The organism is Pseudorhizobium endolithicum (genome assembly GCF_902153245.2).
GTDB classification, from domain to species: domain Bacteria; phylum Pseudomonadota; class Alphaproteobacteria; order Rhizobiales; family Rhizobiaceae; genus Neorhizobium; species Neorhizobium endolithicum.
Genome location: NZ_CABFWF030000010.1, coordinates 136,231 through 192,218, shown reverse-complemented (window position 1 = coordinate 192,218; position 55,988 = coordinate 136,231). Strand labels below are relative to the sequence as shown.

General features: G+C 63.0%; 54 protein-coding genes (2 of these 54 only partly in view). 35 read left to right on the top strand and 19 right to left on the bottom strand.

The features are described 5' to 3' along the window. The 23 genes from RTCK_RS06725 to dnaE all read left to right on the top strand — a co-directional run. On the top strand, positions 1-47 hold the 3' portion of the coding sequence (locus RTCK_RS06725; RefSeq protein WP_052637905.1) for an NADH-quinone oxidoreductase subunit A. 319 nt of this gene lie to the left of the window's left edge; only the last 47 of its 366 coding nucleotides appear in the window; its start codon lies beyond the left edge, outside the window; its stop codon occupies positions 45-47. After that, positions 38-619, top strand: a complete 582-nt coding sequence (locus tag RTCK_RS06720; RefSeq protein WP_142592239.1) for a NuoB/complex I 20 kDa subunit family protein — start codon at positions 38-40, stop codon at positions 617-619. Before RTCK_RS06725 ends, RTCK_RS06720 begins: the two co-directional genes overlap by 10 nt. A gap of 16 nt (positions 620-635) precedes the next feature. After that, positions 636-1,238 carry an NADH-quinone oxidoreductase subunit C gene (locus tag RTCK_RS06715; protein ID WP_142592238.1) on the top strand — a complete coding sequence of 201 codons (603 nt, stop codon included), beginning with the start codon at positions 636-638 and terminating at the stop codon, positions 1,236-1,238. 75 nt (positions 1,239-1,313) lie between these two features. Further along, positions 1,314-2,504 (top strand): NADH-quinone oxidoreductase subunit D, encoded by a 1,191-nt coding sequence (locus RTCK_RS06710; protein ID WP_142521043.1) that lies wholly within the window; start codon positions 1,314-1,316, stop codon positions 2,502-2,504. Between the two features lie 73 nt (positions 2,505-2,577). Further along, positions 2,578-3,516, top strand: a complete 939-nt coding sequence (nuoE, locus tag RTCK_RS06705) for an NADH-quinone oxidoreductase subunit NuoE (protein WP_142592237.1) — start codon at positions 2,578-2,580, stop codon at positions 3,514-3,516. Between the two features lie 91 nt (positions 3,517-3,607). Continuing rightward, positions 3,608-4,912: an NADH-quinone oxidoreductase subunit NuoF gene (nuoF, locus tag RTCK_RS06700; RefSeq protein ID WP_142592236.1), complete on the top strand. Its 1,305-nt coding sequence runs from the start codon at positions 3,608-3,610 to the stop codon at positions 4,910-4,912. Positions 4,913-4,917: 5 nt separating this feature from the next. Further along, complete coding sequence (locus RTCK_RS06695; RefSeq protein ID WP_142592235.1) at positions 4,918-5,583, top strand: 5' DNA nuclease; 666 nt, start codon at positions 4,918-4,920, stop codon at positions 5,581-5,583. A 51-nt stretch (positions 5,584-5,634) separates the two neighbouring features. Beyond that, a complete protein-coding gene (nuoG, locus tag RTCK_RS06690) occupies positions 5,635-7,716 on the top strand; it encodes an NADH-quinone oxidoreductase subunit NuoG (RefSeq protein ID WP_142592234.1) in 2,082 nt (693 codons plus the stop codon). Between the two features lie 7 nt (positions 7,717-7,723). Beyond that, positions 7,724-8,770, top strand: a complete 1,047-nt coding sequence (gene nuoH / locus RTCK_RS06685) for an NADH-quinone oxidoreductase subunit NuoH (RefSeq protein WP_142521038.1) — start codon at positions 7,724-7,726, stop codon at positions 8,768-8,770. A gap of 39 nt (positions 8,771-8,809) precedes the next feature. Continuing rightward, a complete protein-coding gene (nuoI, locus tag RTCK_RS06680) occupies positions 8,810-9,301 on the top strand; it encodes an NADH-quinone oxidoreductase subunit NuoI (RefSeq protein ID WP_052637913.1) in 492 nt (163 codons plus the stop codon). 123 nt (positions 9,302-9,424) lie between these two features. Continuing rightward, positions 9,425-10,039, top strand: a complete 615-nt coding sequence (locus tag RTCK_RS06675) for an NADH-quinone oxidoreductase subunit J (RefSeq protein ID WP_142521037.1) — start codon at positions 9,425-9,427, stop codon at positions 10,037-10,039. A gap of 24 nt (positions 10,040-10,063) precedes the next feature. Further along, positions 10,064-10,372 (top strand): NADH-quinone oxidoreductase subunit NuoK, encoded by a 309-nt coding sequence (nuoK, locus tag RTCK_RS06670; protein ID WP_142521036.1) that lies wholly within the window; start codon positions 10,064-10,066, stop codon positions 10,370-10,372. Between the two features lie 7 nt (positions 10,373-10,379). After that, entirely contained in the window at positions 10,380-12,380 is a 2,001-nt protein-coding gene (nuoL, locus tag RTCK_RS06665) for an NADH-quinone oxidoreductase subunit L (RefSeq protein WP_142592233.1), read from the top strand. Beyond that, positions 12,380-13,891, top strand: coding sequence for an NADH-quinone oxidoreductase subunit M (locus RTCK_RS06660; RefSeq protein WP_142592232.1), 1,512 nt, complete (start codon positions 12,380-12,382; stop codon positions 13,889-13,891). The genes nuoL and RTCK_RS06660 overlap by 1 nt, the downstream gene beginning before the upstream one ends. Before the next feature lie 18 nt (positions 13,892-13,909). Further along, on the top strand, positions 13,910-15,352 hold the full coding sequence (gene nuoN, locus RTCK_RS06655; protein WP_142592231.1) for an NADH-quinone oxidoreductase subunit NuoN: 1,443 nt from the start codon (positions 13,910-13,912) through the stop codon (positions 15,350-15,352). A 2-nt stretch (positions 15,353-15,354) separates the two neighbouring features. Continuing rightward, positions 15,355-16,125: a biotin--[acetyl-CoA-carboxylase] ligase gene (locus RTCK_RS06650; protein ID WP_142592230.1), complete on the top strand. Its 771-nt coding sequence runs from the start codon at positions 15,355-15,357 to the stop codon at positions 16,123-16,125. Between the two features lie 7 nt (positions 16,126-16,132). Next, the gene (locus tag RTCK_RS06645; RefSeq protein WP_142592229.1) at positions 16,133-17,800 is read left to right on the top strand and encodes a ribonuclease J; all 1,668 of its coding nucleotides are present in this window, start codon (positions 16,133-16,135) and stop codon (positions 17,798-17,800) included. 11 nt (positions 17,801-17,811) lie between these two features. Then, positions 17,812-18,216, top strand: coding sequence for a methylmalonyl-CoA epimerase (gene mce / locus RTCK_RS06640; protein WP_142592228.1), 405 nt, complete (start codon positions 17,812-17,814; stop codon positions 18,214-18,216). A 77-nt stretch (positions 18,217-18,293) separates the two neighbouring features. After that, entirely contained in the window at positions 18,294-18,563 is a 270-nt protein-coding gene (locus tag RTCK_RS06635; protein ID WP_142592227.1) for a DUF1467 family protein, read from the top strand. 432 nt (positions 18,564-18,995) lie between these two features. Continuing rightward, positions 18,996-20,318, top strand: a complete 1,323-nt coding sequence (gene proS, locus RTCK_RS06630; protein WP_142592226.1) for a proline--tRNA ligase — start codon at positions 18,996-18,998, stop codon at positions 20,316-20,318. Between the two features lie 39 nt (positions 20,319-20,357). Beyond that, positions 20,358-21,662, top strand: a complete 1,305-nt coding sequence (locus RTCK_RS06625; protein WP_142592225.1) for a lipoprotein-releasing ABC transporter permease subunit — start codon at positions 20,358-20,360, stop codon at positions 21,660-21,662. Positions 21,663-21,676: 14 nt separating this feature from the next. Further along, positions 21,677-22,360, top strand: coding sequence for an ABC transporter ATP-binding protein (locus RTCK_RS06620; RefSeq protein WP_142521026.1), 684 nt, complete (start codon positions 21,677-21,679; stop codon positions 22,358-22,360). A gap of 323 nt (positions 22,361-22,683) precedes the next feature. Further along, positions 22,684-26,175: a DNA polymerase III subunit alpha gene (dnaE, locus tag RTCK_RS06615; protein WP_142592224.1), complete on the top strand. Its 3,492-nt coding sequence runs from the start codon at positions 22,684-22,686 to the stop codon at positions 26,173-26,175. A gap of 50 nt (positions 26,176-26,225) precedes the next feature. Here the strand turns inward: dnaE and RTCK_RS06610 are convergent, their stop codons facing one another. The 3 genes from RTCK_RS06610 to RTCK_RS06600 form a co-directional block, all read right to left on the bottom strand. Then, on the bottom strand, positions 26,226-27,551 hold the full coding sequence (locus RTCK_RS06610; protein ID WP_142592223.1) for a L,D-transpeptidase family protein: 1,326 nt from the start codon (positions 27,549-27,551) through the stop codon (positions 26,226-26,228). 107 nt (positions 27,552-27,658) lie between these two features. After that, the gene (locus RTCK_RS06605) at positions 27,659-28,951 is read right to left on the bottom strand and encodes a DNA polymerase IV (protein WP_142592222.1); all 1,293 of its coding nucleotides are present in this window, start codon (positions 28,949-28,951) and stop codon (positions 27,659-27,661) included. Positions 28,952-29,046: 95 nt separating this feature from the next. Then, on the bottom strand, positions 29,047-29,364 hold the full coding sequence (locus RTCK_RS06600) for a DUF3572 domain-containing protein (RefSeq protein ID WP_235988603.1): 318 nt from the start codon (positions 29,362-29,364) through the stop codon (positions 29,047-29,049). Positions 29,365-29,485: 121 nt separating this feature from the next. Between RTCK_RS06600 and RTCK_RS06595 the strand changes: the two genes are divergently transcribed. Both RTCK_RS06595 and RTCK_RS06590 read left to right on the top strand, forming a co-directional pair. Further along, a complete protein-coding gene (locus RTCK_RS06595; RefSeq protein WP_142521022.1) occupies positions 29,486-29,857 on the top strand; it encodes a response regulator in 372 nt (123 codons plus the stop codon). Between the two features lie 16 nt (positions 29,858-29,873). Next, a complete protein-coding gene (locus RTCK_RS06590) occupies positions 29,874-31,244 on the top strand; it encodes a PleD family two-component system response regulator (protein ID WP_142592221.1) in 1,371 nt (456 codons plus the stop codon). Positions 31,245-31,749: 505 nt separating this feature from the next. On the opposite strand, the gene rpmG is transcribed toward RTCK_RS06590, so the two are convergent. The 6 genes from rpmG to topA form a co-directional block, all read right to left on the bottom strand. Then, positions 31,750-31,917 (bottom strand): 50S ribosomal protein L33, encoded by a 168-nt coding sequence (gene rpmG, locus RTCK_RS06585; RefSeq protein ID WP_142521020.1) that lies wholly within the window; start codon positions 31,915-31,917, stop codon positions 31,750-31,752. Positions 31,918-32,010: 93 nt separating this feature from the next. Beyond that, a complete protein-coding gene (locus tag RTCK_RS06580) occupies positions 32,011-33,195 on the bottom strand; it encodes an MFS transporter (RefSeq protein WP_142592220.1) in 1,185 nt (394 codons plus the stop codon). Between the two features lie 8 nt (positions 33,196-33,203). Continuing rightward, a complete protein-coding gene (locus tag RTCK_RS06575; RefSeq protein ID WP_328803921.1) occupies positions 33,204-33,890 on the bottom strand; it encodes an NUDIX hydrolase in 687 nt (228 codons plus the stop codon). Further along, on the bottom strand, positions 33,887-34,339 hold the full coding sequence (locus RTCK_RS06570) for a DUF983 domain-containing protein (RefSeq protein ID WP_142592219.1): 453 nt from the start codon (positions 34,337-34,339) through the stop codon (positions 33,887-33,889). The genes RTCK_RS06575 and RTCK_RS06570 overlap by 4 nt, the downstream gene beginning before the upstream one ends. Before the next feature lie 9 nt (positions 34,340-34,348). After that, the gene (gene rnr / locus RTCK_RS06565; RefSeq protein ID WP_142521016.1) at positions 34,349-36,688 is read right to left on the bottom strand and encodes a ribonuclease R; all 2,340 of its coding nucleotides are present in this window, start codon (positions 36,686-36,688) and stop codon (positions 34,349-34,351) included. Further along, positions 36,685-39,342, bottom strand: a complete 2,658-nt coding sequence (gene topA, locus RTCK_RS06560; RefSeq protein ID WP_142592218.1) for a type I DNA topoisomerase — start codon at positions 39,340-39,342, stop codon at positions 36,685-36,687. Before topA ends, rnr begins: the two co-directional genes overlap by 4 nt. Positions 39,343-39,575: 233 nt before the next feature. Here topA and RTCK_RS06555 point away from each other — a divergent pair, with 233 nt between their 5' ends. Continuing rightward, on the top strand, positions 39,576-39,794 hold the full coding sequence (locus RTCK_RS06555) for a hypothetical protein (RefSeq protein WP_142592217.1): 219 nt from the start codon (positions 39,576-39,578) through the stop codon (positions 39,792-39,794). On the opposite strand, the gene dprA is transcribed toward RTCK_RS06555, so the two are convergent. The 4 genes from dprA to RTCK_RS06535 form a co-directional block, all read right to left on the bottom strand. Further along, positions 39,747-40,895 (bottom strand): DNA-processing protein DprA, encoded by a 1,149-nt coding sequence (gene dprA / locus RTCK_RS06550; RefSeq protein WP_142592216.1) that lies wholly within the window; start codon positions 40,893-40,895, stop codon positions 39,747-39,749. The genes RTCK_RS06555 and dprA overlap by 48 nt on opposite strands. Positions 40,896-40,897: 2 nt before the next feature. Continuing rightward, positions 40,898-41,464, bottom strand: coding sequence for a glycerol-3-phosphate 1-O-acyltransferase PlsY (plsY, locus tag RTCK_RS06545; protein ID WP_142592420.1), 567 nt, complete (start codon positions 41,462-41,464; stop codon positions 40,898-40,900). 63 nt (positions 41,465-41,527) lie between these two features. Then, on the bottom strand, positions 41,528-42,817 hold the full coding sequence (locus RTCK_RS06540) for a dihydroorotase (protein WP_142592215.1): 1,290 nt from the start codon (positions 42,815-42,817) through the stop codon (positions 41,528-41,530). Then, positions 42,814-43,770 carry an aspartate carbamoyltransferase catalytic subunit gene (locus RTCK_RS06535; protein WP_142521011.1) on the bottom strand — a complete coding sequence of 319 codons (957 nt, stop codon included), beginning with the start codon at positions 43,768-43,770 and terminating at the stop codon, positions 42,814-42,816. The genes RTCK_RS06540 and RTCK_RS06535 overlap by 4 nt, the downstream gene beginning before the upstream one ends. 121 nt (positions 43,771-43,891) lie before the next feature. Here RTCK_RS06535 and RTCK_RS06530 point away from each other — a divergent pair, with 121 nt between their 5' ends. After that, the gene (locus tag RTCK_RS06530) at positions 43,892-45,544 is read left to right on the top strand and encodes an acyl-CoA dehydrogenase family protein (protein WP_142592214.1); all 1,653 of its coding nucleotides are present in this window, start codon (positions 43,892-43,894) and stop codon (positions 45,542-45,544) included. Here the strand turns inward: RTCK_RS06530 and RTCK_RS06525 are convergent. After that, positions 45,526-46,461: an AEC family transporter gene (locus tag RTCK_RS06525; RefSeq protein ID WP_142592213.1), complete on the bottom strand. Its 936-nt coding sequence runs from the start codon at positions 46,459-46,461 to the stop codon at positions 45,526-45,528. The genes RTCK_RS06530 and RTCK_RS06525 overlap by 19 nt on opposite strands. A 153-nt stretch (positions 46,462-46,614) precedes the next feature. Between RTCK_RS06525 and RTCK_RS06520 the strand changes: the two genes are divergently transcribed. Beyond that, positions 46,615-47,259 carry a TetR/AcrR family transcriptional regulator gene (locus tag RTCK_RS06520; RefSeq protein WP_142592212.1) on the top strand — a complete coding sequence of 215 codons (645 nt, stop codon included), beginning with the start codon at positions 46,615-46,617 and terminating at the stop codon, positions 47,257-47,259. An 86-nt stretch (positions 47,260-47,345) separates the two neighbouring features. Here RTCK_RS06520 and RTCK_RS06515 read toward each other — a convergent pair whose 3' ends face one another. The 3 genes from RTCK_RS06515 to RTCK_RS06505 are packed head-to-tail and all read right to left on the bottom strand — an operon-like array spanning position 47,346 to position 49,932. Beyond that, positions 47,346-48,353, bottom strand: a complete 1,008-nt coding sequence (locus RTCK_RS06515) for a Bug family tripartite tricarboxylate transporter substrate binding protein (protein WP_142592211.1) — start codon at positions 48,351-48,353, stop codon at positions 47,346-47,348. 25 nt (positions 48,354-48,378) lie between these two features. Beyond that, positions 48,379-49,242, bottom strand: a complete 864-nt coding sequence (locus RTCK_RS06510) for an amidohydrolase family protein (RefSeq protein ID WP_142592210.1) — start codon at positions 49,240-49,242, stop codon at positions 48,379-48,381. Then, positions 49,243-49,932 carry a TetR/AcrR family transcriptional regulator gene (locus tag RTCK_RS06505; RefSeq protein ID WP_142521006.1) on the bottom strand — a complete coding sequence of 230 codons (690 nt, stop codon included), beginning with the start codon at positions 49,930-49,932 and terminating at the stop codon, positions 49,243-49,245. Between the two features lie 171 nt (positions 49,933-50,103). On the opposite strand from RTCK_RS06505, the gene RTCK_RS21160 reads away from it, so the two are divergent. Beyond that, positions 50,104-50,289: a hypothetical protein gene (locus tag RTCK_RS21160; protein ID WP_408004513.1), complete on the top strand. Its 186-nt coding sequence runs from the start codon at positions 50,104-50,106 to the stop codon at positions 50,287-50,289. Beyond that, positions 50,286-50,615 carry a DUF6105 family protein gene (locus tag RTCK_RS06500; RefSeq protein WP_142521005.1) on the top strand — a complete coding sequence of 110 codons (330 nt, stop codon included), beginning with the start codon at positions 50,286-50,288 and terminating at the stop codon, positions 50,613-50,615. The genes RTCK_RS21160 and RTCK_RS06500 overlap by 4 nt, the downstream gene beginning before the upstream one ends. On the opposite strand, the gene ruvX is transcribed toward RTCK_RS06500, so the two are convergent. Next, positions 50,555-51,046, bottom strand: a complete 492-nt coding sequence (ruvX, locus tag RTCK_RS06495; RefSeq protein ID WP_142592209.1) for a Holliday junction resolvase RuvX — start codon at positions 51,044-51,046, stop codon at positions 50,555-50,557. The two genes, RTCK_RS06500 and ruvX, sit on opposite strands and share 61 nt — an antisense overlap. Positions 51,047-51,161: 115 nt before the next feature. Here ruvX and RTCK_RS06490 point away from each other — a divergent pair, with 115 nt between their 5' ends. The 3 genes from RTCK_RS06490 (at position 51,162) to gatA (ending at position 53,763) form a co-directional block, all read left to right on the top strand. Beyond that, positions 51,162-51,866 (top strand): metal-dependent hydrolase, encoded by a 705-nt coding sequence (locus RTCK_RS06490; RefSeq protein ID WP_142592208.1) that lies wholly within the window; start codon positions 51,162-51,164, stop codon positions 51,864-51,866. 73 nt (positions 51,867-51,939) lie between these two features. Further along, positions 51,940-52,227: an Asp-tRNA(Asn)/Glu-tRNA(Gln) amidotransferase subunit GatC gene (gene gatC, locus RTCK_RS06485; RefSeq protein WP_142592207.1), complete on the top strand. Its 288-nt coding sequence runs from the start codon at positions 51,940-51,942 to the stop codon at positions 52,225-52,227. Between the two features lie 54 nt (positions 52,228-52,281). Continuing rightward, a complete protein-coding gene (gene gatA / locus RTCK_RS06480) occupies positions 52,282-53,763 on the top strand; it encodes an Asp-tRNA(Asn)/Glu-tRNA(Gln) amidotransferase subunit GatA (RefSeq protein ID WP_142592206.1) in 1,482 nt (493 codons plus the stop codon). A 50-nt stretch (positions 53,764-53,813) separates the two neighbouring features. Here gatA and RTCK_RS06475 read toward each other — a convergent pair whose 3' ends face one another. Beyond that, entirely contained in the window at positions 53,814-54,071 is a 258-nt protein-coding gene (locus RTCK_RS06475; protein WP_142592205.1) for a YjhX family toxin, read from the bottom strand. A 275-nt stretch (positions 54,072-54,346) separates the two neighbouring features. Between RTCK_RS06475 and RTCK_RS06470 the strand changes: the two genes are divergently transcribed. Both RTCK_RS06470 and gatB read left to right on the top strand, forming a co-directional pair. Next, positions 54,347-54,856: a GNAT family N-acetyltransferase gene (locus tag RTCK_RS06470; protein WP_142592204.1), complete on the top strand. Its 510-nt coding sequence runs from the start codon at positions 54,347-54,349 to the stop codon at positions 54,854-54,856. 88 nt (positions 54,857-54,944) lie between these two features. Beyond that, a protein-coding gene (gene gatB, locus RTCK_RS06465) for an Asp-tRNA(Asn)/Glu-tRNA(Gln) amidotransferase subunit GatB (protein ID WP_142592203.1) crosses the window boundary here: on the top strand, positions 54,945-55,988 show its 5' portion. 459 nt of this gene lie beyond the right edge of the window; the window shows 1,044 of its 1,503 coding nt (coding positions 1-1,044); its start codon is at positions 54,945-54,947; its stop codon lies beyond the right edge, outside the window.

Genomic DNA, 55,988 nt, shown 5'->3' with positions numbered 1-55,988 from the left:
TCGGCTTTATCTATGAATGGAAGAAAGGAGCGCTGGAATGGGAGTAGTCGACAACGGCAACACCCTCGTCGCGCCGCAGCCCAAGGGCATCATCGATCCGAACACCGGCAAGCCGATCGGCAGCGATGACCGTTTCTTCGGAGAGATCAACAATGAGCTCGCCGACAAGGGCTTTCTCGTCACCTCGACCGACGAGCTGATTACCTGGGCCCGCACGGGCTCGCTCATGTGGATGACCTTCGGTCTCGCCTGCTGTGCGGTCGAGATGATGCAGATGTCCATGCCGCGTTACGACGCCGAGCGCTTCGGCTTTGCGCCGCGCGCCTCGCCGCGCCAGTCGGATGTGATGATCGTCGCCGGCACGCTGACCAACAAGATGGCGCCTGCGCTCCGCAAGGTCTACGACCAGATGCCGGAGCCGCGTTACGTCATCTCCATGGGCTCCTGCGCCAATGGCGGCGGCTATTACCATTACTCGTATTCGGTGGTGCGCGGCTGCGACCGCGTCGTGCCGGTCGACATCTACGTGCCGGGCTGTCCCCCCACGGCAGAGGCGCTGCTTTACGGCGTGCTTCTGCTGCAGAAGAAGATCCGCCGCACCGGAACGATCGAGCGCTGAGGGCAAGGACGGTATCATGAGCGAAGCCCTGAGAGAGCTTTCATCCTACATTGCAGAGGTGCATCCCCAGTTCGTCGTCGATTCCAGGATCGAGTTCGGTGAACTGACGCTGGTGACGGAACCGGAAAACATCGTCGGCCTGTTGACCTTCCTGCGTGACGACGTGCAGTGCGGCTTCGTCAACCTGATCGACATCTGTGGCGTCGACTGGCCGCAGCGCGAGAAGCGTTTCGACGTCGTCTACCACATGCTGTCGCCGCGCCAGAACCTGCGCGTCCGCGTCACCGTCATGGTGGCGGAAGACGAGCCGGTGCCTTCGGCCTGCGCCGTCTATCCGGGCGCGGACTGGTTCGAGCGGGAGGCCTGGGATATGTACGGCATCCTGTTCACCGGCCACCCCGACCTGCGCCGCATCCTGACGGACTACGGTTTCGAAGGCCACCCGCTGCGCAAGGACTTCCCGACGACCGGCTTCGTCGAGGTTCGCTACGACGACTCGGCAAAGCGTGTCGTGTACGAGCCGGTCGAACTGCGCCAGGAATTCCGGAGCTTCGATTTCTTGTCTCCCTGGGAGGGCACCGACTACGTGCTGCCGGGGGACGAGAAGGCGAAGGCTTGAGGAACCGGCGTCTCGGCGCCGGCCGCTTTTCATTCCGCCCGCTGCGGCTTGGCCGCTCGGCATGGAGCTGACAGAATGAACGAACACAACGTCCGCAACTTCAACATCAACTTCGGACCGCAGCATCCGGCGGCGCACGGTGTGCTTCGGCTGGTGCTGGAGCTTGACGGCGAAATCGTCGAACGCGTCGATCCGCATATCGGACTGCTGCACCGCGGCACCGAGAAGCTGATCGAGGCGAAGACCTATCTTCAGGCGCTGCCCTATTTCGACCGCCTCGACTATGTGGCGCCGATGGTGCAGGAGCATGCCTACTGTCTGGCGGTCGAGAAGCTGCTCGGGATCGAGATCCCGATCCGCGGCCAGCTCATCCGCGTGCTCTATTCGGAAATCAGCCGCATCCTGTCGCACCTTCTGAACGTCACGACGCAGGCGATGGACGTCGGTGCGTTGACGCCACCACTCTGGGGCTTCGAGGAGCGCGAGAAGCTGATGGTGTTTTATGAGCGCGCCTCCGGCTCGCGCATGCACGCCGCCTATTTCCGTCCCGGTGGCGTCCATCAGGACCTTCCGCCGGAACTGGTCGAGGACATCGGCGCCTGGTGTGATCCGTTCCTCGGTACGCTGGACGACATCGACGACCTGTTGACCGGCAACCGCATCTTCAAGCAGCGCAACGTCGATATCGGCGTCGTGAAGCTGGAGGACTGCTGGGCTTGGGGCTTCTCGGGCGTCATGGTCCGCGGGTCCGGCGCTGCCTGGGACCTGCGCAAGTCGCAGCCGTATGAATGCTATGCCGACATGGACTTCGACATCCCGATCGGCAAGAACGGCGACTGCTTCGACCGCTACCTGATCCGCATGATCGAGATGCGTGAGTCCGTGAAGATCATGAAGCAGTGCGTCAACCGCCTGCTGGGTGATGCGCGGGTCGGGCCGGTCTCCTCGCTGGACGGCAAGGTCGTACCGCCGAAGCGGGGCGAGATGAAGCGTTCGATGGAAGCGCTGATCCACCACTTCAAGCTCTACACGGAAGGCTATCACGTGCCGGCCGGCGAAGTATATGCGGCCGTCGAGGCGCCGAAGGGTGAGTTTGGCGTCTATCTCGTCTCAGATGGTACCAACAAGCCGTACCGCCTGAAGATCCGCGCGCCCGGCTTTGCGCACCTGCAGGCCATGGACTTCATGTGCCGGGGTCACCAGCTCGCGGACGTGTCGGCGATCCTCGGTTCGCTCGACATCGTGTTCGGCGAGGTCGACCGCTGATGGCCTTCGCAACCGCAATCCCGGCCGCCGGTTCTCGGCAGCCTGCTTCAAAGACTGATAAGGCGTAAGAAGAATGTCTGTTCGTCGACTAGCCGAAGACAATGTGCAACCTGCCACGTTCGCCTTCAACGATGAAAACGCCGCCTGGGCTGAGGCGACTATCCGCAAGTATCCGGAAGGCCGCCAGCAGTCGGCGGTAATCCCGCTGCTCATGCGGGCCCAGGAGCAGGACGGCTGGGTGACGAAGGCTGCCCTTGAATATGTGGCCCAGAAACTCGGCATGGCCTATATCCGCGTGCTGGAGGTAGCGACCTTCTATACCCAGTTCCAACTGAAGCCGGTCGGTACGCGGGCGCATGTGCAGGTCTGCGGCACGACACCGTGCATGCTGCGCGGCGCCGAGGAACTGATCAAGGTCTGCAAGTCAAAGATCCATGCCAATCCTCTCGAACTCAACGAGGACGGCACGCTGTCCTGGGAAGAGGTCGAATGTCAGGGTGCCTGCGTCAATGCGCCGATGGTGATGATCTTCAAGGACGCCTACGAGGACCTGACGCCGACGCAACTCGAGCACATCATTGATCGCTTTCACGCCGGCAAGCCTCACGAGATCACGCCCGGTCCGCAGATCGATCGTCAGTTCTCCGCTCCCGTCGGCGGTCCGGTGACGCTGAACGAGGATGTCAAGCCCGCGCAAAAGGACCCCGAGCCGAAATCCGCGGCCGAAGAAGCGGCATCCGTGCCGCCGGCGAATGCGGGCCGGGCAGTCGATACGGCGGAAGAGGCCGATCCCTCGATCAAGACGCCGCTGACGGACAAGGAAGGCGCAAAGAGGCGCGTGAAGACGGCGCAGGAGCAGCCCTTGTCGGCAACGGCATCGACGCCGAAGCCGGACAAGAAGAGCGCCGGCAGCGCCGTCGAAGGTGCGCCTCCCGAGCCCGGTTCGGTTTCCGGTGATGCGAAGCCGAAGCGGACGCGGAAGAAGACGACGCCGGAAGGCGACGCTTCGTAAGGAATGCGAATTCTTGTGCGGCCTTTGCTTTGGGCCGCATGATGCATATCAACGGCCGGCAAGCGATGCCGGCGGACCGATGGAATAGATCATGCTAAAAGATCAGGATCGCATCTTTACCAATATCTACGGCCTCAAGGACAAATCCCTGAAGGGGGCGATGAGCCGTGGCCATTGGGATGGCACCAAGCAGATCCTCGAGAAGGGCAGGGACTGGATCATCGAGGAGATGAAGGCGTCCGGCCTGCGTGGACGCGGCGGCGCCGGCTTCCCGACGGGGCTGAAATGGTCCTTCATGCCGAAGGAATCCGACGGTCGCCCGCACTACCTCGTCGTCAACGCCGACGAATCCGAGCCCGGTACCTGCAAGGACCGCGACATCATGCGCCACGATCCGCATACGCTGATCGAGGGCTGCGTGATCGCAAGCTTCGCCATGGGCGCGCATACGGCCTACATCTATGTCCGTGGCGAATACATCCGCGAGCGCGAGGCGCTGCAGGCCGCGATCGACGAATGTTATGATGCCGGTCTTCTCGGCAAGAACAACAAGCACGGCTGGGACATGGAAATCTACGTCCATCACGGCGCCGGGGCATACATCTGCGGCGAGGAGACGGCGCTGCTTGAAAGCCTCGAAGGCAAGAAGGGCCAGCCGCGCCTGAAGCCTCCGTTCCCGGCGAACATGGGCCTCTACGGCTGCCCGACGACGGTCAACAACGTCGAATCGATCGCCGTTGCGCCGACCATCCTGCGCCGCGGCGCCGGCTGGTTCTCCTCCATCGGCCGCCCCAACAACGTCGGCACCAAGCTGTTCATGGTATCCGGCCACGTCAACAAGCCCTGCACCTTCGAGGAAGCCATGGGCCTGTCGTTCCGCGAGATCATCGAGCGGCACTGCGGCGGCATCCGTGGCGGCTGGGACAACCTCCTGGGCGTGATCCCCGGCGGTGCTTCCTGTCCGGTCGTGCGCGGCGAGGACATGGCCGATGCCATCATGGACTTCGACGGCATGCGCGAAGTGAAGTCCTCCTTCGGCACCGGCGGCATGATCGTCATGGACAAGTCGACCGACATCATCAAGGCGATCTGGCGCATCGCGGCCTTCTTCAAGCATGAGAGCTGCGGCCAGTGCACGCCCTGCCGCGAAGGCACCGGCTGGATGATGCGCGTGCTGGAGCGCATGGTGAAGGGGAATGCCCAGAAGCGCGAGATCGACATGCTGTTCCAGGTGTCGAAGCAGATCGAAGGCCACACCATCTGCGCGCTCGGTGATGCGGCTGCATGGCCGATCCAGGGGCTGATCCGGAACTTCCGTCCCGAGATCGAGGCGCGCATCGATCGCTATACGCACAACGCCATGGCGCACGGCGCGGTCATGGAAGCAGCGGAGTAAGAAACGTGGCTAAGTCGGTGAAAGAGCAGCAGGAAGGAGCGACGACGGCAAAGCCGGCGACGGCTTCCGCCTATGCGGATTTCGCCGAAGCCATGGCGAACAATCCGCTGCTGGCGCAGTCTACCGCGGCAATGGCGGCCGCCACCGCCGTGGGTATGAGCATTGCCGGCCAGTTCGCTGGCGCCTTCTTCGGTGCGCTTCAGGGTGCGCTTGAGGCGCAGAACAGGCTTACGGGATCACCTGAACGGGGCACGGAGCAGCCTCAGGCGCCGGAGCCAAAGGAAGCCGTATCGGTACCCTCTGCGGCCGCACCTGATGGGACGCCGAAGGCGAAACGGAAGGCTGCGGCCGGCGAGACGGCGGAAGGCAGGGTCAAGCCAAAGGCGAAGACGACCGCCAACTCCGCCGTAAAGCGGCCGGCCTCCAGGTCTGGCAAGACCAAGGCGGCTGCTCGCCGTGCGGCAAGGCCGGACGCGGGCGATGACCTGAAGCAGATCGCCGGTATCGGGCCGAAGCTGGAGAAGGTCTTGAACGAGAACGGCATCACCCGGCTTGGCCAGGTCGCGGCGTGGGGCGAGGCGGACATCGCGAAGTTTGACCAGGTTCTCGGTCTCGACGGGCGCATCGCCCGGGACGATTGGGTCGGTCAGGCCAGCAAGCTGGCGAAGTAAGGATTTTCCCCGGCTGCCGCCGCGGATTGAGCACAGGACGTAAGTGAGACGATGGCAAAGCTGAAGGTCGACGGCAAGGAAATCGAGGTCCCGGATCATTTCACGCTGCTGCAGGCGTGCGAGGAGGCTGGCGCCGAGGTTCCGCGGTTCTGTTTCCACGAGCGCCTGTCGGTCGCGGGCAACTGCCGCATGTGTCTGGTCGAGGTGAAGGGCGGCCCGCCGAAGCCGGCTGCCTCCTGCGCCATGGGCGTGCGCGACATCCGCGGCGGCCCCAACGGCGAACTGCCGGAAGTTTTCACCAACACGCCGATGGTGAAGAAGGCCCGCGAAGGCGTGATGGAGTTCCTGCTGATCAACCACCCGCTGGATTGCCCGATCTGCGATCAGGGGGGCGAGTGCGACCTGCAGGACCAGGCCATGGCCTTTGGCATGGATTCCTCGCGCTACACCGAGAACAAGCGCGCCGTCGAAGACAAGTATATCGGGCCGCTCGTCAAGACGGTGATGAACCGCTGCATCCATTGCACGCGCTGCGTCCGTTTCTCCACGGAAGTGGGCGGCGTCTCGGAGCTCGGTCTGATCGGCCGTGGCGAAGATGCGGAGATCACCACCTATCTCGAGCATGCGATGACGTCTGAGCTTCAGGGCAACGTCATCGACCTCTGCCCGGTCGGCGCGCTGACCTCGCGGCCCTTCGCCTTCACTGCTCGCCCGTGGGAACTGGGCAAGACAGAGTCGATCGACGTCATGGATGCTCTCGGCTCGGCAATCCGCGTCGATACGCGCGGTCGCGAAGTCATGCGCATCATGCCGCGCGTCAACGAACTGGTGAACGAGGAGTGGATCTCCGACAAGACGCGTTTCATCTGGGACGGCCTGAAGACCCAGCGCCTCGATCGGCCCTATGTGCGTCGCGATGGGCGCCTGCAGGCTGCAAGCTGGGGCGAAGCCTTTGCCGCGATCAAGGCTGCCGTTTCGGCGACTTCCGCGGACAAGATCGGCGCGATCGCCGGCGACCTTGCTGCCGTCGAGGAGATGTATGCGCTGAAGGAACTGATCCGCTCGCTCGGCTCGGAAAACCTCGACTGCCGTCAGGACGGCGCCGCGCTTGACCCGTCGCTCGGCCGCGCGAGCTACCTCTTCAACCCGACCATCGAGGGCATCGAGCGCGCCGGCGCGCTCCTGCTGATCGGCACCAACCCGCGGCTCGAAGCGGCCGTGCTGAACGCTCGCATCCGCAAGCGCTGGCGCCGCGGCGACTTCCCGATCGGCGTGATCGGCGAAGGCGGCGAGCTGCGTTATGACTACGAATATCTCGGCTCCGGCCCGGACAGCCTGAGCGAACTGATCAACGGGTCCGGCAGCTTCATCGAAACGCTGCGCAAGGCGAAGAACCCGATGATCATCGTCGGCCAGGGCGCCCTGTCGCGCGCCGATGGTGCTGTCATTCTCAGCGCCGCCGCAAAGCTTGCAGGCTCCATCGGCGCCGTCACCGAAGAATGGAACGGCTTCGGCGTGCTGCATACGGCTGCCGCGCGCGTCGGCGGTCTGGATCTCGGCTTCGTGCCGGGTGCGAACGGCGTCGGCGCTGCCGACATGCTGGCGAACATGGACGTGCTCTTCCTGCTCGGCGCGGACGAGATGGACTTCACCCGCAAGGGCGCGAAGTTCACGGTCTATATCGGCAGCCACGGCGACAACGGCGCTCATCACGCCGACGTCATCCTGCCGGCTGCGACCTATACGGAAAAGTCCGGCACCTGGGTCAACACAGAGGGCCGGGTACAGATGGGCAATCGGGCCGGCTTCCCGCCCGGCGAGGCACGCGAGGACTGGGCGATCATCCGCGCCCTGTCGGACGTCCTCGGTAAGAAACTGCAGTTTGATTCGCTCTCCGCTTTGCGCTCGCAGCTCTATGCGGCCTACCCGCATTTCGCCGATCTGGACGAGATCGCTGTGGGCGATGTCGCTCCTGTGGCGGCTTTGGGGCAAAAAGGCGGTGAGATGAGCAAGTCGGCATTTGCTTCGCCGATCAAAGACTTCTATTTGACGAACCCGATCGCGCGGGCGTCGGCCGTGATGGCCGAATGCTCGGCGCTGGCCCGCAACAATTTCCAGGCTGCGGCGGAGTAACAGGAATATGGACGATACCTTTTTCTCGACCTATGCATGGCCGGCACTGGTGATGATCGGGCAGTCTCTGCTCGTTCTCGTCTGCCTCCTGGTCTTCATCGCCTACATCCTGTACGCCGACCGCAAGATCTGGGCGGCTGTCCAGCTTCGCCGCGGTCCGAACGTCGTCGGTCCCTGGGGCCTGTTCCAGTCTTTCGCCGACCTTTTGAAGTTCGTCTTCAAGGAGCCGATCATCCCCTCGGGCGCCAACAAGGGCGTCTTCCTGATCGCGCCGCTGGTGGCGGTGACGCTGGCGCTTGCCACCTGGGCGGTAATCCCGTTCAACGAGAACTGGGTGATCGCCAACATCAATGTCGGCATCCTGTACGTCTTCGCGATCTCCTCGCTCGAGGTCTACGGCGTCATCATGTCCGGCTGGGCGTCGAACTCGAAGTATCCGTTCCTCGGTGCGCTCCGCTCGGCTGCGCAGATGGTGTCCTACGAAGTCTCCATCGGCTTCGTGATCGTGACGGTGCTGCTCTGCGTCGGCTCGCTCAACCTGTCGGACATGGTCTTCGCGCAGAAGGACGGCCTCGGCACGATGATGGGCCTGCCGAATTCCTTCCTCGACTGGCACTGGCTGCCGCTCTTCCCGATGTTCATCGTCTTCATCATCTCGGGACTTGCCGAAACCAACCGTCCCCCCTTCGACCTTCCGGAAGCGGAGTCGGAACTGGTCGCTGGCTACATGGTCGAGTATTCCTCGGCTCCCTACATGATGCTGATGCTCGGTGAGTATGCGGCGATCCTGCTGATCTGCTCGCTGACGACGATCCTCTTCCTCGGCGGTTGGCTGCCACCGGTCGACATCTGGATCCTCAACTGGGTGCCCGGCATCGTCTGGTTCATCCTGAAGGTCATCCTCATCTTCTTCGTCTATTCGATGGTGAAGGCCTTCGTGCCCCGCTACCGCTACGACCAGCTGATGCGGCTGGGCTGGAAGATCTTCCTTCCGCTCTCGCTCGCCATGGTCATCATTACCGCATTCGTGCTCAAGCTGATGGGGTGGGCGTAACATGGCCCGCCTTCAGCTGAGCCTCATTGGAGAATAACGATGGCAAGTCTGACACAAGCGGTCAGTTCGCTATTCCTGAAGGAGTTCGTCGGCGCCTTCTTCCTGTCGATGCGCTACTTCTTCAAGCCCAAAGCGACGGTGAACTACCCGTTCGAGAAGAACCCGGTTTCACCGCGCTTCCGCGGTGAGCACGCCCTGCGGCGTTATCCGAACGGCGAAGAGCGCTGCATTGCCTGCAAGCTGTGCGAAGCGATCTGTCCCGCCCAGGCGATCACCATCGAAGCCGGCCCGCGCCGCAACGATGGCACCCGCCGCACGGTCCGCTATGACATCGACATGGTGAAGTGCATCTATTGCGGCTTCTGCCAGGAGGCGTGCCCGGTCGACGCGATCGTCGAAGGACCGAACTTCGAGTTCTCCACCGAGACACGCGAGGAGCTCTACTACGACAAGGCGCGGCTGCTGGAGAATGGCGACCGCTGGGAACGCGAAATCGCGCGCAACATGGCGCAGGACGCACCCTACCGGTGACGCAATGGCCACCCGATGGGAGTGGCCAAAGACATGGCAGGTTACTTTCCGGCACGCCGCTGGCGGCCGGATCAAGCGGGGCGAGGCAGATGCCGGTCCCGATGAGGACGAAAAGGCACCACGATGGGTCTGCAGGCTGTTTTCTTCTATCTCTTTGCGTTCGTCGCGGTGGCGTCGGCCTTCATGGTCATCTCGTCGCGGAACCCGGTTCACTCCGTGCTCTTCCTGATCTTGGTGTTCTTCAATGCGGCCGGCCTCTTCCTGCTGACGGGCGCCGAGTTCCTGGCGATGATCCTGCTCGTCGTCTACATCGGCGCGGTCGCGGTGCTCTTCCTCTTCGTCGTGATGATGCTCGACATCGACTTCGCCGAACTGCGGGCAGGGGTACTGCAATATGCGCCGGTCGGAATCCTGGTCGGCCTGATCGTCGCGGCCGAGCTGATCGTCGTGATCGGCGGCAGCGTCCTGACGCCGCAGGCCGCCGAGGCGATCACCATGCCGATCCCGAACCCGGCCGAGCGGACCAATACGGCGGCGCTCGGGGACGTGCTCTATACGAACTACGTCTACTTCTTCCAGATCGCGGGCCTCGTGCTGCTGGTCGCCATGATCGGCGCCATCGTGCTGACGCTGCGCCATCGCACCCACATCAAGCGCCAGGACGTCTCCAGGCAGGTTGCGCGCACACCCGAGACCGCCATCGAGGTGGTCAAGGTCAAGTCGGGCCAGGGTCTCTGAGGTAGGCGAAGAAGGAATTTGGACATGGAAATCGGTCTCTCCCATTACCTCACGGTCAGCGCGATCCTCTTCATCCTCGGCGTCTTCGGGATCTTCCTGAACCGCAAGAACGTCATCATCATCCTGATGTCGATCGAGCTGATCCTGCTGTCGGTCAACCTCAACATGGTGGCCTTCTCCTCCTACCTGAACGACATCGTCGGCCAGGTCTTCGCACTGTTCATTCTGACCGTGGCGGCCGCCGAAGCGGCGATCGGTCTTGCAATTCTCGTCGTCTTCTACCGCAACCGCGGCTCGATCGCGGTCGAAGACGTCAACATGATGAAGGGCTGATCAGGTCATGATCTACAAGGCAATCGTCTTCCTTCCCCTGATCGGCTTCCTGATCGCCGGCCTGTTCGGCCGATCGATCGGCGCAAAGGCTTCGGAATACATCACCAGCGGCCTGATGGTGATCGTCGCCGTCCTCTCCTGGATCGTGTTCTTCAACGTCGCGATGGCGCATGGCGAAGGCCATGAGGTCATCAAGGTTGAGGTCCTGCGATGGATCCAGTCCGGCGGCATCGACATCGAATGGGCATTCCGGATCGACACGCTGACGGCCGTGATGTTCGTCGTCGTCAACACGGTCTCCTCGCTCGTGCACATCTACTCGATCGGCTACATGCACCATGATCCGCATCGGCCGCGGTTCTTTGCCTATCTGTCGCTGTTCACCTTCGCCATGCTGATGCTGGTGACCTCCGATAACCTGGCGCAGATGTTCTTCGGCTGGGAAGGCGTGGGCCTTGCCTCGTATCTGCTAATCGGTTTCTGGTACAAGAAGCCCTCCGCCTCCGCTGCGGCCATGAAGGCCTTCATCGTCAACCGCGTCGGTGACTTCGGCTTCCTGCTCGGCATTGCCGGCATCTTCATGCTGTTCGGATCGCTGAACTTCGAGACCATCTTCGCCACGGCCGCGACCTATCTGCCGGCCGAGGGTGCTGCAGAAGGTGGCGACGTCATCGCTAGCATCTTCGGCATGGAACTGACACGCTACGGCGCCCTGACCTTGATCTGCCTGCTGCTCTTTATGGGCGCGATGGGCAAGTCCGCGCAGTTCCTGCTGCACACCTGGCTGCCCGACGCGATGGAAGGCCCGACCCCGGTCTCGGCTCTCATCCACGCCGCGACCATGGTCACCGCCGGCGTCTTCCTCGTCGCCCGCATGTCGCCGATCTTCGAACTGTCGCCGGATGCGCTGCTGTTCGTCACCATCATCGGTGCGATCACCGCCTTTTTCGCGGCGACCGTCGGGCTCGTCCAGAACGACATCAAGCGCGTGATCGCCTATTCCACCTGCTCGCAGCTCGGCTACATGTTCGTGGCTCTGGGGGTAGGGGCCTATGGCGCGGCCATCTTCCACCTCTTCACGCATGCCTTCTTCAAGGCGCTGCTGTTCCTTGGCGCCGGTTCCGTCATCCATGCAGTCGATGGCGAGCAGGACATGCGCTACATGGGCGGGCTGCGCAAGCACATCCCCGTCACCTTCTGGATGATGACGATCGGCACGCTGGCACTCACCGGCGTTGGTATCCCCGGTACGATGTTCGGCTTCGCCGGCTTCTTCTCCAAGGACGTGATCATCGAGTCCGCCTTTGCGTCGCATTCTGCTGCTGCGGGCTTTGCCTTCACGCTGCTGGTCATCGCGGCTTTGTTCACGAGCTTCTATTCGTGGCGGCTGGCGTTCCTCACCTTCTTCGGCAAGCCCCGGGCGTCGGCCGACGTGATGCATCACGTCCATGAATCGCCGCAGGTGATGCTCGTACCTCTCTATATCCTGGCCATTGGTGCGATCGCCGCCGGCTTCCTGTTCGAAGGCTACTTCTTCGGCCACCACTATGCCGACTTCTGGAAGGGCGCGCTGTTCACCCTGCCGGAGAACCAGATCCTCGAGGAGTTCCACCACGTGCCGCTGCTCGTGAAGTGGAGCCCGTTCATCGCCATGGCGGTCGGCTTCGTCACGGCCTGGTACATGTACATCAAGTCGCCGGACACGCCGCGCCGCCTGGCCGAGTCGCAGAAGTTGCTCTACGAGTTCCTGCTCAACAAGTGGTACTTCGACGAGATCTACGACTTCCTTTTCGTACGTTCTGCAAAAGCGCTCGGCCGCTTCCTCTGGAAGAAGGGTGACATCGGCGTCATCGACGCCTACGGCCCGAACGGCGTTGCCGCCCGTGTCGTCGATGTGACCCGCAGCGTCGTGCGCCTGCAGTCCGGCTACCTTTATCACTATGCGTTCGCGATGCTGATCGGCGTCGCCGCCCTCGTCACCTGGATGATGCTCGGGAGCTCAATGTAATGACCGACTGGCCAATTCTCTCGACGGTCACCTTCCTGCCGCTCGTTGGCGTGCTGCTCCTGCTGCTGACACGCGAAGACAGCCCCTATGGGCGTCGCAACATCCTGAACGTCTCGCTGCTGACGACGGTCTTCACCTTCGTGGTGTCGCTTTTCATCTGGATCGGGTTCGACAACTCGAACCCTGGCTTCCAGATGGTCGAGAAGAGCCCCTGGCTCGGCACGGGCATCTCCTATCATCTCGGGGTGGACGGCATCTCCATGCTGTTCGTCATCCTGACGACCTTCCTGATGCCCTTCTGCGTGCTCGCCAGCTGGCATTCCGTCGAGAAGCGCCTAAAGGAATACATGATCGCCTTCCTCCTTCTGGAAGTCGTCATGGTCGGCGTGTTCGTCGCGCTCGACATCGTGCTCTTCTATGTCTTCTTTGAAGCAACCCTGATTCCGATGTTCATCATCATCGGTGTCTGGGGCGGCAAGGATCGCGTCTACGCCTCCTACAAGTTCTTCCTCTATACGCTCGCCGGCTCGCTACTGATGATGCTCGCCATCATGGCCATGTACTGGCAGGCGGGCACCACCGACATCGTGGAACTCCTGAAATATGATTTCCCGGCAAACCTGCAGACGTGGCTGTGGCTCGCCGCCTTCGCCGCCTTTGCGGTGAAGATGCCGATGTGGCCGGTGCACACGTGGCTTCCGGACGCGCACGTGCAGGCGCCGACGGCAGGTTCGGTCATCCTGGCAGGCGTCATGCTGAAGCTCGGCGGCTACGGCTTCATCCGTATTTCACTTGCCATGTTCCCGCTGGCATCGGATTACTTCGCACCCTTCGTCTTTACGCTGTCCGTGATGGCCATCATCTATACCTCGCTGGTCGCGATGATGCAGGACGACATCAAGAAGCTGATCGCCTATTCCTCCGTTGCCCACATGGGCTTCGTGACCATGGGCATCTTCGCCGGGAACATGCAGGGCGTGCAGGGCGCAATCTTCCAGATGCTGTCGCACGGCATCGTCTCGGGCGCGCTCTTTCTCTGCGTCGGCGTGATCTATGACCGTCTCCATACCCGGGAGATCGCGGCGTATGGTGGCCTGGTCAACAACATGCCGAAATATGCAGTCGCCTTCATGGTCTTCACGATGGCGAATGTCGGCTTGCCTGGCACCTCCGGCTTCGTCGGCGAGTTCCTGACGGTGATCGGGGTCTTCCAGGTCAACACCTGGGTAGCGCTCTTTGCGGCGACCGGCGTCATCCTGTCGGCCTCCTATGCGCTCTGGCTCTACCGCCGCGTGATTTGGGGCGCCCTGGAGAAGGAAAGCCTCAAGGGGCTTCTGGACCTGACGGCCCGAGAAAAGCTGATCCTCTATCCGCTGGTCGCGCTGACCATCTTCTACGGTATCTATCCGGCACCGATCTTCGATGCGACGGCTGCCTCGGTGGACCTGCTTGTCAACAACTACGCCGCCGCCCTGCAGGCAGCGCAAGACCTTGCACTGACAGTGCACTGAGACGGGACATAACTGGACATGAGCTCTGAACTCTTCCTCGCTAGCCTGCAGCTGTCCATGCCGGAGATCATTCTGGCAGTGGGGGCACTGGCCCTTCTCATGATCGGGGTCTTCTCCGGTGACCGATCCGCTCCGACCGTGACGGGCCTGGCCGTGGCGCTGATCATTGCGGCGGGTCTCTGGCTGGTGCTGGTGCCCGGTGACGGAGAGGCCTATGGCGGCGCCTTCCTGCTCGATCCCTTCGCGCGCTTCATGAAGGTCGTGGCCCTGATCGGCTCCGTCACGGCGATGATCATGACCGTGGGGCATGCGCGTTCCGAGCAGCTCGACCGCTTCGAGTTCCCGGTCCTGATGGTCCTTGCGACGCTCGGCATGATGCTGCTGATCTCCGCCAACGACCTGCTGGCGCTCTATCTCGGCCTCGAACTGATGTCGCTGTCCCTCTATGTCTGCGCCGCCATCAACCGCGACAGCCTCCGCTCGACGGAATCCGGCCTGAAATACTTCGTGCTCGGCTCGCTCTCGTCCGGCATGCTGCTCTATGGCTGCTCGCTGGTCTACGGCTTCACCGGCAATACCGGCTTCGATGAAATCGCCGCCGTCCTTTCGGCCGATACCCGGTCGCTGGGCCTCGTCTTCGGCCTCGTCTTCGTGCTGGCCGGCGTCTGCTTCAAGATTTCCGCCGTTCCCTTCCACATGTGGACGCCGGACGTCTATGAAGGGGCACCGACACCGGTGACGGCCTTCTTCGCAGCCGGCCCCAAGGTCGCCGCCATGGCGATCCTCGTGCGGGTCGTCTCGGAAGCCTTCATGCCGATCGTTGCCGACTGGCAGCAGATCCTCGTCTTCGTGTCGATCGCATCCATGATGCTCGGCTCCTTTGCCGCCATCGGCCAGCGTAACATCAAGCGCCTGATGGCCTATTCGTCGATCGGCCACATGGGCTTTGCGCTCGTGGGTCTCGCCGCGGGCACCGAGACCGGCGTTTCCGGCGTGATCCTCTATATGCTCATATACATGGTGATGACGCTCGGCACCTTCGCCTGCATCATGGCGATGCGCCGCAAGGAAGGCGAGAACGTCGAGAATGTCGACGATCTTGCAGGCCTTGCCGCCACGAAGCCGTTCATGGCTGTCGTCCTGACCGCGCTGATGTTCTCCATGGCGGGCATTCCCCCGCTGGCAGGCTTCTTCGCGAAGTACTTCGTCTTCGTCGCGGCCATCGAGGCGAAGCTCTACGCCCTTGCCATCATCGGTGTCCTGACCTCGGTGGTCGGCGCCTACTACTATCTGCGCATCGTCAAGCTGATGTGGTTCGATGAAGCAACCGGCGAGTTCGCCCGGATCGCGGGTGAACTCCGGCTCGTCTTCAGCCTGTCCGGCCTGTTCGTGACAGCCTATGTTCTCTTCGGCGGCCCGGTCGGCACCGCGGCGAACGCTGCCGCGAAATCCTTCTTCTGAGGATGGCAAGCACAAGGGAACGCTTCTCGCTGGAGGCGTTCCGCCACGAAGCGCTGGGGGACGTCGGTTCCACCAACACGGAGTGCCTTGCCCGCGCTCGCGCCGGTGATCCCGGCAACCTTTGGCTGACGGCCGCGCGGCAAATCAGCGGCCGCGGGCGGCGAGGCCGGGTGTGGACATCGGAGCCCGGCAACCTCCATGCCTCGCTCCTGCTTCTCGATCCCGCGCCGATGGAGCGGTTGGGATCGCTGCCGCTTGCTGTTGCGCTTGCCGTTCATGCCGCGATCCGTGCCGTACTGCCACCCGGCGCGGAGCCGCTTGAAGTAAAGTGGCCGAACGATATCCTGATCGGACGCCGGAAGACCTGCGGCATTCTCATGGAAGGCGAACGGCTGCCCGATGGACGGTATGCCCTGGTCATCGGCACCGGTATCAACATCCGGCACATGCCACAGGATGCACCATACGGGGTCACTCGCCTTGAGGATCACGGATGCCACGCATCTCCGGATGAGATTTTCGCTCACCTTTTCAAGGAAATGGCGGAGGTTCTGGAATCCTGGGATGAAGGTCGCGGCATCGGCGAAATCAGCCGCCGGTGGCTGGATGTCGCCTGCGGCGTCGGCGAGCAGATCACCGTCAACCTTGCAGACCGCTCGCTGGCCGGACGGTTTGGCGGCATTGACGAACAGGGGCTGTTGAAGCTCGAGACCGGCGGCGGGCAGATGTTGTCGATCGCAGCCGGTGATGTATTCTTCGCACGAACGGAATAAGGACGTTATGGCCAAACAGGAAGAACTGGTGTTTCTGCCGCTCGGCGGTGTCGGCGAGATCGGCATGAACCTGGCGCTCTATGGATATGGACCGCCGGGCAAGCGCCAGTGGATCATGGTCGACTGCGGGGTGACCTTTGCCGGCCCCGAATTGCCGGGTGTGGACCTTGTCCTGCCGGATATCCGTTTCCTCGCCAACGAACGGAACAACCTCAAGGGCATCATCATCACCCATGCCCACGAGGATCACTACGGCGCGCTCAACGAACTGTGGCCGGGTCTCAACGTGCCGGTCTACGCTTCCGCCTTCACGGCCGGCCTGCTGGAGGCGAAGCGGAATTTCGAGGGCACGCGCGCGGACATTCCCGTGACGCCCTTCAAGGCCGGCGACAGGATCACGGTCGGGCCGTTCGACGTCGAGGCGGTCGCCGTCAACCACTCCATTCCCGAACCCATGTCGCTGGTCATCCGCACGCCGCTCGGCAATGTGGTGCATACCGGAGACTGGAAGATCGACGAGGCCCCGTCTCTCGGTCCGTTGACGGACGAGGCGCGGTTCCGGGCGGTCGGCGACGAGGGCGTGCTGGCGTTGATGTGCGATTCCACCAATGCCGAACGCGACGGCGTGTCGCCCTCGGAGGAGGAGGTCTCGGAGGGACTGCGCAAGATCATCGAAAGTGCCGAAGGCAGGGTGGCCATCACGACCTTCTCGTCGAATGTCGGCCGTATCCGGTCGATCGCACATGCGGCACATGCCGCCGGCCGGGAAGTCCTGCTGCTCGGCAGTTCGATGAAGCGCGTCGTCAACGTCGCCCGTGATATCGGACTGATGGAGGGCATCAAGCCGTTCATCGCCGAAGACGAGTATGGTTACATACCGCGCGACCGCGTTGTGGTCGTCCTGACCGGAAGCCAGGGAGAGCCGCGGGCGGCACTGGCCAAGATTGCTCGAGACGAGATGCGAAACGTAGCGCTGGCCGCGGGCGACACGGTGGTCTTTTCATCGCGTACGATCCCCGGCAATGAGAAAGCCATCCTCGAGATCAAGAATGGCCTGATCGACCAGGGCGTGCATATCGTCACCGACAATGATGCGCTCGTTCACGTTTCGGGTCATCCCCGCCGCAACGAGCTGCTCAGGATGTATGAGTGGACCCGTCCGCAGATCCTGGTGCCGGTCCACGGCGAGGCGGCGCATCTGACCGCGCAGGCGGAACTGGGCGGGCAGGCCGGCATTCCGACGATTCCGAGGGTCCGCAACGGCGACATGTTGCGCCTCGCTCCCGGCCCGGCCGAAGTCATCGACCAGGTCGCGCACGGCCGGATATTCAAGGATGGAAAGCTGATCGGCGATCTGGAAGAGATGGGGATCGGCGACCGCCGCAAGCTCGCCTATGTGGGCCACGTCTCGGTGAATGTTCTTCTCGACAGCCGCTATGATTTCCTCGGCGACCCCGACCTGGTGGCTTTCGGACTGCCGGAGTTCGACGAGGAAGGCGAGGATATGGAGGATACGCTCTACGACGCCGTGCTCGGCGCGGTGGAGAGCATCCCCCGCGGCCGCCGCAAGGACCTGGAGACCTTGCGGGAGGCAATCCGCCGCGCGGTCCGTTCCGCGGCCAACGAGGCCTGGGGAAAGAAGCCGGTCGTCACGGTATTCGTCAACAAGGTCTAACGGAGGAGGCCATGCTCGGCCGGATCAATCACATTGCCATCGCCGTGCCGGACCTCGCGCGCGCGACGGCCACCTACCGGGATGTGCTGGGCGCACGGGTATCGCAACCGCAGGCGCTGCCTGAGCATGGGGTGAGCGTCGTCTTCGTAGAGCTCGACAACACCAAGGTCGAACTGCTGGAGCCGCTCGGTGCGGATTCGCCGATCAGATCGTTCCTGGAAAAGGCGCCAACCGGCGGCATGCACCATATCTGCTACGAAGTGGAGGATATCCTCGCGGCCCGCGACCGCCTGAAGGCGAGCGGCCTTCGCGTGCTTGGCGATGGCAACCCAAAAATAGGTGCCCATGGCAAGCCGGTTCTCTTCCTCCACCCCAAGGACCTCGACGGAACGCTCGTGGAAATTGAAGAGGTGTGACACTCCGCGCCTGCCGGGTCATTTGAGGTGACCGATCTTTGCCGCTATAAGCGGCGCAGTCCCTGCAGGAAGCCCTCATGTCACTGTTGTCGATCTTTGCCGTCTATTTCATCATCTGGTGGATAACCCTGTTCGCGGTTCTGCCGCTCGGCATGCGGTCGCAGGGGGACGAGGGAGACGTGACGCTGGGGACGGTTGAAAGCGCGCCCGCGCGGTTCCGGGCAGGACGCGTTCTGCTTCTGACGACGCTGATCTCCGCCGCAATCTATGCGGCCTGGTTCGCGGCCTCGAACTACTTCGGCATCAGCCTGGGCAATCTTCCGCGGATCGTGCCGCAGTTCGACTAAGGCGGCGCGGGAGGTCAAAAAAAAACAAGGCCATGAGGCCTTGTTCCAGTTTCGCGTGATCCTTAACCGTTGCCGGGGCTGCGACGAGCGCGCCTAAGATCTTATCCTCCCAAGACTTGACCGCGAAGCAGCAAGAATTTGATCTCCTTGCCTCTTTTATGGGCTGAAGCTAGCCTAAAGATTGGGCCTTGTCATCTGCTTTTTTTGTATTTTTGCGACAGTTGAACATTATTTTGCTGTTGACGAAAATGTCGCAGGCTTGCCACAAAATGCCTCCTTTCCAGCATCACGCATTCCGCGCGCCCGTCGTGACCGTTCTCAACCGGCTTGCCGGGCCGGGTTCCCTTGACCGGGTGAAACGGCTATGAACGCTGCGAAACCCGCTGCAAACATGCGATTCCCCTCAAGGACATCGAAACCTCGGAAAACCTCATGCGCCTATCCCGCTATTTCATGCCGATCCTCAAGGAAAATCCGAAGGAAGCGGAGATCGTATCCCACCGACTGATGTTGCGGGCGGGCATGATCCGCCAGCAGGCGCAGGGGATCTATTCCTGGCTTCCGCTCGGCAAGCGCGTCCTTGACAAGGTAAACCGGATCATCCGCGAGGAGCAGGACCGCTCCGGCGCCATAGAGCTTCTGATGCCGACGCTGCAGTCCGCCGATCTCTGGCAGGAGAGCGGTCGCTACGACGACTACGGCAAGGAGATGCTGCGCATCAAGGACCGGCAGGATCGTCCTCTCCTCTACGGGCCGACGAACGAGGAGATGATCACCGACATCTTCCGCTCCTATGTGAAGTCCTACAAGAGCCTGCCGCTCAACCTCTACCATATCCAGTTGAAGTTCCGCGACGAGATCCGTCCGCGCTTCGGCACGATGCGCTCGCGCGAGTTTCTGATGAAGGATGCCTATTCCTTCGATCTTACCCGCGAAGACGCCATCCATTCCTATAACAAGATGTTCGTGGCCTATCTGCGCACGTTCGCGCGCATGGGGCTGCGCGCCATCCCGATGCGGGCCGATACGGGCCCGATCGGCGGCAACCACAGCCACGAATTCATCATCCTGGCCGAGACCGGCGAGTCGGAAGTCTTCAGCCACAAGGATTTCGTCAATTTCGCCATTCCCTCCGCGGAGACGAACTTCGACGACGTCGCCGGCCTGCAGGCGATCTTCGACAAATGGACCTCCCTCTACGCCGCGACATCGGAGATGCACGACGAAGCGGCGTTCGACGCCATTCCGGAAGGTGACCGCCTTTCTGCCCGCGGCATCGAGGTCGGCCACATCTTCTATTTCGGCACCAAATATTCAGAGCCGATGGGCGCCAGGGTGCAGGGGCCGGACGGCAAGGAGCACCTTGTCCACATGGGGTCCTACGGGATCGGACCGACGCGCCTTGTTCCCGCCATCATCGAAGCTTCGCATGACGAGAACGGAATCATCTGGCCGGCATCCGTGGCGCCCTTCGACGTCGTCGTCATCAACATGAAGGCGGGGGACGAGGCTTGCGACGGGCTTTGCGACCGGCTCTATGACGGTCTGGGCAAGGCGGGCAAGGATGTCCTCTACGACGACACCGACGACCGGGCCGGCACCAAGTTCGCCACCGCCGATCTGATCGGCGTGCCGGTGCAGATCATCGTCGGGCCGCGCTCGGCTGCGAATGGCGAAGTCGAGGTGAAGGACCGCAAGACCGGCGCGCGCGAAGTCATGACTCTCGAAGCGGCCATGAACAAGCTGCTCGCCTGAGGCGGGTGACGGGATGAAGGCGAGAGGCTGAGGACGGGAATGGCGAGCGTTGCGGAGGCGCAGACAAACAAGGCGGCACGCGGACCGTCCGCGGGGCCTTTCTCCGCTTTCGAGCGGATGGTCGCCTGGCGCTACCTGCGCTCCCGCCGCAAGGAAGCCTTCATCTCGGTGATCGCGGGCTTCTCGTTCATCGGGATCATGCTGGGGGTCGCCACGCTGATCATCGTCATGGCGGTGATGAACGGTTTTCGGACCGAGCTGATCTCCCGCATTCTCGGCATCAACGGCCACATGATCGTCCAGCCCGTCGACGGACCGCTGACGGATTACGCGGATCTGACGGTCAAGTTCCAGGGCGTGCCCGGTGTGCGCATGGCGCTTCCGCTGGTCGAGGGGCAGACGCTCGCTTCCGGCCAGGGTGGCGCCGGCTCCGGCGCGCTCGTCCGGGGCGTGCGACCGGAGGATCTGGAAAAGCTGCATGAAGTCGCGGGCAACATCAAGCAGGGCGACATCATCGGCTTTGCCTCGGGCCAGGGCGTGCTGGTCGGTTCCCGTCTGGCGGCTTCGCTGGGTCTCTCGGCCCGAGACGACATCACGCTGATCTCTCCTGAGGGCGATGTGACACCGATGGGCGTCAATCCGCGGGTCAAATCCTATCCGGTCTCCGGCGTCTTCGAGATCGGCATGTCGGAATACGACGCCACGATGATCTTCATGCCGCTGGAGGAAGCGCAGCTTTATTTCAACGCGGACGGCCTGGTGCAGTCGATCGAGCTGTTCGTCGACAATCCGGAAGGGGTCGACGGATTGCGTCCGCTGGTCGAGGCTGCGGCGGGGCGGCAGATCCACATCACCGATTGGCGCCAGCGCAACCAGACCTTCTTCTCCGCGCTGCAGGTCGAGCGGAACGTCATGTTCATGATCCTCACATTGATCGTGCTGGTGGCGGCGCTCAACATCATTTCCGGCCTCATCATGCTGGTGAAGGACAAGGGAAGCGATATCGCCATTCTGCGCACCATGGGCGCGAGTTCCGGTGCCGTCATGCGGATATTCTTCATGACAGGGGCGGCGATCGGCACCGTCGGCACGCTCGCCGGCGTCGTGCTCGGCGTCATCGTCTGCCTCAACATCGAATCCATCCGGCAGTTCTTCTCCTGGCTCTCGGGTACCGTGCTGTTCGATCCGGAACTTTACTTCCTGAGTCAGCTTCCGGCCGAGATGAGTTTCAGCGAGACGCTGTCCGTGGTCCTGATGGCGCTGACGCTTTCCTTCATCGCCACCATCTTTCCCGCCTGGCGCGCCTCCAAGCTCGACCCGGTTCAAGCCCTCAGATACGAATAGGATTGCATCGGTTCATGGCAGCCAGGACAGTGCTGAAGCTCTCGGGCGTCGAAAGGCATTACGGCCAGGGCGAAACGACGCTTTCGATCCTGAAGGGAGCGGATTTCGAATTGCGGAGCGGCGAGATCGTCGCCCTTGTGGCGCCGTCCGGCACCGGCAAATCAACGCTCCTCCACCTTGCAGGGCTTCTCGAGCATCCCGACGGAGGCGAGGTCTTCGTGGGCGGGCATCCGTGCAACGGGCTGCCCGACGATGATCGCACCGCGATCCGCCGCAGCGAGATCGGCTTCGTGTACCAGTTCCACCACCTGCTTCCGGAGTTCACGGCGCTCGAAAACATCATGATGCCGCAGCTCATCGCCGGGCTTGGCGAGAAGGAGGCGCGGGAGCGGGCAAGCCAGCTTCTGGACTACATGCGGATCGGCCACCGCGCCGACCACCGCCCGGCGGAGCTCTCCGGCGGCGAGCAGCAGCGGGTCGCCATCGCTCGCGCGGTCGCCAATGCACCGCGTATCCTGCTCGCCGACGAGCCGACCGGCAACCTCGACCCCGAGACCGCATCCTACGTGTTCGACGCCTTGGAGGCGCTGGTGAAGCAGTCGGGCCTGGCCGCGCTCATCGCCACCCACAATCACGAACTCGCCGCACGCATGGATCGGCGGGTGACGATCGATGGCGGGAAGGTCGTCGACTTCTAACACCTGGATGTCTTAACCCCCTGTTTACCGAGGCTGCCGGCGACGGCGGCCTTTTTCGTTCCTGTTCCGTTTCGTACTTGACGAAAGGTACAAAATGAGAACAAAATAAAAACATAAAGGAACAAGGGAGACGACCATGACTGATCTCATTCGGGACATTGCCGCATTCGCTTCCATTGCAACCTTCGTTGCGAGCATTTCGATGCTCATGCTGGCCATCTAGGCTGCGGTTCACGAATAGGTATTGGAGAACCCAAAGTCGGAACTGGACTCCGCGAACCGCAGGCCGGAAAATCACCTGATTCATGAGGTGAGTGACAGCAATGGCAGAACGGACGGACAGCGGGGTAATATCGGGCGACGGAAATTCGCCGCAGTTCGTCCACTTGCGGGTCCATTCCGCCTTTTCGCTGCTGGAGGGAGCGCTGCCCCTCAAGAAGATCCTGTCGAAGGCAGTTGCCGACAGCCAGCCGGCGATCGCCATCACCGATACCAACAACCTGTTCGTCGCGCTGGAGTTCGCGCAGAAGGCGGTCGGGGAGGGGCTGCAGCCGATCATCGGCTGCCAGATCTCCATCGACATGGAGGATCAGGCGGAGGAGCGGCGGAACCATCAGCAACTCGCGAAGCTGCCGGCGATCGTTCTCCTTGCCTCGACGGCGGAGGGCTACGAGCGGCTTGTCGATCTCGTCAGCCGCGCCTATCTCGGCGGCGAAGGCCACGGCGCCGTCCATATTCGCCGCTCCTGGCTTGATGAGGCTGGAACGGAAGGTCTGATCGCCTTGACCGGGGCTATGGGAGGCCCGGTGGACATCGCCTTGCGGGAAGGAAGCGCCGGCCTGGCGGAGGCGCGGCTGCAAAGCCTCAACGCGGCTTTCGGCGACAGGCTCTATGTGGAACTGCAGCGCCACGGATCCTATGACCGGCGCCACGAGCACAAGATCGTCAGCCTCGCCTATGAGCACGATCTGCCGCTGGTTGCCACCAACGAGGCCTTCTTCCCGTCGCGCGACGACTATGACGCCCATGACGCACTGATGGCCGTGGCGCACAATGCCATCGTCTCGGACGACAGCCGGTTTCGCCTGACGCCCGACCATTGCCTCAAGAGCCGTGCCGAGATGGCAGCGCTCTTCGCCGATCTGCCGGAAGCCCTGGAGAATACGGTCGAGATCGCGCAGCGCTGCTCCTTCATTCTGAACACCCGCAAGCCGATCCTGCCGCGGTTCACCGGAGCGACGGCCAATGCGGAGGAAGCGGAGCGCGCCGAGGCGGCGGAACTTCGCCGTCAGGCGGTGGAAGGGCTGGAACAGCGGATCGCGCTGCTCGGCATGACGCCCGGTTACACGGAGCAGGAGTACCGGGAGCGGCTCGACTTCGAGCTCAGCGTCATCGAGAGGATGAAGTTTCCCGGCTACTTCCTCATCGTTTCGGACTTCATCAAATGGGCGAAGCAGCACAACATTCCCGTCGGCCCGGGCCGTGGTTCCGGTGCAGGCTCGCTCGTCGCCTATGCACTGACCATCACCGACGTCGATCCGCTGCGCTTCTCGTTGCTGTTCGAGCGCTTTCTCAACCCGGAACGCGTGTCGATGCCTGACTTCGACATCGACTTCTGCCAGGACCGGCGCGAGGAGGTGATCCGCTACGTCCAGCAGAAATACGGCCGTGAGCAAGTGGCCCAGATCATTACATTCGGATCGCTGCAGGCCCGCGCGGCGCTGCGCGACGTAGGCCGGGTGCTCGAAATGCCATACGGCCAGGTCGACAGGATCTGCAAGCTGGTGCCGAACAATCCAGCCAATCCGACACCGCTCTCCAAGGCGATCGAGGAGGAGCCCAAGCTGCAGGAAGAGGCCGAGAAGGAGCCCGTGGTCGCACGCCTTCTCGACATCGCCCAGAAGATCGAGGGACTTTATCGGCACGCCTCGACGCACGCCGCCGGCATCGTGATCGGCGACCGGCCGCTTTCCAAGCTCGTGCCGATGTACCGCGATCCGCGCTCCGACATGCCGGTCACCCAGTTCAACATGAAATGGGTCGAACAGGCAGGCCTGGTGAAGTTCGACTTCCTCGGGCTGAAGACGCTGACCGTGTTGAAAACTGCGGTCGACTACGTTGCCAAACGCGGCATCCACGTGGACCTCGCCTCGATACCGCTGGATGACGAGAAGACCTACGAAATGCTCTCCCGCGGCGAGACGATCGGCGTGTTCCAGGTGGAAAGTGCCGGCATGCGCAAGGCGCTGATCGGCATGCGGCCGGACTGCATCGAGGACATCATCGCGCTCGTTGCGCTCTATCGCCCCGGTCCGATGGAGAACATTCCGGTCTACAATGCCCGCAAGCACGGCGAAGAGGAGATCGAATCGATCCATCCGAAGATCGACTACCTTCTGAAGGAAACCCAGGGCGTCATCGTCTACCAGGAACAGGTGATGCAGATCGCCCAGGTCCTGTCCGGCTATTCGCTCGGCGAAGCCGACCTTCTGCGCCGCGCCATGGGCAAGAAGATCAAGGAGGAGATGGACAAGCAGCGCGCCCGCTTCGTCGACGGTGCCGTCAAGAACGGCGTTTCGAAGCCGCAGGCAGACCTGATCTTCGACCTTCTGGCCAAGTTCGCCAACTACGGCTTCAACAAGTCCCACGCCGCCGCCTACGCGATCGTCTCCTACCAGACCGCCTATATGAAGGCCCATTATCCGGCGGAGTTCCTTGCCGCGTCGATGACCTTCGACATGGCCAATACCGAAAAGCTCAACGACTTCCGCCAGGATGCCGCGCGTCTCGGCATCACGGTCGTGCCGCCTTCGGTTCAAACGTCCTTCCGGCGGTTCGAGACCGACGACAACAGGATCTATTACGCGCTCGCGGCCATCAAGGGCGTCGGCGAGTCCGCCGTTGATCACATCGTCGAGGTCCGCGGCGACAAGCCCTTCGCCTCGATCGAGGATTTCTGCCTGAGGATCGACCCCAAGCAGATCAACCGCCGTGTGCTGGAAAGCCTGATTTTCGCCGGCGCCTTCGACTGCTTCGGGCGGGACAGGGCGGAACTGATCGGCGGCCTCGACCGGATCATCGGTTACGCCCAGCGTGCGCAGGAGAACAAGAGCAGCGGCCAGTCCGACATGTTCGGCTCATCCTCCGCCGCGGGGCCGGAAACGCTGATTTTCCCGAGCTTTACGCCCTGGGTTCCGTCGGAAAAGCTGATGCGGGAATACCAGGTCCTCGGCTTCTATCTGTCTGCGCATCCGCTGGATTCCTACCGCGACGTGCTGGCCAAGATGCGGGTCCAGAGCTTTGCGGAGTTTTCGGTCGCGGTAAAGCAGGGGGCGACGGCAGGGCGACTGGCCGGAACGGTCACGGGCCGACAGGAGCGGAAGACCCGGACCGGCAACAAGATGGGTATCGTCACCTTCTCCGACGCCTCCGGCCAGTTCGAGGCCGTCCTGTTCTCCGAGGCGCTTGCGCAGTACCGGGACCTGCTGGAGCCCGGCAAATCGCTGGTCATCACGGTGCAGGCGGATGAACGTCCGGAAGGCATCGGTCTGCGGATCCAGACGGCCGCCTCGCTCGAGGAGCAATCGGTCCGCATGCAGAAGGCCCTGCGCGTCTACGTTCGGGATTCGGGGCCCCTGAAGACGGTCGCGCGGCACCTGAACACCAAGGGCGATGGCCTTGTCTCCTTCATCGTCATCAAGGATGACGGCCAGCGCGAGATCGAGGTCGAGTTGACCGAGAAGTTCCGGATTTCGCCCGAGATTGCCGCCGCGCTGCGGGCCGCGCCCGGCGTGGTGGATGTCGAACTGGTCTGACGAGCGTTGCGGGAGGGCGCTCAGCGGCGGCGGTGCCCTCCGAGTCTGATTCAATAGAGACCGACGCCGTTCCGGTAGGAGCGGAGAGACGGACGGCGGGGCTTGCTCGGCTTGTCCGATACAGCCTGCGCCGTGGCGACCTGCGGTTTGGAGCGGGTCAGGGTAACAAAATCGGTACCCTTGCCGGTTTCCGGTCCAAGCCCCTGATCGGTGATCGTCAGGGATGTACCGTTGCTCATCAGCGTGGCGATCCGCTCCTTCACTTCTGACGGAATGTCGAGGCGATCGAGCGCCTCGGAGGCGGAAGATTCGCTTGCCTCGGGCGCGATCCCAAGCCGGCCGCGCTCGGCGGAAGTCAGCACGTTCGGCAGCGTCATGGCATGCCAGACCGCCTTCTCCTGCATCGGATCGACGCCTGTGGCGATGAAGAAATGGGTGCCGAGCGGCTTTCCCGGTTCCCGGATGCCCACCGGCGCCTCGAAGAGAGGCTTGAAGTTTTCCCGCACGAGCAGTTGTCCCGCGGGAGGAAGATCCTTTCCGGTCGTGCGGTAGAGGGTTTCGAGGAATGTCTCCGAGATGCGCGCTCCGTCGGCAGGCAGACCTTTCCAGCGCTTGAAGCCTGCGATTGCATCCCGCGTCTTGGAACCGGCAAGTCCGTCTGCCGGGCCGGCGTCGAAGCCCAGATAGTTCAGCAGCACCTGGACGTCATGAACGGTTTCGCGCTCGCCGCGGCGATGGACGAGGATCTTCAGGGGGGCGCGCTCCACGGGTGAGATCGACGCCGTAACCGTCATGTCCGGAGCCGTTTCGGCAGAATTCATCGCCACCTCGTAGGGTTCCGGCGTCTTTCGTTTCACCGTGGGCCGCAGGTCGATGTCGGAAAGCAGCGGCTCCGAAGGCATAGGCTTCAGCGGCGCGAAAAGGTTGACGTGCTCGATGCGGACAGGCTCGACCGGTTCATCCGAAATGACCACGTGCAGGCCTGGCTCCGTCATGCCGAACAGGGTCTTGGCGAAGCCGCGGGGGAGGCGTACGCATCCGTGCGACGCGGGATAGTCCGGCACGTGCCCCTCGTGCAAGGCGATGCCCGACCAGGTCAGGCGCTGCATGAAGGGCATGGGAGCGTTCGAATAGATGTTGGACTCGTGATATTTCCGCTTCTCCAGGATCGAGAAAATACCGCTTGGCGTCGTGTGGCCGCTCTTCCCGGTCGAGACGCGCGACGTGGCGACCACGGTCTCGCCGTCGTAGATCTTCATCGACTGGGTGGCCTTGGAAATAACGACCTGGAGACTGCGCTGTGCCTCGGCGGATGCGGGGTGCGACAGGACAGTCGCGGACATGAGCCCGAGCCCAAACACGATACGACGCAGCATAGACAACCTCTTACGCAATACAGAACGGTCATCTTAGCGCTGGCTGATTAAGGAAGGTTTTCATAAAAATGGAAGGAAATCGCAACCGGGCCGTTTTCCTTCACGTTTCATTGATCGCGCCGACGATCTCCGAACGTGTAGCCGGTCTCAACAGCCGCCTTGCCGAACCGGTTGCGAAGCCGGTCCATGGCTGCTTCGGCCGCGGCACGGCGGGCTGCGGAAGGATCGACGAGGTCGGGCGGATCGGCCTGCGCGGGATCGCGCAGATCCGTGACGCCGATGCCGATCAGGCGAAACTTCGTACCATCCGTCTCCCGCTCGAGAAGCGAAAGGCTGGTTCGGAAGATGCGGTCCGCCAACTGCGTCGGATCTTCCAGCCGACGGTTGCGGGTTCGGCTCTTGAAGTCTGAAGTCTTCAGCTTCAGGACCACCGTCTGTCCCGCGACGGCGTGCTTCTTAAGCCTTGTCGAGACCTTTTCCGACAGCCTGCGGAGGATCGGCACGAGCTCCTCGTGGCGCGAGATGTCCTCGAAGAAGGTCGTCTCGGCGGAAACGCTCTTCGCCGGATCGTTGGGATGGACATCGCGGTCGTCGATGCCGCGCGCCAGGCGGTAGAGGCGCTGGCCCATGGAGCCGTAGCGTCGCATGAGGTCGCTCTCTTCCATCGCCTGCAACTGGCCGATCATCCGGATTCCATCGGCCTCCAGTACGCTGTTGAAGGCCTTGCCCACGCCCCAGATGGTGGTGACGGGGCGAGATGCCAGGAATTCCATCGCCTCTCCCTGTCCGAGCACCGAAAAGCCCCGCGGCTTCTGCAGGTCGGAACCGACCTTTGCGAGGAACTTGCAATAGGACAGCCCGATCGAGATGGTGATGCCGATCTCTGCCTCCACCCGCTTGGCGAGCTTTGCCAGAATGCGGGCAGGCGGATCATGGTGGAGCTTCTCGGTGCCGTGGAGATCCAGGAACGCTTCGTCGATGGAGAGCGGCTGCACCAGCGGCGTCAGGTCCAGCATGAGCTGCCGCACCTGCCGTCCGACCCTCGCATACTTCTCCATATCGGGCCGGATGACGACGGCGTCGGGACAGGCTTCCAGCGCCTTGAACATCGGCATCGCCGACCGGACGCCGTTGATGCGGGCGATATAGCAGGCCGTCGCGACAACGCCTCGCTTTCCGCCGCCGATGATCACCGGCTTGTCGGCAAGGTCGGGGTTGTCCCGCTTCTCGACGGCGGCATAGAAGGCATCGCAATCTATGTGCGCGATCGTCAGGTCGTAGAGTTCCGGGTGGTGGATGACACGCGGGCTGCCGCAACTGTGGCATCGGCGCAGTTGCGCCTTCTGCTCGGCAAGGCAGTCACGACAGAAGCCGGGATGGGTGTCGGTCGCACACGTCATGGGCGGAACAGAAATTGAACATCCGCACCGTAGCGTTTGCCGGTCAATGGCTCAATGCCTCATCGCCGTCCATCCACATCGGGGAGGCCGGTTTTTCACGATTGGCCGGAGTCCAGTGCAGGCTTGGTATAGTGGCGGGCAGCGGCGGCAACCGTCTCCGGCTTCGTACCCGTCGCATCGCAGAATGCCACTAGGGTCGGCTCATGCGCCATGACGAAATCGATCATTCCCGCCAGGAAGCCGTTGTCGGTCACCGCGTGGCGGAGTTGGCCCGCCTCCAGCCCGCTCAGCGCAAGGAAGCGCTGGAGCATATCCGGTTCGGTGGCAAGCCATCCCAGAATGGCAACGGCAATCTCCTCCGCAGCCTCCGGGCTCAGTGGAACGTTTTTGGGATCGTGTCGCTTTGCCTGCAAAGGGTTACCTCTTTTTCAACCAAATGGCCCTAAGGTCGAGGCATTGACGGACGTGGAATCGGCCGTGGGCGAGCTTATATGTTCAACAAAGGCTTGCAAGGCGGGATCGGAGACGGAGCGCATGCCCAAGCGGGTCATGATTGTCGAAGACAATGAGCTGAACATGAAGCTCTTCCGCGACCTGATCGAAGCTTGCGGCTATGAGACCATCCAGACGCGCAACGGCATGGAGGCGATGGACCTTGCGCGCAAGCACCGCCCCGACCTCATCCTGATGGATATACAGCTTCCCGAAGTCTCCGGGCTGGAAGTGACGAAATGGCTCAAGGAGGATGACGAGCTTCATGTCATCCCGGTGATCGCCGTCACGGCCTTCGCGATGAAGGGCGATGAAGAGCGGATCCGCCAGGGTGGCTGCGAAGCCTACGTCTCCAAGCCGATCTCGGTGCCGAAGTTCATCGAGACCATCAAGACTTATCTGGGCGACGCATGAGACCGGAGCGCTGGGCATGACCGCACGGATCCTGGTGGTCGACGACGTTCCGGCCAACGTGAAGCTGCTCGAGGCGCGCCTGCTTGCTGAATACTTCGACGTGCTGACCGCCGAGGATGGATTCAAGGCCTTGCAGATCTGCGAGAGCACCCATGTCGACCTGATCCTCCTCGACATCATGATGCCTGGCATCAGCGGCTTTGAAGTCTGCGAGCGCCTGAAGGCCGATCCGCGCTTCGCCCATATTCCCGTTGTCATGGTCACTGCCCTGGACCAGCCGGCCGACCGGGTTCGGGGGCTGAAGGCCGGCGCGGACGATTTCCTGACCAAGCCGGTGAACGACCTTCAACTGGTCTCCCGCGTCAAAAGCCTCGTCCGTCTGAAGACCCTCACGGACGAATTGCGCATCCGGGCTGAAACTGCCCACGAGGTTGGGTTGGACGACCTGCTGAAGGGTACGGACGGGCGCGAGGAGCCGGGGCAGGTCCTCCTGGTCGACAGCAGGGCGAGTTCACAGGAACGCATCATCAAGGCCCTGAAGCCGGTCGCCCAGGTGATAGCCATGTCGGATCCGCAGGCCGCCCTGTTCGAAGCCGCCGAAAACAGCTTCGACCTCGTCATCGTGAACGCGAATTTCGACGACCATGACCCCTTGCGTCTTTGTTCGCAGCTCCGGTCGCTGGAACGGACGCGCTTCCTGCCGCTGCTGATCGTCACGGAGCATGGCGAGGAGGATCTCGTCGTGCGAGCGCTCGACCTCGGCGTCAACGATTACATCGTCCGCCCCATCGACCCGAACGAGCTCGTCGCGCGAAGCCTCACGCAGATCAAGCGCAAGCGCTACAATGACAGGCTCCGCACGAGCGTCCGCCAGACGATCGAGCTCGCGGTCACGGACGGGCTTACCGGGCTCAACAACCGCCGCTACCTCGACAGCCACCTGCGGACGCTCTTCAACCGCGCGGCTGCGCGGGGCAGGGCGCTCTCCGTCTGCATCACCGACATCGACCGCTTCAAGCAGGTCAACGATACCTTCGGACACGATGCCGGCGACGACATCCTTCGCGAGTTCGCCAGCCGGATCCGTTCGACGGTGAGAGGCGCGGATCTCGCATGCCGCTATGGCGGTGAGGAGTTCGTTGTGGTCATGCCCGATACCGACGCGGCCACTGCCCATGTCATCGCCGAACGGCTTCGCAGTCTGATCGAAGACAGGCCCTTCTTCATCCGCTCCGCGGGAGAGACGGTTCGCTTGACGGCCTCGCTCGGCATTGCGTGCAACGAGGCAGGAGCAGAGACGCCCGAGCAGTTGCTGAAGCAGGCCGACAAGGCGCTCTACGAGGCCAAGAATGGCGGGCGCAACAGGGTCGTGGCTGCCGCCGCCTGAGCCTTTCCTCCTTGTCGAATGTCTGCCGGTGCCTCCTGTGCCGCCAGCCGGTGACTGTCGAGCCCAAGTAATGCGGTTTTCGAAGTATCCCATCAGTCGAAGCGGTAAAACTCTATCCGACATCATGCCTTGCGGAGGTATTACGCATTGCATGGCAGGCTTTGCTATTCCCGATTTTAACCAACATTAGAAGTAGCTTTGCCGGCGACGAGGATTCGGTTGATTTCGGCCGCCGTTTGCGCGACTTTCAATCGCGGGTTTAGTTTCTCTATGTTTAGAGATACCCCATGATGCTCAGGTCCGCCGCATCTCCTGGGTCGTGGGGTCGGTCGGCCGGTTGCTTCTCAACGGTTCCTCGTGCCGCGTTGCAACTGGTCGACCCCCAATAGAGAAGGCGCTGCTTCCCAAGAGGAGGCAGCGCCTTCTTCATGTATCCAACGCAAGGAAAAGAAAAAGGCGCGTTACCTTGCGGTACGCGCCCGATCTTGCAGCGGAGTGCCCGATCTTACTTGATCTTGGCTTCCTTGAACTCGACATGCTTCTTGGCAATCGGGTCGTACTTGGTCTTGGTCATCTTGTCGGTGAAGGTGCGGCTGTTCTTCTTGGTCACGTAGAAGAAACCGGTGTCCGCCGTCGACAGCAGCTTGATCTTGATGGTCGTAGCTTTCGCCATGGTGTTCTGCCTTTAGGAAAAATGAAAGCCGCGGATGACCGGATGGTGCCCACGGCGAAATCTGGCGCGAAACTACAAATCGCGCCTGAAAAGTCAAGTCCGTTTGCTCCTAAAAAGGAGGCGGCCCAGGGAAAGCGCCACGTAGAGGCCGAAAAAGGCTGCCAGAGCCCAGGCGAAACCGTGGTTGCCGGTGATGTCGATCGCCGCACCAATCGCCTGCGGCCCTGCAACCGTCCCCACGGCATAGCAGAAGACAAAGGCGGCATTGGCTGCCGCGAGGTCAGCTCCGGTGAGTCGCGAACCTAGATGCGCCAGCCCTACCGTATAGAGACCCGACACACAGCCACCCCAGAAGAGCAGAACGACAGCTGTCAGTACCCAGTTCTCGATCAGGAACGGCAGGAGAAGCGATCCGACAAGCCCCGTGACTGCCATGAGAGCAAGGAGCGGTCTTCGGTCCCGCAATCGGTCGGAATACATGCCGAGCGGGATCTGGAACACCATGTTCCCGACGCCCATTACAGTCAGTAGCAGCGCCGCCTGTGCTTCGCTGAACCCGGTGCGCACGGCGTAGATTGGAAACAGAGAGAGGCCTCCGGCCTCGACGGCCCCGAAGACGAAGACGGCTGCGGTCGCCGTCGGTACGAGAAATATGTAGCGAAGGAAGTGGCGTTCCGGCTTCTCGTCGAGAACCGGATTTTCGTGGCGGGCGATGTAGATCGGCAGTGCTGCGAGGAGTATAGCTCCCGCGCCAACCAGGAAGGGAGCGATCCCCTCGCTGCCGATCGCCGAGAAAAGCAGGGGTCCCATGGCGAAGCCGACGGCAAGCACCGTCGCATAGATGCCGAGGACGAGGCCGCGCCGCCGTGGCGGGGCGGCGGCATTGATCCAGAACTCGGAAAGGATGAAGAGGGTGGTGGTGGCGCCGTGAAAGGCGAACCGCAACGGAAACCACATCCAGAAGGCGTCCGCATAGTAGAAGCCGAGGCCGCTGACGGCCGAGATGACGACTGCCCACAGCATCGTCCTGGCGACGCCGAAGTCATGGGCAAGCCGTGTCGTGATCGGTGCCGCGATCATCGCGGCGACCCCCGCCATCGCGGAATTCAGGCCGATCAGCGTGGATGAGATGCCGCGCTTCTCCAGGATGATGCTGAGGAGGGGAAGGCCGAGTCCGATGGCGATCCCTACCGCGCTGATCGCCGAGATCGCTGCGATGAGCGACGGCCAGTGGATTTCCTCGACGTGGCCGTTGAGGTCGTTCTTGGGGCTGGACATCAGTGCCTCTAGATCTCGGTCCGGACGAACCGTCCACGGCGCATAAAGTAGTAGGGCACCGGAAGTCCATATGGAAGTGACGGCTGCGCATCGAGCATGGCCCTTACCTCCCTGAGGACGGCCAGGGTTATGCGCGGGACGTTCAGGTCATCGAGGTCGGAAAAGCTCACCCAGCGCGGATCCTGCAACTCCTCCGTCTCCCGAAGCGTGTCCGTGGCGATATTGGCCTCGTCTGTCGGCAGCAGGAAGAAGCGGGTGTCGAAGCGGCGCACATTGCCCGGTGGCGTTACCGCCCGAGCCACGTAGCGCAGGTGATAGAGGTCCGGCGGAGTGCCCGGTGCCAGGCCGGTTTCCTCCTGAAGCTCGCGCATGGCTGCAAGCGCAAGGGCCCGCGCGGTCGTTGAGCGCGTCCTTGCGGTCGTCTGCGAGAGCAATCGGTGGCTGACCAGAGGATGCAGATCGCGCTGGAAGGGAAGGGCGTAATCCTGCCGATCCCGCCGCCCGCCGGGAAAGACGTAGACGTCCGGCATGAAGGCATGGCCGCCGCCTCTGCGCCCCATCAGGAAGCGGGGGATGCCGTCGCGCCGATCGAGCAGGATGATGGTGCTTGCATCCCTCGGGCGCAGCTTTTCCCTGTTCGTCCGGGGTGGCTCGTCGATAGCGAAAGGAGCCGGCTCCACCACGACCGTGCTCACGGGCGGCGGTCTCCGTGCCGTTCGGGGGAGGTCTCGTCGTGCTCGCCGCCGAACCCGTGCATGCGATAGGCCCATTGAAGCCCGATGACGCCGCCCTTGATCGGCTGGATCGTCAGCAGCGCCGCCAGGACGGCGAGCGGGATCCAGATGGCGAGATGAAGCCAGGGCGACAGCGGGAAGACCATGTCGGTCAGCATGTATCCGGTCAGCAGGACGTGCCCGACGATGAAGATCACCAGATAGGCCGGCAGGTCGTCGGCCCGATGATGGTGAATTTCCTCGCCGCAGGCCGCACAGTGGTTCACGGGCTTCAGGAATGCCTGGAAAAGCCGTCCGGTCCCGCATGCGGGGCAGGTGCTCCGGATGCCGCGCCCGATCGCGCGCATCGGAGGACGTTCCGCTTCCTGCCGCCCACCATATTGTACCGGCTGCTCGCCTTGTCTGTGCATTGCCTGCTCCTATCGCCCGCGTGGAGGCCGCGTCCCGGCCTTGCCGCGCCGCTGGCTGCGATCTCTTCGCCCGGATTTGTGGAAGGAGCGTGTCGCGGTAGGCATTTTTCTGCCTTCGCTCAGCATGTCGAAGCGGAGAGCTCCCGCGAGGGGAATGGCCTCCACGAGCCTGACGTCGACGGCATCGCCCAACTGGTAGCCGAGGCCAGCCTTCTCGCCGGTCAGCGCCTGATGAGCCTCGTCGTAGATGAAGTAGTCGGTCCCGAGCGTCGAGATCGGCACGAAGCCGTCCGCCCCGTATTCCGGCAGGGTGATGAACAGGCCGGCCTTGGTCACTCCCGACACTCGGCCTTCGAATTCCTCGCCGATCCGCTCGCTCAGGTGATGCGCAATCAGGCGGTTGACGGTGTCGCGCTCGGCTGCCATCGCCCGCCGCTCGAAGGTCGAGATCTCGGCGGCTATGTCGTCGAGCATCGCTTCCTCCTCGGGCGTGATTCCGCCTTCGCCGAGACCGAGCGAACCGACCAGCGCGCGATGCACGATCAGGTCGGCATAGCGGCGGATCGGGGAGGTGAAATGCGCGTATTTCATCAGGTTCAGCCCGAAGTGTCCGATGTTCTCGGGGCTGTAGATGGCCTGGCTCTGCGAGCGCAGCACCATCTCGTTGACCATGGTCTGGTGCGGCGTATCGAGAGCCTTGGCAAGGATGCCGTTGAAGGAGTTCGCCCGCAACTGCCCGCCCTTGGCCATCGAAAGGCCGATCGTGGCAAGGAATTCCCGCAGCGTTTCCTGCTTCGAAAGCGCAGGTGCGTCGTGGACGCGGTAGACGAGCGGTTGCCGCTTCCTTTCCAGCGTCTCGGCGGCGGCGACGTTCGCCTGGATCATCATCTCCTCGATGAGCTTGTGGGCATCGAGGCGCTCGGGAATGAACACGCGGTCGACGGTGCCGTCGGGCTTGAGGATGATCTTCCGCTCCGGCATGTCGAGCTCGAGCGGCTGCCGCCGGTCGCGCCCGCGCTTCAGGGTCGCATAGGCGTTCCAGAGGGGCTTCAGGATCGGCTCGAGCAGCGGCCCCGTCTTGTCGTCGGGCTTGCCGTCGATTGCCGCCTGGGCCTGCTGGTAGGAGAGCTTGGCCGCGCTCTTCATCATGATGCGGTGGAAGGTGTGCCCGGCCTTGCGGCCTTCCTTCGAGAACACCATCCGCACGGCGATCGCCGGGCGATCCTCGCCCTCGCGAAGCGAGCAGAGGTTGTTCGAGATGCGCTCCGGCAGCATGGGTACGACCCGGTCCGGGAAATAGACGGAGTTGCCGCGTTTCAGCGCCTCGCGGTCGAGAGCCGATCCGGTGCGCACATACCAGGAGACGTCGGCGATCGCGACGGTGACGATGACGCCGCCGGGATTGTCGGGGGAAGGATCCGCCTCGGCATAGACTGCGTCGTCGTGATCCTTGGCGTCGGCCGGATCGATGGTGATCAGCGGCACGTCGCGCCAGTCCTCGCGCTTTGACATGGTCGCGGGCCGGGCAGCGTCCGCCTCGTCCAGAACAGCCTGCGGGAACACGTGAGGAATGCCGTGCGCATAGATGGCGATCATCGAGATCGCCTTCTCGGAGCCGACGGACCCGACGACGGAGAGGACGCGAGCGCGGGGCAGCCCGAAGCGGCCGCTGCGGGCGACTTCCACCTCGACCAGGTCGCCGTCCTTTGCCTCACCCATGCCGTCACGCTCGATCAGCATCTCCTCGCCGCGCCGGTCGATGGGCATGAGGCGGGTCTCGCTCTCCATCATGCGGATGACACCGAGCGACGCGCCGCGACGGCGATCGATGACCTTGATGACGCGCGCGGTATAGGCCGGGCCGCTGCGATCCTTGTTCGGAAAGATCTTCGCGAGCACCCGATCATTCAGGCCCGCTGTCGGCGTCTTGCCCTTACCCTTGCGGTCGGGAGACTGACGGATAAGGACGGCCGGCGCTGCGCCCTGGTCCTCCGGCCACTCGGCAGGTCGTCCGATCAGTTCCCCGTCCTTGTCCCGGGTGGTGATATCGAGCACCGTGATCGGCGGCAGGTCGCCAGGGCGGGACAGGGATTTACGGCTCTTCTTCAGAAGGCCCTCGTCCTCCAGCGTCCTGAGAAGGTCCTTCAGTTCCACCCGTGCCTCGCCCTTGAGGCCGAACGCCTTGGCGATTTCGCGCTTGGAGGTGCGGTCGGGGTTATCGGCTATGAATTCGAGGAGAATTTCCCGCGGCGGCACAGCCCCGTGGACGATGACAGGTCCGCCGGAGGAGGGGGCATTGGCGGTCTTCCGGCTTCTGGTCGCGGATCTTTCCCGAGGTACTTTTGTCACGTTCCGGTCTTCTTTGCCTTCGTGGCTGCTTTCGCGGTCGTCTTGGGCTTGGCCGCGGCCCTGGGCTTCGCTGCCGCCTTCTTGGTTCCGGCGGCGGCCGCCTTCGTCTTCGTGGCCTTCCCCTTGCCCGAGGATTTGCCGCCCTTCTCGACGATCAGCGCCAAAGCCTCTTCCAGGGTCACTGCCTGGGGATCCTTGCCCTTCGGAAGCGTGGCGTTGACCTTGCCCCAATTCACGTAGGGACCATAGCGGCCGTCGCGTACGGTGATTTCGCCGCCGTCGGGATGCTCGCCCAACGTCTTCAGCGCAGCCGGTGTTCCGCGCCCGCGCCCGCCGGGGCCCTTGCTTTGCTTCTCCGCCAGCACCGTTACCGCACGGTTGAGCCCGATCGTGAAGACATCCTCGACGCTCTCGAGATTGGCATAGGTGCCGTCGTGCAGCAGGAACGGTCCGTAGCGTCCGATGCCTGCGGAAATCATCTTGCCGCTTTCCGGATGCTTGCCGATATCTCGCGGCAGGTTGATGAGCGCCAGCGCCTTCTCGTGATCGATGTCCTCGGGCTTCCATCCCTTCGGCAGCGAGGAGCGCTTGGCATCCTTGCCTTCGCCGCGCTGGATGTACGGACCGAAGCGGCCTGAGCGGAGCGTCAGGTCCTCCCCGGTATGCGGGTCGGCGCCCAGCGATTTCGGCTCGTTGAGACCGCTTGCCTCCGCTTCGGCACCCTCCTGGGAGAGCTGACGCGTGAAGTTGCATTCCGGATAGTTGGAGCAGCCGACGAAGGCGCCGTACTTGCCGAGCTTCAGGGAGAGCTTGCCGGTGCCGCAGACCTGGCAGGTGCGGGGATCGCTGCCGTCTTCCCGCTTGGGGAAGACAAGCGGTGCCAACGCCTCGTTGAGCGCGTCCAGCACATTCGTCACGCGCAGTTCCTTGGTCTCCTCGACCTGCGCGAAGAAATCCTGCCAGAACTCCCGGAGCACCTGCTTCCAGTCGAGGTCGCCAGCCGAAATCCTGTCGAGCTTTTCCTCCAGGTCCGCGGTGAAGTCGTACTCCACATACTTCGTGAAGAAGTTCTCCAGGAACGCGGTTACCAGCCGGCCCTTTGCCTGGGGAATGAGCTTGCGCTTCTCGGTGGTGACATAGTCGCGGTCACTCAATGTCTTCAACGTCGCGGCATAGGTGGAGGGGCGGCCGATGCCGAGCTCCTCCATCTTCTTGATGAGCGAGGCCTCGGAATAGCGCGGCGGCGGCTCGGTGAAGTGCTGGCTGGCATTCACCCGGTTCTTGTCGAGTTTCTCGCGCGCATTGATTTCGGGCAGGCGTCCGTCCTCGTCACCGTCGTCGGATGGTTCTGCATCCTCACGGCTGTCGGTATAGGCAGCGAGGAAGCCGTCGAACCGGATGACGGAGCCGACTGCGCGCAGGCCGACCTTCTGGCCATTGTTGTCCGCAAGGATTTCGACGGTGGTCCGCTCCATCTCGGCAGATGCCATCTGGCTGGCGATCCCGCGCTTCCAGATCAGTTCGTAGAGGCGGGCCTGGTCGGCGTCCAGGTAGCGACGGACCTTGTCGGGCGTGCGATTGAAGTCGGTGGGGCGGATCGCTTCGTGCGCTTCCTGGGCGTTCTTGGCCTTCGTGGAATAGAAGCGCGGCTTCTCCGGCACGTAACGTTCGCCGAACTGGTCATGAACGGCGCGCCGTGCACCCTCGATCGCCTCGGGCGCCATCTGCACGCCGTCGGTACGCATGTAGGTGATGAGGCCGACCGTCTCTCCGCCGATGTCGATACCCTCGTAGAGTTTCTGGGCGACCTGCATGGTCCGCGAGGCGTTGAAGCCCAGATTGGAGGATGCGGCCTGCTGCAGCGTCGAGGTGGTGAAGGGCGGGCCGGGATTGCGCTTGACCGGTTTCGCCTCGACGCTCTCCACGACATAGGCTGCGCCATCGAGAAGCGCCTTGAGGCGGTTCGCCTCGTCGCCGTTCTTGATCGAACGGTTCTGCAGCCGCTTGCCGTCCGCGGAGACCAGGCGAGCCTCGAATTCGTCGCCGCGCGGAGTGCGGAGCAGAGCGGACAGGTTCCAGTATTCCTCCGAGACGAACCGTTCGATCTCGGCCTCCCGGTCGCAGACGAGGCGAAGGGCAACCGACTGGACGCGGCCCGCGGAACGGGCGCCCGGCAGCTTGCGCCAGAGCACCGGTGAAAGGTTGAAGCCGACGAGGTAGTCGAGCGCGCGCCGGGCAAGATAGGCGTCGACCAGCGGCACGTCGATGTCACGCGGGCTTGCCATGGCATCGAGGACCGCCTTCTTGGTGATGGCGTTGAAGACGACGCGCTTCACCGGCTTGTCGCCGAGCACGCGCTTCTTCTTGAGAAGATCCAGCACATGCCACGAGATGGCCTCGCCTTCGCGATCCGGGTCCGTCGCCAGAAAGAGGCCGTCGGACCCCTTCACCGCATCGGCAATATCCTTGATGCGCTTCTGGGAGGCCCCATCCACTTCCCACGACATCTCGAAATCCTGATCGGGCAGCACGGAGCCGTCCTTGGCGGGCAGATCGCGCACGTGACCAAAGGAAGCGAGAACCTTGTAACCCGGCCCGAGATACTTGTTTATGGTTTTGGCCTTGGCCGGAGATTCTACGACGACGACATTCATTTTTTGCTTCTCTAAGATGAGACGATGCCCGGCACGCAACGAGGTTCCAAGCCAATGTTGTTTCCGACATGGATGGGCTTTGAGCCGCGGTCAAGTGCCGGGACCGATTTTGCTCTACAACGCGATGCAACCAGAGAGGGATTTTTCTATCTGCTGCAATCTTTGATAAATGCTTTTATCTTGCTTCCACCAAAGGAAGTCCATCCTGGACGGCAGGGGCAACGGGATCAGTCATGGGTTCGGATCGGGCCGGTATCGGTGACAAGGAAGCTATCGCATACATCCGCCAGATGCTGGGCGAACTGCACAATGTCGCGCAGAGGGAAGGAGCGGACATGCTGTGCTACCTGATCGAGATGGCCTATGTCGAGGCGGGCGACGTTCAGGCGGGCCGCAGACCCCGGTCAATCATGCATGCAGAGCGAGACAAGTCCTCCGGCATGACGGTGTAGCCGACCGGCCAGATCGAGTTCGAGGAGAACCAGGTAGACGGCGGAAGCCGGCAATCCGGTATGTCGGATGATGTCGTCGATTTCGACCGGCGTCGGTCCGAGTGCCGAGATGATTGTTGCCCGCTCGCTGTCGTCGGGCGGCAGGAACGCCTTTCCATCGTCTTGCCCTGGTTCCTCGACGACTGCCCCGGCCGGGCCTTCCATACGGGAAAGCGGCGCGAGCGCCTCCAGGACATCCTCCGAGGACGTGGTGACGATCGCGCCCTCCTTCAAGAGCGAATTGGTGCCGTGGCAGCGGGGGTCGAGAGGAGAACCGGGAACGGCGAACACAAGCCGCCCAAAATCCCCGGCCATGCGTGCCGTGATCAGCGAGCCGGATTTCTGCGCCGCCTCGACGACCACGACTCCGAGGGATATGCCTGCGATCAGCCGGTTCCGGCGCGGGAAATCACGCGCGCGCGGTTCCCATCCGAAGGGCATTTCGCTGACGGCAAGACCATCCTCGCGCATGATCTCGTCCAGAAGGGAGACGTTCTCGGGAGGGTAGGGTTGATCCAGTCCTCCAGCCAGAACCGCGATGGTTCCGCCATCCAGCGCTGCCCGGTGGGCAGCCGTATCGATGCCGCGCGCGAGCCCCGACGTGACGGTATAGCCGGCACGGCCGAGATCGCGAGCGATCATTGCTGCAAACTTGGCGCCGCTGATGGACGCGTTGCGCGAGCCGACGATGCCGACGGAGGGCTGGAGCGTCACGGGAAGATGTCCCCTGACGGCAAGCAGGGGCGGCGCTCCGTCGACCTGCCGGAGTGCGGGCGGATAGTCCGGCTCTCCGATGCCGATGAAGCGGGCCCCGTATCGGCGGGCGGCCTCGATTTCCCGCTCGGCATCCTCCACGGAAACGATGCGGATGGCGCGGGAGGCCCCGCCGCGGCTGGATAACTCCGGCAGCATGGCGAGGGCTGTTTCGGCGGAGCCGAAGTGGTTGATGAGATCGCGAAACGTGGCCGGCCCGACATTGTCGCTGCGGATGAGGCGGAGCCAGGCGATCCTTTGCCTGTCTGTGAGCGCAATCCCCTGTCGTCTTGCGCCGTCGTCCGGCATCGCTATCCCTTTTGGCCGATCTTGCCTTCCGTACCCGCCAGCAGCCGCCTGATGTTGGTTTCATGCCGCCACCAGGAGACCGCAGTCATGATTGCCATGACGAGGGCGATCTTGTCTTCGCCTACTATCCACAATGCAACCGGAATCACAAGCGTTGCAACCAGTGCGGACAGGGACGAATACTTGCTGATGAAGGCGACCGTCAGCCAAACGGCAGCAAAGACCAGGACCCAGAAAGGTGCGATGCCGAGCAGCACGCCGATATAGGTGGCGACACCCTTGCCCCCCTTGAAACCGAGCCAGGCCGGGAAGAGGTGGCCGAGGAAGGCGGCGAAGCCCGCGAGCAACCCGGCCTCGGGTCCCGCGATATAAGTACCGGCGACGGCCGCAGCGGTCGCCTTCAGCGCGTCGAGAAGGAGCGTCGCGGCCGCGAGCTTCCTGTTGCCTGTGCGGAGCACATTGGTTGCCCCGATATTGCCGGAACCGATCGAACGAATGTCGCCCAGACCCGCCGCGCGCGTGAGGATCAGGCCGAAGGGGATCGAGCCCAGGAGATAACCGAGGACCATCGCCGCAACGGCGACACCGCCACCGATCTGCCAGTTCAACAGGTCATTCACCGGCTCGTCTCCTCAGAGCGAATGGACGCATTTGCCGCCGACATAGGTCGCGACGGCGCGACCGGAGAAGCGAGCGTCTTCGAAGGGCGTGTTCTTGGAGCGCGACAGGAGCCCGTCCTTCGACACGATCCACGGCTCGTCCAGGTCGATCAGCGTGATGTCCGCCTTCGCACCCGCTTTCAACGTGCCGGCGTCCAGCCCGAATATTTGCGCCGGACGCGTCGACATCGCGTCGATCAGGCGCATCAGGGGTACCTGGCCGGAATGATGAAGGCGTAGCGCCGCAGCCAGCATGGTTTCGAGCCCGACGGCGCCATCCGCAGCATCGGCGAAGGGCAGGCGCTTGGTGTCGACGTCCTGCGGATCATGGGACGATACGATGATGTCGATGGTGCCGGCCGCCAATGCCTCGACCATCGCGGCGCGGTCGTCTTCCGTGCGCAGCGGAGGCGACAGCTTGAAGAAGGTCCGGTACTCGCCGATATCGTTCTCGTTGAGGCAGAGGTGGTTGATCGATATGCCGCAGGTGACGTGGGCGCCACGTGCGCGGGCAAGCTGGATCGCCTCCACCGATTCCGGCACCGAGATCTTTGCCGCGTGATACTTCGCCCGCGTCAGAGCCGCGATCCGCAGGTCCCGTTCGAGAGGGATGATTTCCGCTTCCCGCGGTACGCCGGCCAGCCCGAGCCAGCTGGCGAAGAGCCCTTCGTTCATCACGCCGTTGCCGATATACGTCTCGCGAGGTTCCAGCGCGACGACGGCCCCGAATTCCCGCGCATAGGTCATCGCGCGGCGGAGTACGAGCGTATCGGGCAGCGCATGGCGACCGTTGGTGAAGGCGACGGCACCCGCCTCCTGAAGAAGCCCGATCTCTGTCATCTCCTCGCCGGCAAGGTGCTTCGTGAGCGCTGCCGCCGGGTGGACGTTGACCACTGCCTTGTCGCGCGCGGTCTTCTGGACGAATTCCACGAGCGCGATGTCATCGAGCACCGGATCGGTGTCCGGCATCATGATGAAGGAAGTGACGCCGCCGGCGGCTGCCGCGTGGCTTGCCGATTCGATGGTCTCGCGGTGTTCCGCTCCGGGTTCGCCGACGAAGACACGGGCATCCACCAGGCCGGGCACAGCGACGAGGCCGCGGCAGTCGCGGACTTCCGCGCCGTCAGGCGTCCCCTGGTTGCGGGCGTCGGCACCGGCGGCAAGGATCCGGCCGTCTTCTGCAACGATGATCGTGCCGACCTCGTCGGCCTGGCGGGACGGATCAATGATCCGGGCGTTGTTGAGGACGAGGGGCTTGCTCATGCGCTCGCTCCCTCGCTTCTCGGGCCCTGGTTCTGCGAAAGGAGCAGTGCTTCCATCACCGCCATACGTACGGCGACCCCCATCTCGACCTGTTGCTCGATCACGCTCTGGGGCCCGTCGGCGACCTCGGAAGCGATTTCCACGCCGCGGTTCATCGGTCCTGGATGCATGACCAGTGCATCCTCCTTCGCCGCCTTCAGCTTCTCGGCATCGAGGCCATAGAAGCGGAAATATTCCCGGACGGAGGGCACGAAGGAGCCGGACATTCGCTCCCGCTGCAGCCGAAGCATCATCACGACGTCGGCGTCCTTGAGCCCTTCCTCCATGGAGTGGAAGACTTCCGCGCCCATCTGGGCGATGCCGGAGGGGAGGAGCGTCGCCGGCGCGACGACGCGCACGCGCGCGCCCATGGCATTCAGCAGCAGGATGTTGGAACGGGCGACGCGCGAATGCAGCACGTCACCGCAGATGGCGACGATAATGCGCGAGAGCCTGCCCTTGGCGCGCCGGATGGTGAGTGCGTCGAGCAGCGCCTGCGTCGGATGCTCGTGCTGCCCGTCGCCTGCATTGACGACGGAGCAAGCGACCTTCTGCGCCAGCAGCGCTGCCGCGCCGGCCGAGGAATGGCGAAGCACCAGCACGTCCGGATGCATGGCGTTCAATGTCATTGCCGTGTCGATGAGGGTCTCGCCCTTCTTCACCGAGGAATTGCCGACCGACATGTTCATCACATCGGCGCCGAGGCGCTTGCCTGCCAGTTCGAAGGAGGACTGGGTGCGGGTGGAGGCTTCGAAGAACAGGTTGATCTGGGTGAGGCCGCGCAGCGTCGAGGTCTTCTTCTCCCGCTGCCGGCTGATCTGGACCGCGTCGTCGGCCTTGTCCAGAAGATAGGTGATGTCCTGCTCGGTAAGGCCCTTGATGCCAAGGAGATGGCGGTGAGGGAAGAAGACCATGAGGCGTCTCCGCTTGCGTTCGGGCGTCTATAATGACTGGCTGGGGAACCGGCAAGCGAAGGGGCGGGAAAAGTCCGGTCATCCTCATGCATTTTTCAGAGAAACGGGCTAGAAGCCAAGCATGACACAGAAAAGCCGGACCGAACAAAAGCTTGCCGAACTGAACCAGCCACAACCCTGGTCCGGCATCAACGCATACCGATCAGATCCCCTGATCGTCGATCTTACCGCAAGCCTGCATCGCAGCCTGCGGGAGGAGTTCGATTCGATCGGCCATTACGCGACCTCGCCGGAGGCGCAGGAACTGGCTCGGATGGCGAACGAGAGCCCCCCAAAGCTTCGTACCCACGGGCCTCGCGGCGAGCGGCTGGATACGGTAGAGTTCCATCCCGCCTGGCACGCGCTGATGCGCCGGTCGATGTCGATAGGGCTTCATTCGTCCGTCTGGGAAAGCATTCCCGAGGCAAAGGGCAGCGAGCACAAGGCGCGCGCCACCCGTTTCTATCTGACCGCTCAGCTGGAATGCGGCCATCTTTGCCCGCTGACGATGACCAGCGCCTCCGTCGCGGCCCTCATGGCCTCGCCGCGCGTCCAGAAGGAATGGGCGCCGAAGATACTGTCGCGCAAGTACGACTCGTCCAACCGGCCGGCGCTGCAGAAGAGTGCGGTCACGCTCGGCATGGGCATGACGGAAAAGCAGGGTGGCACCGATGTCCGCGCCAACCGTTCCACGGCCGAGCGGGTAGGCGAAGGCATCTATCGCCTCTCGGGGCACAAGTGGTTCATGTCGGCGCCGATGAGCGACGCCTTCGTCATGCTGGCGAAGACCAACGAAGGCATCGGCTGCTTCCTCGTGCCGCGCCTCCTGGAGGATGGCTCGGCCAATGGACTGAAGTTCCAGCGGCTGAAGGACAAGCTCGGCAACCGCTCCAACGCCTCGTCGGAAGTCGAGTTCAACGATGCCTTCGGTTACCTGCTGGGCGAACCCGGCGCCGGTATCCGCACCATCCTCGACATGGTGACGCTGACGCGGCTCGACTGCGCCCTGGCGTCGGCCGGGATCATGCGGGCTTCCTTGGCCGAAGCCGTGCACCACTGCCGCGGCCGCAGCGTCTTCGGCAAGAACCTCATCGACCAGCCGCTGATGACGCGCGTATTGGCGGACATGGCGCTCGATGTAGCCGCGGCGACCGCGCTGGCCTTCCGGCTGGCCGATGCGTTCGATCGGGCGGCAAGCAGCCCGGCCGATGCGGCCTTCGCCCGCGTCATGACGCCGGTCATCAAGTACTGGAACTGCAAGATCGCGCCGTCTCTGATCTACGAGGCGATGGAGTGCCTCGGCGGCAACGGTTATGTGGAGGAGCGCCCGGTCGCGCGGCATTACCGGGAAGCTCCCGTCAATGCGATCTGGGAAGGCTCCGGGAATGTCATGGCGCTCGACGTCCTGCGCGTTCTGTCACGTGGGAAGGACCTTTTCGAGCTCGTGCTTTCCGGTTTCGAACGCGACCTCGGGGCGTCCGGCCGCAAGACTATCGAGGTCCTGCGGGCAGCCATGGCGCTTTGCGAAACCGACGAGGGGGCGGCCCGCCTGCTGGTCGAGCAGCTGGCATTGGCGGCCGGTGCCGCCGAGCTGGCGCGCCTCGGAGCGGGCAAGATCGCGGACGCCTTCCTCGAGACACGGCTCGCCGGCGGCTGGCGCTCCACCTATGGGATGCTGGATGCCCGCTTCGACGCCGCCTATATCGTGGACCTGCTCTATCCGGCGGCAAGCTGACTGGCCACCATCAGCACCAGCGGGATCGTCACGAAGGAAAACACGGTCTGAACCGTGGCGGTGGCGGCGTAGAGTTCCGCATCGCCGCCCATCTTCTTGGCGAGGATATAGCCATTCATGGCGGTCGGCACCCCGGCGCTCAAGCCGAGCAATGCCAATGCCGGGCCGGTGACGCCGGCCACCAGGGCAGCTCCGATCATCACGGCTGGGAAGCAGGCGAGCTTCAGCGCCGTTGAAAACAGGACCAGGGGCCGCGGCTTGACGGCATCCGAAACGCGCAGCCCCGCCCCAACCGCGATCAGCCCGAGGCTGAGGGCGGCTCGCGCCACGAGATCCACGGTCGTCATCAACGGCGAATAGATCGGGATGCCGACCTGGTTGACCATCACACCGAGCAGGCTGCTGATGATCAGCGGGTTGGTGACGAGCCGCAATATGAAAGCGCCATAGCTCGTCCGCGTCCCCGAAAACCAGAGCAGGACGCCGACATTGATGAAGTTGATCGGCAGGATGATCACCGCCATCACCAGCGCCACGACCGTCAGGCCGTAATCGCCATGGAGTTTCTGCGCGATTGCGAGCGCGATGAAGGCATTCCACCGCGTGGCAGTCTGGAAGACCGAGCTGAAGGATGAGGCGGGAGTAGCCAGGCGCTTCAGCGGCAGCCAGAGCGCGAGCACCAGCGCGCACATCAGCAGGACTGCAACGACCCCCGTGAACCCGATGGCGCCGATTTCCATGCTCGAGAAATCGGCGGTCGCCAGCGTGTGGAAGAGCAGGGCGGGGAACAGGACGTAGTAGCCGCACTGCTCCAGCCCCTCCCAGAAGGTCCCGTTGATGAGCGGACTGCGTTTCAGGGCCACGCCGAGCAGGACCAGGAGGAAGATCGGCAGGATACTTTCGAAGATGATCAGCATGCGGAACCGGTTCAAGGCGGGAGGCGCGCGGAAGAGCCTTAACGATCCCGTCCCGCTCCGGCAATGGCGCGGTTTCTGTGAATGGCGAAAGCCGACGCATTGTGCCGGGCCTTCCGCCGGCTTATCGGCAATCAAGCCGTTGGAGTGCCGTCTATGCTTGCAGTACAGGAAGCTTTCACCGATCCCGTGCCGGAGAAGCGCATCAAGAATCGCGCCCAGACCGAGGCCGCGATCTTCAAAGCGGCTCGCAACCTGTTGGCGGAAGAAGGTTTCCAGGGGTTCGGGATCAACGCGATCGCACGCCGCGCCGGCTGCGACAAGCAACTCATCTACCGGTACTACGGCGGTCTCGACGGCTTGCTCGACGCCATCGGCGCGGATCTTGGCGATTGGGTGAAGGAGCGTATCCCGGAAGACACGGGCGGCATGTTCCTGCTGACCTATGGCGACCTGATGGAGCGGCTGGCGCTCCTCTACATGGAGGCGCTGCGGGACGATCCGCTGGTGTGCAAGATCATGGCCTGGGAGGTATCGAAGGACACACCGCAGGTGCGCAGGCTGGCCGAGGCGCGTTCAAAGGCGCTCGGGAAATGGCTCGACCGCATGCGCGGCAGCCTGACGGCGCCGAAGGGTGTCGATGCTCAGACGGTCAACGGTATCCTCTTCGCGGCGATCCAGCACCTGGTTATCTCGTCCGTCGCCACGGGCGAGTTCGCCGGCCTCCCGCTGCGCAGCGAAAAGGACTGGGAAAAGGTGGCTGCCTCGGTGCGCCGATTGGTACGCGGCATCTACGGCTGACATGATAAAAGCACCCGAAAGGCGAGCAGGACGCTCTACCTTCCGGGCGAGGTTGAGGCGGCGCCGCCAAGCCGCCTCTCGGGAGACTATTGCTTCGGGATGCCCGCCTTCTCGATGACGGCGCCCCACTTCTCGATGTCGGCGGCGAGCCGGTCGCCGATTTCCTGCGGCGTACTGGAGCGAGCTTCGACACCAAGCTCCGCGAATCGCTTCTGGATCGCCGGATCTGACAGGACCTCCACGAGTGTGGCATTCAGCTTCTCGACCACTTCGGGAGGCGTGCCCGTCGGGGCGAAGATGGCATTCCAGGACGTAACGTCGAAGCCCTCCACACCCTGTTCCTGTGCCGTTGCAAGGTCCGGGAGCAGTTTCGAACGCTCAGGCCCGGAGGAGGCAAGGGCGACGGCCTGGCCCTGCTCCAGCGCTGCCTTCAGCGCCGTCTGGCTGTCGACGATCACGTCGAGTTCGTCGCCCAGCAGAGCTACGAGAAGATCCGGTGTCGCCTTGTAGGGCACGATCGTGAAGTCGATCCCGGCCGTGGACTTGAACAGTTCGGCAGCGAGGTTCTGGCTGCTGCCCACATTGATCGTGCCGACATTGAGCATTCCGCGCTCCGCCTTGGCGGCTGCGAGAACGTCAGCGAGTGTCGAGAATTTTCCGCCCTTCTTCGCCACGAAGACGAAGTCGAAATAGGCGAGGCTCGAGACGGGCACGAAATCCTTCACAGGATCGAACTGCAGGTTCTCGAAAAGCGGAACGCTGATGGCCGTACCGTTGGAGAGAAGCGCAAGCGTGTAGCCATCGGCCGGCGCGTTCAACGCAGCCCTTGCGGCGACGGAGCCGGCGGCGCCGGGCTGGTTCATGATGATGATCTGCTTGCCGAGCTTCTTGCCGAGCGCGTCTGCGACCACGCGCGAGGTGATGTCGGCGATGCCGCCGGGCCCGAAAGGCAGTACCAGCGTGATATCGCGGCTGGGATAGTCCTCCTGCGCCCAGCTGGGGACGGGCGCCGCAGTGGCCAGCAGCATGGCCGGCACGAGCCCCTTCATAAGCGTGCGCCGAAGCAGTCCCGGCCGCTTGTTTTTTCCTGTCATGTCTTCCTCCTCCAGGTGATGTTGTTCAGGTGGTAAAGCCGTAGAGCCGCGCCGGGTTGTCGACGAGCAGGCGCCGCTGTCCCTCGACGGACGGTGCTATCTTGGTGACCAGGTCGAGAAGATCCGCTTCGTCGACCGGATCCTTGAGATTGGGATGTGGAAAATCCGTGCCCCAGAGGGTCCGCTCCGGGCTCGCTTCCACCAGCGCCCGCGCGAAGGGCAGGGCCGCATCGAAGGGATAGCTGGAGATGCGTTCGGAGCCGCAGACCTTGACCCAGCAGTCCTCGCGGCGGGCGAGGTCCAGTAGCGACCGGAATGCCGGCTGGTCCGTTCCGAGTGCCGTGTCGACCCGACCCATGTGGTCGATCACGAAAGGAACGGGGAGCCTGCGGATCATGTCGGCAAGCGGCACGATGTCGATCGCATCGAGATGCAGAACGACATGCCAGCCGCGCCCCTTGATGCGGTCGATCACGCGGTCGAAGACGGCCATGTCAGGCGCGCCGCCGAGATGCTTGACGAAGTTGAACCGCACGCCGCGCACGCCCCCGTCATCAAGGGCCTGCAGCGCCTTCTCGTCAAAGCTGTCGTCGACGATGGCGACGCCGCGATACCGGTCGGGGCGCCAGGCGATCGCATCCAGCATGGCCCGGTTGTCGGTGCCGTGGCAACTCGCCTGGACGATAACCGCCCGCTCCAGGCCGAGCCGGTCATGAAGAGCCGCCAGGGCTTCCTTCGGCGCATCTTCCGGCGTGTAGCGACGGTCAGGCGCATAGGGGAAGACGGCTCCCGGCCCGAACACGTGGCAGTGGGCGTCGCAGCTCAGGGGAGGGGCGGTAAAGATCGGCTTTCGTTTGTGCACGCCGCTTTCGGACGGGGCAGATGTCATTCACATGCTCGCTTTTCTGATGGAATTTTCCTTCGCCGGCTCCTCGGTCACGGCTGGGGCTGTGCCCGAGAGGCTCTTGAAGCTGGCATACGTCGCCTCGACCAGTTGCTTCACGGCTTCATCGCGGTTGTTGCCGTCCACGGTGCCGTTGGAGAGGCGGGTGATGCGCTCGGGATTGATGAGGGCGTAGTAGAGCCCGCCGAGCAGGAACTGGCTGCGCCAGACGAGGCTTTCGGGGGCTGCTCCCGGCACGCATTCCGCCAGCGCCTTGATGAAGGTCCGGCTGGTCTCGTCGAAGGCGTCGGCAATGATGGCCTTGGCATCCGGATTTCCTTCCGCCGACAGGACCGCGCGCATGCGGGTGAACTCTGCCCCTCCGCCGTCACCGTCGGAGGACGATACGAAGGCCGGAACCACATAGGCCCTGAGAATCGCCATCAGCCGCTCGTCCGGATCGCTGATCCGGCGGGCTTCCCCCAGAAGCTCAAGGCGCCGCGCGTTCATGGGCAGCGTGTGGCGGGCATAGATCTCCCGCAGCAGATTGGCCTTCGAGCCGAAATGGTAGGTGAGGCTGCCGACGTTCACGCCGGAAGCCTTCGCCACGTCCCGAAGCGAGACGGCATTGTAGCCGCTGCGGGAGAACAGGGCGGCCGCGTTCTTGATAAGGGTCTCTTTGGCGCTCGATCGCATATTTGTACAGTTGTCCAAATGAATTGTTCGGTCAACCTGTATCTTTGGTCGAGTGTCGCGCGAGCCTCTTGTCCACAGCCTCAAGCTCGCTGTTAACCATAGAAGGCGGTTTGCGTTGCGCAGGACGGCGATCCGCCTAAGTTCGGTTAACCTTGTGTTAACCATGGACGGATTGAGCCATTGGCCCACGGAACGACCGCTGCCGGTCCTGCATTGCTGATCAGCACGATGGTGTTTTTCGCGGTTCTGGCACTGGATATCGCCATTCCCGCACTGGTTTTGAGCCTCATGGCTCTTCTGCGGTGGCTGGCGACGATCGAGGTTCGATTTGTCCAGTCTGGAAGGAGGACCGCATGAAGTGGTTCCTGATTTTGTGGGGCGGTCCTATCCTGCTGCTGGGAAGCTGGTACGGCCTCTCCTATTATGATCTAAGCTTCGGGTTCTTCATGCTGACCCGCGAGACTCATGATCTGGTCTTCCAGATCTACAGCGGGATCCTGGGGATCCCCGCAGACGACCTCCCGCCGCTCGTGGCCCGCGCGATCGTCGTCGACAGCCTGATTCTCTTCGCCATCGTCGCTTTCAGGCGCCGCAAGGCCATCGCGGCATGGTGGCAACGTCGTCAGGAGGCGCGGTCGTGCGAGCTCGCGGCGAGCGAAGAGAGCCTGTCGAGAGCGCCCTGAAGGATGAAGCTCGCCGCGGCCGAATCGATCCGCTCGGCTCGTTTGGCGCGGGAGACATCCATTTCCAGTAATGCGCGCTCCGCCGCCACCGTCGACAGGCGCTCGTCCCAGAAGACGAAGGGAAGGGCAGTCTTTTCTCCCATTGAACGGACGAAGGCCCGCGTCGCCTGGACACGGGGACCGGCGGACCCGTCCATGTTCATCGGCAACCCGATGATGAAGGCCGCGACCTTCTCCCTCGCGGCGAAGTCGAGCAGGATGTCGGCATCCTTCGTGAACTTCACGCGCTTGATCACCGGGCGGGGCGAGGCGAAGCGCCGGCCGAGGTCCGACATCGCAAGGCCGATCGTCTTCGTCCCCAGATCCAGACCGGCTACGGCCTGGCCCGGCTGAAGCAGGGCGGCGAGCTCTTCGATCGTCAGGACATTCATCGGACGGGCTTTCTCCGGCGTATAAATTGCGGCGGCCGCGCTTCCATTTGGCCGCCCTTGAGATATCTCTTTAGCATTCCCGACAGTTTTCGCATTACCTACGAGGAGACTTTTCATGAAGATCACCTGGCTTGGCCACTCCGCCTTCCGCCTTGAAATGGCCAAGGCGAAGATCCTGATCGATCCGTTCTTCAACGGTAATCCCGGATTTGCCGGATTGGATGCGAAGGACGCAGCCGAAGGCATCAGCCATATCCTTCTCACCCACGGCCATGGTGATCACGTCGGGGATACCATTGCGCTCGCAGAGGAAACCGGCGCCCTCGTTCTTGCGAACGCCGACCTCGCCGGCTGGCTCGGCAAGAAGGGCGTCGCGAAGATCGACATGGGCAATACCGGCGGCACGGTTGCCTTCGACGGCTTCACCGTCACCTTCACCCAGGCCCAGCACTCGTCCGCACAGATCACAGAAGATGGCGTGTCCCATTCCCTCGGCAACGCCAACGGCCTGATGCTGCATTTCGATGACGAACCCTCCGTGCTGCACATGGGAGACACCGACATCTTCACGGACATGGGGCTGATCAACGAACTGCATCAACCGGACATCGGCCTGGTCCCGATCGGCGACCGATTCACCATGGGCGGCGCCGTTGCAGCACTCGCCTGCCAGCGCTTCTTCGACTTCAAGCACGCCATCCCCTGCCACTACGGCTCGTTCCCGATCATCGACCAGACGGCCGAGAAGTTCGTAAAGGGGATGGAGGGCACGCGGACGCGCGTCGAGGTGCCGACGGCGGGTACGACGCTCAGTTTCTGATTATCCGCTTCCCCGTTGCGAACGGCGGACGTGGCCATTATAGCGGTAGGAAATTCTTGCCCGGAGTCATGCCATGTCCGTCGATCTCGCCACCGTGAAGCGCGTCGCGCGCCTTGCCCGCATTGCCGTCAGCGAGGACGAGGCGGAACGCATGGTGGGCGAACTGAATGGCATTCTGGGTTTCGTCGAGCAACTTCGAGAGGTCGATGTGACGGGCGTCGAGCCGATGACCTCGGTCACGCCGATGGTCATGCGCAAGCGTACCGACGAAGTCACCGACGGCAGCAAGGCCGATGACATCGTCGCCAATGCGCCGGCCACCGACCGCAATTTCTTCCTCGTGCCGAAGGTCGTCGAGTAACAGCCGCTGCTGCTTCTCGACCCATTCCAGACACACCGCTGAGCGAATAATCATATGACCGAACTGACCAGCCTCACCATTGCCGAAGCACGCGACAAGCTGAAGTCCAAGGACTTCAAGGCCGTGGAACTGACGCAGGCCTATCTCGATGCGATCTCGGCCGCCAACGGGGCGCTCAACGCTTATATCGCCGTGACTCCGGAAAAGGCGCTGGAGATGGCGAAGGCTTCCGATGAACGTCTCGCCGCCGGCAAGGCGGGCGCGCTCGAAGGCATACCGCTCGGCATCAAGGATCTCTTCGCCACCGAAGGGGTCCACACCCAGGCCTGCTCGCACATCCTCGACGGGTTCCGGCCGAAATACGAATCGACGGTGACCCAGAACCTCTGGGACGACGGCGCCGTCATGCTCGGCAAGCTCAACATGGACGAGTTCGCGATGGGCTCGTCCAACGAGACGTCCTATTACGGCCCGGTCATCAACCCGTGGCGGGCGGAAGGCTCGAACCAGCAACTCGTGCCCGGCGGCTCGTCGGGTGGCTCGGCGGCGGCGGTTGCCGCGCATCTGTGCGCCGGGGCCACCGCGACGGATACGGGCGGTTCCATCCGCCAACCGGCTGCCTTCACGGGAACGGTTGGCATCAAGCCCACTTATGGCCGCTGCTCGCGCTGGGGCACCGTCGCCTTCGCGTCGTCGCTCGACCAGGCTGGACCGATTGCTCGCGACGTGCGCGATGCGGCGATCCTCCTGAAGTCGATGGCAAGCGTCGACGCCAAGGACACCACCTCGGTCGACCTGCCGGTTCCGGATTACGAGGCCTCGCTCGGGCAGTCGGTCAAGGGTATGCGGATCGGCATCCCGAAGGAGTACCGCGTCGAGGGCATGCCGGAGGAGATCGAAAAGCTCTGGCAGCAGGGGATCGCCTGGCTGAAGGATGCGGGCGCGGAGATCGTCGATATCACTCTGCCGCACACCAAATACGCACTTCCGGCTTACTATATCGTGGCCCCGGCGGAAGCTTCATCGAACCTCGCCCGTTATGACGGCGTCCGCTACGGCCTGCGCGTCGACGGCAAGGACATCGTCGACATGTACGAGAAGACGCGCGCGGCGGGCTTCGGCCAGGAAGTCAAGCGCCGCATCATGATCGGCACCTATGTGCTCTCGGCCGGTTACTATGACGCCTATTACCTGCAGGCCCAGAAGGTCCGCACGCTTATCAAGCGCGATTTCGAAGAGGTCTTCGACGCCGGGATCGACGCGATCCTGACGCCCGCCACCCCGTCCTCCGCCTTCGGCGTCGCGGACGAGGATCTGGCGGCCGATCCGGTGAAGATGTACCTCAACGACATCTTCACCGTGACGGTGAACATGGCGGGCCTGCCGGGCATCGCCGTTCCCGCCGGCCTTGACCACAAGGGCCTGCCGCTCGGGCTGCAGCTGATCGGCAAGCCCTTCGAGGAAGAAACGCTGTTCCGAACGGCGCATGTCATCGAACAGGCCGCCGGGCGGTTCACGCCCAAGAAGTGGTGGTGAGTCTGGACTGACAGGGGGGGCCGGCCTCGTATCGAGGCCGGCCCCATCTCTCATTGGTTGTCCTGTTCCGCCCTCACCAGCACGAGACCGTGCTCGGTGATGCGATAGGGCCGTCCGTTCGTGGAGCGGATGGCTTTCTTCCATTTCAGTTTCCTGAAGGTGACGATGTCGAGCCCGCTGAACACCCAGCCTTCGCGGGTGAAGAGCTGAAGCTTGTCGATCTTGCGGTTCTCATCGCGGATGAGTTCGATCCTGCCGCCCTGGGCGAGCAGGTGGAGAATGCGCTGTTCCGCGCGGGATATGTCCATTGCCGGAGATCCTGGAAGGCGTCCGTCCTGCGGACGCACAAAAACGTACCGGCGTCGTCGGGACACCGGCGGCTCGTTCTTGTGGGGCCAGGCGTGCTGCCGAAGCGCGCGCCAGGCCCGTTACCGGGACTCTGACTGGTAGGACATCCAATCTCCAATAAGCACCCGAAGGCTAGAGATTGCGCGCTGCGGCGTCAACCTGGGGATGCCGGCCGGTCCCGCACTTGGCAAAACGCCAGACTCAGTGGTCTACTGTGCTCGAGAAAGGGGCGGGCATGGCGACCATTCGCAACGCGCGTGAGGACGAGACGGGGACGTTGAGGGACATCGGCCTGCGCGCCTGGGAGAAGGCGATGATCAATGTCGGGGAGATGGTCGGCATTCGCGACAACGCTCGCGCCGCCTTCGATACCTTTACCCGGCAGGCATGGCTGACCATAACCGTGATCGAACAGGGTGGCGTGATTGCCGGCTGGGCGGCGCGCGAAGGACTGGACGAACTCATCAGCGACTTCTGGATTGACCCGCCGTTCCAGCATCGGGGCCTCGGCAGTACGCTCCTGTCGGCGATCGAGGCGGACATCATTCGCCAGGGCTTCGACACGGCGCGGATCGAAACCCATGCCCGCAACGAGGAGGCAGTGAGCTTTTTCGAGAAGCACGGCTATCGCATCAACTGGCTGTCCGCCGCCTATTCGCCCAAGCTTGACCGCGAGGTGCAGTCGGTCGGCCTTTCGAAGGTCCTCGTGGAGGAGAGCGCCGAAACCTACGGCCCCTCGGTCTAGGCACGCGCATCGGCACTTCCGCTTGCGCGCCCGCGCCATTTGCTCTACCTCACGGACAACCCCAACAAGACGATTTCAAGAGCATTCCATGACCATTGTCGATGTCCGTACGCCCGATCCGAAGCGTCTCATTCCCGGTGCCACCGGCGATTGGGAGGTGATCATCGGAATGGAAGTGCATGCGCAGGTGCTTTCGAACTCGAAGCTCTTCTCCGGCGCCTCGACGGAGTTCGGCAAGGATCCCAATGCCAACGTCTCGCTGGTCGATGCGGCCATGCCCGGTATGCTGCCGGTCATCAACGAGGAATGTGTGCGGCAGGCCGTCCGTACGGGCCTGGGTCTGAAGGCGAAGATCAACAAGCGTTCCGTCTTCGACCGCAAGAACTATTTCTATCCCGACCTGCCGCAGGGCTACCAGATCTCCCAGTTCAAGGACCCGATCGTCGGCGAGGGCAAGATCGTCATTTCGCTCGGCCCCGACCGCCAGGGCAATTTCGAGGACGTGGAAATCGGCATCGAGCGCCTGCACCTGGAACAGGATGCCGGCAAGTCGATGCACGACCAGCATCCCACCATGTCCTTCGTCGACCTGAACCGCTCCGGCGTGGCGCTGATGGAGATCGTCTCCAAGCCCGACATGCGTTCCTACGACGAAGCCAAGGCCTACATGACCAAGCTGCGCTCGATCGTGCGCTACCTCGGTACCTGCGACGGCAACATGGACGAAGGCTCCATGCGCGCTGACGTCAACGTCTCCGTCCGTCGTCCGGGCGAACCCTTCGGCACCCGTTGCGAGATCAAGAACGTCAACTCGATCCGCTTCATCGGGCAAGCGATCGAATACGAGGCTCGCCGCCAGATCGGTATCCTCGAGGATGGCGGCACCATCGATCAGGAAACCCGGCTCTTCGATCCCAACAAGGGCGAGACCCGCTCCATGCGGTCGAAGGAGGAGGCGCACGACTACCGCTATTTCCCCGACCCGGACCTGCTGCCGCTCGAGTTCGACGACGCTTTCATCGAGGATCTGAAGCAGCACCTGCCCGAACTGCCGGACGACAAGAAGGAGCGCTTCGTGCGTGAGCTTGGCCTCTCCGTCTATGACGCCTCGGTGCTCGTGTCGGAGAAGGCG

Excerpts from the sequence above, each read along its gene's own strand:
- RTCK_RS06720 (WP_142592239.1), top strand. The coding sequence starts at position 38 with ATGGGAGTAGTCGACAACGGCAACACCCTCGTCGCGCCGCAGCCCAAG.
- RTCK_RS06715 (WP_142592238.1), top strand. The coding sequence starts at position 636 with ATGAGCGAAGCCCTGAGAGAGCTTTCATCCTACATTGCAGAGGTGCAT.
- RTCK_RS06710 (WP_142521043.1), top strand. The coding sequence starts at position 1,314 with ATGAACGAACACAACGTCCGCAACTTCAACATCAACTTCGGACCGCAG.
- nuoE (WP_142592237.1), top strand. The coding sequence starts at position 2,578 with ATGTCTGTTCGTCGACTAGCCGAAGACAATGTGCAACCTGCCACGTTC.
- nuoF (WP_142592236.1), top strand. The coding sequence starts at position 3,608 with ATGCTAAAAGATCAGGATCGCATCTTTACCAATATCTACGGCCTCAAG.
- nuoG (WP_142592234.1), top strand. The coding sequence starts at position 5,635 with ATGGCAAAGCTGAAGGTCGACGGCAAGGAAATCGAGGTCCCGGATCAT.
- nuoH (WP_142521038.1), top strand. The coding sequence starts at position 7,724 with ATGGACGATACCTTTTTCTCGACCTATGCATGGCCGGCACTGGTGATG.
- nuoI (WP_052637913.1), top strand. The coding sequence starts at position 8,810 with ATGGCAAGTCTGACACAAGCGGTCAGTTCGCTATTCCTGAAGGAGTTC.
- RTCK_RS06675 (WP_142521037.1), top strand. The coding sequence starts at position 9,425 with ATGGGTCTGCAGGCTGTTTTCTTCTATCTCTTTGCGTTCGTCGCGGTG.
- nuoK (WP_142521036.1), top strand. The coding sequence starts at position 10,064 with ATGGAAATCGGTCTCTCCCATTACCTCACGGTCAGCGCGATCCTCTTC.
- nuoL (WP_142592233.1), top strand. The coding sequence starts at position 10,380 with ATGATCTACAAGGCAATCGTCTTCCTTCCCCTGATCGGCTTCCTGATC.
- RTCK_RS06660 (WP_142592232.1), top strand. The coding sequence starts at position 12,380 with ATGACCGACTGGCCAATTCTCTCGACGGTCACCTTCCTGCCGCTCGTT.
- nuoN (WP_142592231.1), top strand. The coding sequence starts at position 13,910 with ATGAGCTCTGAACTCTTCCTCGCTAGCCTGCAGCTGTCCATGCCGGAG.
- RTCK_RS06650 (WP_142592230.1), top strand. The coding sequence starts at position 15,355 with ATGGCAAGCACAAGGGAACGCTTCTCGCTGGAGGCGTTCCGCCACGAA.
- RTCK_RS06645 (WP_142592229.1), top strand. The coding sequence starts at position 16,133 with ATGGCCAAACAGGAAGAACTGGTGTTTCTGCCGCTCGGCGGTGTCGGC.
- mce (WP_142592228.1), top strand. The coding sequence starts at position 17,812 with ATGCTCGGCCGGATCAATCACATTGCCATCGCCGTGCCGGACCTCGCG.
- RTCK_RS06635 (WP_142592227.1), top strand. The coding sequence starts at position 18,294 with ATGTCACTGTTGTCGATCTTTGCCGTCTATTTCATCATCTGGTGGATA.
- proS (WP_142592226.1), top strand. The coding sequence starts at position 18,996 with ATGCGCCTATCCCGCTATTTCATGCCGATCCTCAAGGAAAATCCGAAG.
- RTCK_RS06625 (WP_142592225.1), top strand. The coding sequence starts at position 20,358 with ATGGCGAGCGTTGCGGAGGCGCAGACAAACAAGGCGGCACGCGGACCG.
- RTCK_RS06620 (WP_142521026.1), top strand. The coding sequence starts at position 21,677 with ATGGCAGCCAGGACAGTGCTGAAGCTCTCGGGCGTCGAAAGGCATTAC.
- dnaE (WP_142592224.1), top strand. The coding sequence starts at position 22,684 with ATGGCAGAACGGACGGACAGCGGGGTAATATCGGGCGACGGAAATTCG.
- RTCK_RS06610 (WP_142592223.1), bottom strand. The coding sequence starts at position 27,551 with ATGCTGCGTCGTATCGTGTTTGGGCTCGGGCTCATGTCCGCGACTGTC.
- RTCK_RS06605 (WP_142592222.1), bottom strand. The coding sequence starts at position 28,951 with ATGACGTGTGCGACCGACACCCATCCCGGCTTCTGTCGTGACTGCCTT.
- RTCK_RS06595 (WP_142521022.1), top strand. The coding sequence starts at position 29,486 with ATGCCCAAGCGGGTCATGATTGTCGAAGACAATGAGCTGAACATGAAG.
- RTCK_RS06590 (WP_142592221.1), top strand. The coding sequence starts at position 29,874 with ATGACCGCACGGATCCTGGTGGTCGACGACGTTCCGGCCAACGTGAAG.
- rpmG (WP_142521020.1), bottom strand. The coding sequence starts at position 31,917 with ATGGCGAAAGCTACGACCATCAAGATCAAGCTGCTGTCGACGGCGGAC.
- RTCK_RS06580 (WP_142592220.1), bottom strand. The coding sequence starts at position 33,195 with ATGTCCAGCCCCAAGAACGACCTCAACGGCCACGTCGAGGAAATCCAC.
- RTCK_RS06570 (WP_142592219.1), bottom strand. The coding sequence starts at position 34,339 with ATGCACAGACAAGGCGAGCAGCCGGTACAATATGGTGGGCGGCAGGAA.
- topA (WP_142592218.1), bottom strand. The coding sequence starts at position 39,342 with ATGAATGTCGTCGTCGTAGAATCTCCGGCCAAGGCCAAAACCATAAAC.
- RTCK_RS06555 (WP_142592217.1), top strand. The coding sequence starts at position 39,576 with ATGGGTTCGGATCGGGCCGGTATCGGTGACAAGGAAGCTATCGCATAC.
- dprA (WP_142592216.1), bottom strand. The coding sequence starts at position 40,895 with ATGCCGGACGACGGCGCAAGACGACAGGGGATTGCGCTCACAGACAGG.
- plsY (WP_142592420.1), bottom strand. The coding sequence starts at position 41,464 with ATGGTCCTCGGTTATCTCCTGGGCTCGATCCCCTTCGGCCTGATCCTC.
- RTCK_RS06540 (WP_142592215.1), bottom strand. The coding sequence starts at position 42,817 with ATGAGCAAGCCCCTCGTCCTCAACAACGCCCGGATCATTGATCCGTCC.
- RTCK_RS06535 (WP_142521011.1), bottom strand. The coding sequence starts at position 43,770 with ATGGTCTTCTTCCCTCACCGCCATCTCCTTGGCATCAAGGGCCTTACC.
- RTCK_RS06530 (WP_142592214.1), top strand. The coding sequence starts at position 43,892 with ATGACACAGAAAAGCCGGACCGAACAAAAGCTTGCCGAACTGAACCAG.
- RTCK_RS06525 (WP_142592213.1), bottom strand. The coding sequence starts at position 46,461 with ATGCTGATCATCTTCGAAAGTATCCTGCCGATCTTCCTCCTGGTCCTG.
- RTCK_RS06520 (WP_142592212.1), top strand. The coding sequence starts at position 46,615 with ATGCTTGCAGTACAGGAAGCTTTCACCGATCCCGTGCCGGAGAAGCGC.
- RTCK_RS06515 (WP_142592211.1), bottom strand. The coding sequence starts at position 48,353 with ATGACAGGAAAAAACAAGCGGCCGGGACTGCTTCGGCGCACGCTTATG.
- RTCK_RS06510 (WP_142592210.1), bottom strand. The coding sequence starts at position 49,242 with ATGACATCTGCCCCGTCCGAAAGCGGCGTGCACAAACGAAAGCCGATC.
- RTCK_RS06505 (WP_142521006.1), bottom strand. The coding sequence starts at position 49,932 with ATGCGATCGAGCGCCAAAGAGACCCTTATCAAGAACGCGGCCGCCCTG.
- RTCK_RS06500 (WP_142521005.1), top strand. The coding sequence starts at position 50,286 with ATGAAGTGGTTCCTGATTTTGTGGGGCGGTCCTATCCTGCTGCTGGGA.
- ruvX (WP_142592209.1), bottom strand. The coding sequence starts at position 51,046 with ATGAATGTCCTGACGATCGAAGAGCTCGCCGCCCTGCTTCAGCCGGGC.
- RTCK_RS06490 (WP_142592208.1), top strand. The coding sequence starts at position 51,162 with ATGAAGATCACCTGGCTTGGCCACTCCGCCTTCCGCCTTGAAATGGCC.
- gatC (WP_142592207.1), top strand. The coding sequence starts at position 51,940 with ATGTCCGTCGATCTCGCCACCGTGAAGCGCGTCGCGCGCCTTGCCCGC.
- gatA (WP_142592206.1), top strand. The coding sequence starts at position 52,282 with ATGACCGAACTGACCAGCCTCACCATTGCCGAAGCACGCGACAAGCTG.
- RTCK_RS06475 (WP_142592205.1), bottom strand. The coding sequence starts at position 54,071 with ATGGACATATCCCGCGCGGAACAGCGCATTCTCCACCTGCTCGCCCAG.
- RTCK_RS06470 (WP_142592204.1), top strand. The coding sequence starts at position 54,347 with ATGGCGACCATTCGCAACGCGCGTGAGGACGAGACGGGGACGTTGAGG.